The organism is Prosthecobacter fusiformis (genome assembly GCF_004364345.1).
In the GTDB taxonomy this organism is placed as follows: Bacteria; Verrucomicrobiota; Verrucomicrobiia; order Verrucomicrobiales; family Verrucomicrobiaceae; genus Prosthecobacter; species Prosthecobacter fusiformis.
Window position 1 is genome coordinate 172273 of sequence record NZ_SOCA01000008.1, and the last position, 57671, is coordinate 229943.

At 57.4% G+C, this 57671-nt stretch carries 43 protein-coding genes (2 of these 43 only partly in view); 21 read left to right on the plus strand and 22 right to left on the minus strand.

From position 1 onward, the window contains the following. The 3 genes from EI77_RS18020 to EI77_RS18030 form a co-directional block, all read left to right on the plus strand. On the plus strand, nucleotides 1–1059 hold the 3' portion of the coding sequence (locus tag EI77_RS18020; protein WP_133796687.1) for an inorganic phosphate transporter. The gene continues 21 nt to the left of window position 1, outside the view; only the last 1059 of its 1080 coding nucleotides appear in the window; the start codon falls outside the window, past its left edge; the stop codon is at nucleotides 1057–1059. Between the two features lie 232 nt (nucleotides 1060–1291). Next, nucleotides 1292–1894, plus strand: coding sequence for a nitroreductase family protein (locus tag EI77_RS18025; protein ID WP_133796688.1), 603 nt, complete (start codon nucleotides 1292–1294; stop codon nucleotides 1892–1894). A gap of 209 nt (nucleotides 1895–2103) precedes the next feature. Beyond that, complete coding sequence (locus tag EI77_RS18030; protein WP_133796689.1) at nucleotides 2104–3336, plus strand: LL-diaminopimelate aminotransferase; 1233 nt, start codon at nucleotides 2104–2106, stop codon at nucleotides 3334–3336. Nucleotides 3337–3417: 81 nt separating this feature from the next. On the opposite strand, the gene EI77_RS18035 is transcribed toward EI77_RS18030, so the two are convergent. Then, complete coding sequence (locus EI77_RS18035) at nucleotides 3418–3987, minus strand: sugar O-acetyltransferase (protein ID WP_133796690.1); 570 nt, start codon at nucleotides 3985–3987, stop codon at nucleotides 3418–3420. 75 nt (nucleotides 3988–4062) lie between these two features. Continuing rightward, on the minus strand, nucleotides 4063–4653 hold the full coding sequence (locus tag EI77_RS18040) for an acyl carrier protein phosphodiesterase (RefSeq protein WP_133796691.1): 591 nt from the start codon (nucleotides 4651–4653) through the stop codon (nucleotides 4063–4065). A 166-nt stretch (nucleotides 4654–4819) separates the two neighbouring features. On the opposite strand from EI77_RS18040, the gene EI77_RS18045 reads away from it, so the two are divergent. Beyond that, the gene (locus EI77_RS18045) at nucleotides 4820–5809 is read left to right on the plus strand and encodes a DHH family phosphoesterase (protein WP_166647345.1); all 990 of its coding nucleotides are present in this window, start codon (nucleotides 4820–4822) and stop codon (nucleotides 5807–5809) included. Then, nucleotides 5787–6515, plus strand: a complete 729-nt coding sequence (gene truB / locus EI77_RS18050; RefSeq protein WP_133796693.1) for a tRNA pseudouridine(55) synthase TruB — start codon at nucleotides 5787–5789, stop codon at nucleotides 6513–6515. The genes EI77_RS18045 and truB overlap by 23 nt, the downstream gene beginning before the upstream one ends. Before the next feature lie 212 nt (nucleotides 6516–6727). Here the strand turns inward: truB and EI77_RS18055 are convergent, their stop codons facing one another. From EI77_RS18055 to EI77_RS18065, 3 genes are all read right to left on the minus strand, one after another. Continuing rightward, complete coding sequence (locus EI77_RS18055; protein WP_133796694.1) at nucleotides 6728–7957, minus strand: DUF1015 domain-containing protein; 1230 nt, start codon at nucleotides 7955–7957, stop codon at nucleotides 6728–6730. Nucleotides 7958–8098: 141 nt separating this feature from the next. Continuing rightward, on the minus strand, nucleotides 8099–8593 hold the full coding sequence (locus tag EI77_RS18060; RefSeq protein ID WP_133796695.1) for a redoxin domain-containing protein: 495 nt from the start codon (nucleotides 8591–8593) through the stop codon (nucleotides 8099–8101). A gap of 105 nt (nucleotides 8594–8698) precedes the next feature. After that, nucleotides 8699–10480, minus strand: a complete 1782-nt coding sequence (locus EI77_RS18065) for a glycine--tRNA ligase (RefSeq protein WP_133796696.1) — start codon at nucleotides 10478–10480, stop codon at nucleotides 8699–8701. Nucleotides 10481–10804: 324 nt separating this feature from the next. On the opposite strand from EI77_RS18065, the gene EI77_RS18070 reads away from it, so the two are divergent. Genes EI77_RS18070 through EI77_RS18080 form a run of 3 tightly spaced genes read left to right on the plus strand, consistent with a single transcriptional unit; the run spans nucleotide 10805 to nucleotide 14990 of the window. After that, nucleotides 10805–11554 (plus strand): IclR family transcriptional regulator, encoded by a 750-nt coding sequence (locus EI77_RS18070; protein WP_166647346.1) that lies wholly within the window; start codon nucleotides 10805–10807, stop codon nucleotides 11552–11554. An 11-nt stretch (nucleotides 11555–11565) separates the two neighbouring features. Continuing rightward, nucleotides 11566–13626 (plus strand): DUF1592 domain-containing protein, encoded by a 2061-nt coding sequence (locus tag EI77_RS18075; RefSeq protein ID WP_208300403.1) that lies wholly within the window; start codon nucleotides 11566–11568, stop codon nucleotides 13624–13626. Between the two features lie 23 nt (nucleotides 13627–13649). Then, nucleotides 13650–14990, plus strand: a complete 1341-nt coding sequence (locus EI77_RS18080; RefSeq protein WP_133796698.1) for a DUF1552 domain-containing protein — start codon at nucleotides 13650–13652, stop codon at nucleotides 14988–14990. On the opposite strand, the gene EI77_RS18085 is transcribed toward EI77_RS18080, so the two are convergent. Beyond that, a complete protein-coding gene (locus EI77_RS18085; RefSeq protein WP_166647347.1) occupies nucleotides 14987–16171 on the minus strand; it encodes a glycosyltransferase in 1185 nt (394 codons plus the stop codon). The two genes, EI77_RS18080 and EI77_RS18085, sit on opposite strands and share 4 nt — an antisense overlap. Before the next feature lie 357 nt (nucleotides 16172–16528). On the opposite strand from EI77_RS18085, the gene EI77_RS18090 reads away from it, so the two are divergent. Then, nucleotides 16529–18238, plus strand: coding sequence for a hypothetical protein (locus EI77_RS18090; protein ID WP_133796700.1), 1710 nt, complete (start codon nucleotides 16529–16531; stop codon nucleotides 18236–18238). Between the two features lie 197 nt (nucleotides 18239–18435). Further along, nucleotides 18436–18795 carry a VOC family protein gene (locus tag EI77_RS18095; protein ID WP_133796701.1) on the plus strand — a complete coding sequence of 120 codons (360 nt, stop codon included), beginning with the start codon at nucleotides 18436–18438 and terminating at the stop codon, nucleotides 18793–18795. 21 nt (nucleotides 18796–18816) lie between these two features. Here EI77_RS18095 and EI77_RS18100 read toward each other — a convergent pair whose 3' ends face one another. Beyond that, entirely contained in the window at nucleotides 18817–20493 is a 1677-nt protein-coding gene (locus EI77_RS18100) for a sulfatase family protein (RefSeq protein WP_133796702.1), read from the minus strand. Between the two features lie 150 nt (nucleotides 20494–20643). After that, nucleotides 20644–21804, minus strand: coding sequence for a galactitol-1-phosphate 5-dehydrogenase (locus tag EI77_RS18105; RefSeq protein ID WP_133796703.1), 1161 nt, complete (start codon nucleotides 21802–21804; stop codon nucleotides 20644–20646). A gap of 418 nt (nucleotides 21805–22222) precedes the next feature. Between EI77_RS18105 and EI77_RS18110 the strand changes: the two genes are divergently transcribed. Beyond that, nucleotides 22223–25615 carry a DUF4394 domain-containing protein gene (locus EI77_RS18110; protein ID WP_166647348.1) on the plus strand — a complete coding sequence of 1131 codons (3393 nt, stop codon included), beginning with the start codon at nucleotides 22223–22225 and terminating at the stop codon, nucleotides 25613–25615. A gap of 116 nt (nucleotides 25616–25731) precedes the next feature. On the opposite strand, the gene EI77_RS18115 is transcribed toward EI77_RS18110, so the two are convergent. Together EI77_RS18115 and hisA are read right to left on the minus strand one after the other, a co-directional pair. Further along, the gene (locus EI77_RS18115; protein WP_133796705.1) at nucleotides 25732–26535 is read right to left on the minus strand and encodes a fumarylacetoacetate hydrolase family protein; all 804 of its coding nucleotides are present in this window, start codon (nucleotides 26533–26535) and stop codon (nucleotides 25732–25734) included. 51 nt (nucleotides 26536–26586) lie between these two features. Then, nucleotides 26587–27351, minus strand: a complete 765-nt coding sequence (hisA, locus tag EI77_RS18120) for a phosphoribosylformimino-5-aminoimidazole carboxamide ribotide isomerase (protein WP_133796706.1) — start codon at nucleotides 27349–27351, stop codon at nucleotides 26587–26589. Nucleotides 27352–27767: 416 nt separating this feature from the next. On the opposite strand from hisA, the gene rsfS reads away from it, so the two are divergent. Continuing rightward, the gene (gene rsfS / locus EI77_RS18125) at nucleotides 27768–28265 is read left to right on the plus strand and encodes a ribosome silencing factor (protein WP_133796707.1); all 498 of its coding nucleotides are present in this window, start codon (nucleotides 27768–27770) and stop codon (nucleotides 28263–28265) included. 183 nt (nucleotides 28266–28448) lie between these two features. On the opposite strand, the gene EI77_RS18130 is transcribed toward rsfS, so the two are convergent. The 4 genes from EI77_RS18130 to EI77_RS18145 all read right to left on the minus strand — a co-directional run bounded on the left by EI77_RS18130 (nucleotide 28449) and on the right by EI77_RS18145 (nucleotide 31814). Continuing rightward, the gene (locus tag EI77_RS18130; protein WP_133796708.1) at nucleotides 28449–29309 is read right to left on the minus strand and encodes an SGNH/GDSL hydrolase family protein; all 861 of its coding nucleotides are present in this window, start codon (nucleotides 29307–29309) and stop codon (nucleotides 28449–28451) included. Nucleotides 29310–29365: 56 nt separating this feature from the next. Then, a complete protein-coding gene (ruvB, locus tag EI77_RS18135) occupies nucleotides 29366–30370 on the minus strand; it encodes a Holliday junction branch migration DNA helicase RuvB (RefSeq protein WP_243838929.1) in 1005 nt (334 codons plus the stop codon). A gap of 301 nt (nucleotides 30371–30671) precedes the next feature. Continuing rightward, nucleotides 30672–31472, minus strand: coding sequence for a TatD family hydrolase (locus tag EI77_RS18140; RefSeq protein ID WP_133796709.1), 801 nt, complete (start codon nucleotides 31470–31472; stop codon nucleotides 30672–30674). A 63-nt stretch (nucleotides 31473–31535) separates the two neighbouring features. Further along, nucleotides 31536–31814, minus strand: a complete 279-nt coding sequence (locus EI77_RS18145; protein WP_133796710.1) for a hypothetical protein — start codon at nucleotides 31812–31814, stop codon at nucleotides 31536–31538. A gap of 269 nt (nucleotides 31815–32083) precedes the next feature. Between EI77_RS18145 and EI77_RS18150 the strand changes: the two genes are divergently transcribed. Then, nucleotides 32084–32695 (plus strand): helix-turn-helix domain-containing protein, encoded by a 612-nt coding sequence (locus EI77_RS18150; RefSeq protein ID WP_133796711.1) that lies wholly within the window; start codon nucleotides 32084–32086, stop codon nucleotides 32693–32695. Between the two features lie 120 nt (nucleotides 32696–32815). Here the strand turns inward: EI77_RS18150 and ppdK are convergent, their stop codons facing one another. Further along, entirely contained in the window at nucleotides 32816–35890 is a 3075-nt protein-coding gene (ppdK, locus tag EI77_RS18155; RefSeq protein ID WP_133796712.1) for a pyruvate, phosphate dikinase, read from the minus strand. A 310-nt stretch (nucleotides 35891–36200) separates the two neighbouring features. Between ppdK and EI77_RS18160 the strand changes: the two genes are divergently transcribed. Further along, nucleotides 36201–36842 carry a type II secretion system protein gene (locus tag EI77_RS18160; RefSeq protein ID WP_133796713.1) on the plus strand — a complete coding sequence of 214 codons (642 nt, stop codon included), beginning with the start codon at nucleotides 36201–36203 and terminating at the stop codon, nucleotides 36840–36842. A gap of 80 nt (nucleotides 36843–36922) precedes the next feature. Here the strand turns inward: EI77_RS18160 and alr are convergent, their stop codons facing one another. From alr to leuB, 3 genes are read right to left on the minus strand one after another with little or no spacing between them, the layout of a single operon-like run. Further along, the gene (gene alr / locus EI77_RS18165; protein WP_133796714.1) at nucleotides 36923–38074 is read right to left on the minus strand and encodes an alanine racemase; all 1152 of its coding nucleotides are present in this window, start codon (nucleotides 38072–38074) and stop codon (nucleotides 36923–36925) included. Further along, nucleotides 38071–38733, minus strand: a complete 663-nt coding sequence (locus EI77_RS18170; protein WP_133796715.1) for a methyltransferase — start codon at nucleotides 38731–38733, stop codon at nucleotides 38071–38073. Before EI77_RS18170 ends, alr begins: the two co-directional genes overlap by 4 nt. Beyond that, on the minus strand, nucleotides 38711–39817 hold the full coding sequence (gene leuB / locus EI77_RS18175) for a 3-isopropylmalate dehydrogenase (protein ID WP_133796716.1): 1107 nt from the start codon (nucleotides 39815–39817) through the stop codon (nucleotides 38711–38713). Before leuB ends, EI77_RS18170 begins: the two co-directional genes overlap by 23 nt. Before the next feature lie 181 nt (nucleotides 39818–39998). Here leuB and EI77_RS18180 point away from each other — a divergent pair, with 181 nt between their 5' ends. Beyond that, complete coding sequence (locus EI77_RS18180; RefSeq protein WP_133796717.1) at nucleotides 39999–45212, plus strand: putative Ig domain-containing protein; 5214 nt, start codon at nucleotides 39999–40001, stop codon at nucleotides 45210–45212. Between the two features lie 140 nt (nucleotides 45213–45352). On the opposite strand, the gene gatB is transcribed toward EI77_RS18180, so the two are convergent. Continuing rightward, nucleotides 45353–46816: an Asp-tRNA(Asn)/Glu-tRNA(Gln) amidotransferase subunit GatB gene (gene gatB / locus EI77_RS18185; RefSeq protein ID WP_133796718.1), complete on the minus strand. Its 1464-nt coding sequence runs from the start codon at nucleotides 46814–46816 to the stop codon at nucleotides 45353–45355. A gap of 161 nt (nucleotides 46817–46977) precedes the next feature. Between gatB and EI77_RS18190 the strand changes: the two genes are divergently transcribed. From EI77_RS18190 to EI77_RS18215, 6 genes are all read left to right on the plus strand, one after another. Then, complete coding sequence (locus EI77_RS18190; RefSeq protein WP_133796719.1) at nucleotides 46978–48120, plus strand: sialidase family protein; 1143 nt, start codon at nucleotides 46978–46980, stop codon at nucleotides 48118–48120. Nucleotides 48121–48135: 15 nt separating this feature from the next. Beyond that, on the plus strand, nucleotides 48136–49119 hold the full coding sequence (locus tag EI77_RS18195; protein ID WP_133796720.1) for a bile acid:sodium symporter family protein: 984 nt from the start codon (nucleotides 48136–48138) through the stop codon (nucleotides 49117–49119). Beyond that, complete coding sequence (locus EI77_RS18200) at nucleotides 49116–50000, plus strand: hypothetical protein (protein WP_133796721.1); 885 nt, start codon at nucleotides 49116–49118, stop codon at nucleotides 49998–50000. Before EI77_RS18195 ends, EI77_RS18200 begins: the two co-directional genes overlap by 4 nt. A 2-nt stretch (nucleotides 50001–50002) precedes the next feature. Then, nucleotides 50003–51109 carry a phosphotransferase family protein gene (locus tag EI77_RS18205; RefSeq protein ID WP_166647350.1) on the plus strand — a complete coding sequence of 369 codons (1107 nt, stop codon included), beginning with the start codon at nucleotides 50003–50005 and terminating at the stop codon, nucleotides 51107–51109. 40 nt (nucleotides 51110–51149) lie between these two features. Then, a complete protein-coding gene (locus tag EI77_RS18210) occupies nucleotides 51150–51875 on the plus strand; it encodes an HpcH/HpaI aldolase family protein (protein WP_166647351.1) in 726 nt (241 codons plus the stop codon). 73 nt (nucleotides 51876–51948) lie between these two features. Beyond that, nucleotides 51949–54633: an exo-alpha-sialidase gene (locus tag EI77_RS18215; protein ID WP_208300404.1), complete on the plus strand. Its 2685-nt coding sequence runs from the start codon at nucleotides 51949–51951 to the stop codon at nucleotides 54631–54633. A gap of 62 nt (nucleotides 54634–54695) precedes the next feature. On the opposite strand, the gene EI77_RS18220 is transcribed toward EI77_RS18215, so the two are convergent. The 3 genes from EI77_RS18220 to EI77_RS18230 all read right to left on the minus strand — a co-directional run. Further along, nucleotides 54696–55265 (minus strand): hypothetical protein, encoded by a 570-nt coding sequence (locus EI77_RS18220; RefSeq protein WP_133796725.1) that lies wholly within the window; start codon nucleotides 55263–55265, stop codon nucleotides 54696–54698. Nucleotides 55266–55761: 496 nt separating this feature from the next. Further along, the gene (gene nuoF, locus EI77_RS18225) at nucleotides 55762–57156 is read right to left on the minus strand and encodes an NADH-quinone oxidoreductase subunit NuoF (protein ID WP_133796726.1); all 1395 of its coding nucleotides are present in this window, start codon (nucleotides 57154–57156) and stop codon (nucleotides 55762–55764) included. A gap of 144 nt (nucleotides 57157–57300) precedes the next feature. Then, nucleotides 57301–57671 carry the 3' portion of a Jag family protein gene (locus tag EI77_RS18230; protein WP_133796727.1) on the minus strand. It continues 85 nt past the right edge of the window, so the window shows 371 of its 456 coding nt (coding positions 86–456); its start codon lies off the right edge, out of view — the gene reads right to left on this strand; it ends in the stop codon at nucleotides 57301–57303.

Consider the following 57671-nt stretch of genomic DNA (forward strand, 5'->3'; position numbering starts at 1 on the left):
CTCCTCGTGGTGCTGCTGGTGGTGCTCGCCTTTGAATACATCAACGGCTTTCACGACACCGCCAACGCCATCGCCACCGTGGTCTCCACCAAGGTGCTCACCCCGCGCCAAGCACTCCTCCTCGCTGCTTCCGCCAATCTTCTCGGAGCCCTGTGGGGAGACGCCGTTGCCAAGACCATCGGGAGCGGACTGGTGGACACCCATTTCGTCACCACCATGACCATCCTCTGCGCCATGCTCGGGGGCATCATTTGGAATTTGCTCACCTGGTATTTCGGCCTCCCTAGCAGCAGCAGTCACGCGCTCATCGGGGGCCTTTGTGGTGCCTCCCTCGCCTCGGCGGATGGGAACTGGAACGTGCTCATTTGGTCCAAAGAAAAGGTCAATCCGGAAACTGGTGCCGTCACCTTTGATGGCATCTGGCACAAGGTCGTCATTCCCATGATCACCTCCCCCATTCTCGGGTTTGTCATCGGCTTCATCGTCATGGGATTCCTCTTTTGGCTCATCCGCAACTGGCGGCCCCACACCATCAATACCGTGTTCGGGAAATTGCAGATCGTCTCGGCAGCGTACATGGGATTCGGCCACGGGTTTGCCGATGCTCAGAAAACCATGGGTATCATCGCCCTCACCCTTTTCACCGCGACCAAAGCCGGTACGCTGGAGGATGCCCCTGCATTCCTGAGCTTCCTGAATACACCCGAGTTCGAAGTGGCTACCTGGATCAAGGTCGTCTGTGCCGTCGTCATGGCTGCGGGCACCTGGGCGGGCGGCTGGCGCATCATCAAGACCCTCGGTCATAAAATGGTCAAAATGAAACCCGTCCACGGTTTCGCCGCTGAAATGACCGGTGCCACCATCCTCGCCGTCACCGGCTCCATCGGCATGCCCGTTTCCACCACGCATACCATCACCACTTCCATCATGGGCGTCGGTGCCGCCAAGCGCTGGAACTCCATCCGCTGGTCCCTCGTGGAGCGCATCGTCTGGGCCTGGGTATTGACGATCCCCATCACCGCCCTCCTCTCCTACGCCATCTTCAAGGTCCTCGGCTAAAATTCCCACCCTTTCCCGGATTCAGGACAGCAGGGTATTCCACCGCGCGGGATGGAATACCCCAAAATCAAGAAGGCCAGTGGGCACACCCTGCCCTCCATGGCGTCTGCCGTTTGGCATCATTTTACTGGAAATTCGCCATAAAAAAGGCGGCATCTCTTTCCTCCCGGCTGCCTCATGCGTATGAGCGTTAGCCGCCATGCTCGGCATCTTCATCCTCAAATCACCTCCCATGAATACCCTCGAAGCCATCGCCTCACGCCGCGCCATCAAGCATTACGATCCTACCCACCTCATCAGCGAAGAAGAGACCCGCCAGCTCCTCCAGGCCGCCATGCAGGCCCCCACCGCCTTCAATATCCAGCATTGGCGCTTCGTCACCGTCACGGATCCTGAGTTGCGGAAACAAATCCGTGCCGTCGCCTGGGACCAGGCCCAGGTCACGGATGCTTCCCTCCTCGTCATCCTCTGCGCAGACCTCTCCGCTTGGAAAAAAGACGCCGCCCGCTACTGGAAAGACGCCCCTCAGCCCGTCCAGGACATCCTTCTCCCCGCCATTGACGGCTACTACAAAGACCGTCCCCAGGTCCAGCGGGATGAATGCATGCGCTCCACCGGCCTTGCCGGCATGACCCTCATGCTCGCCGCCAAAGCCATGGGTTACGACTCCTGCCCCATGGACGGATTTGACTTCGATGCCGTCGCCCAGCTCATCAAGCTCCCTGAAGACCACATCATCTCCTTCATGGTCGCCATCGGCAAAGGCACCCAACCCGCCTGGCAAAAACCCGGCCAGCTCAGCTACGACGAAGTCGTGATCCCAAATACCTTCTGAAGCTCTCCAAACAAAATGCAGAAGAAGCCGGAGACACAGACTCAGTCTATAAATCTTGTTAATCCTGCAATCCTGTAAATCCTGTTAAAAAAAGGTGCCCCACACCTCCGCGCACCCGCCCCCACTGAAAGCGGCTGCCCCGACACTGCCTCCGCTCCCCAGTTGCATCCCTGCCACCTCTCGCCACACTGCCTGCCCTTTTCATCGCCATGGCCTACCTCAACGAAAACTACCTCAAGCTCAAAGCCGGATACCTCTTCCCTGAAATCGCCCGCCGCGTCAAGGCCTTCACCGAGGCCAATCCCGAAGCCGCCAAGCGCCTCATCCGTTGTGGCATTGGTGACGTCACCGAGGCCCTGCCAGACGCCGCTCGCGCCGCCATGCATAAGGCCGTGGATGAACTGGGAGACCGCAACAGCTTCCGTGGTTACGGCCCGGAGCAGGGTTACGACTTCCTCCGCAACGCCATCGCTGATAACGACTACAAAGCCCGTGGCATCCATGTGGATGCCGATGAAATCTTCATCTCCGACGGCAGCAAGTGCGATACCGGCAACATCCTCGACATCTTCGGCAGCGACAACAAAATCGCCATCACCGATCCTGTTTACCCCGTCTATGTGGACACCAACGTCATGGCCGGAAACACCGGTGATGCCGATGAAAGCGGTGCCTACGCCGGCCTCCATTATCTCAAGTGCACCCCAGAAAATGGCTTCGTCCCCGAGATCCCCAGCGAGCCCGTGGACCTCGTTTACCTCTGCTATCCCAACAACCCCACCGGTGCCACCGCCACCCGCGCCCAGCTTGAAGCCTGGGTCCAGTACGCCCGCGCCAACGGGACCATCATCCTTTATGATGCCGCCTATGAAGCCTTCATCCAGGACCCTGAAGTGCCCCGCAGCATCTTCGAGATCGAAGGTGCCCGCGATTGCGCCATCGAATTCCGCAGCTTCTCCAAAAACGGCGGTTTCACCGGCGTCCGTTGCGCCATCGTCGTCATCCCGAAAGGCTTGATGGGCAAAAAGAAAGACGGCACCAAGCTCGCCATCCATCCCCTCTGGAGCCGCCGCCACAGCACCAAGTTCAACGGCGTCAGCTACATCGTCCAGCGCGGAGCCGAGGCCATCTACAGCCCCGAAGGCAAAGCCCAAGTCACCGCCCTCATCCAGCATTACATGGGCAATGCAAAGCTGCTTGTCGAAGCCTGCACCAAAGCCGGCCTCCAGGTCTTCGGCGGCGTCAATGCCCCTTATGTCTGGGTCGGCTGCCCAGCAGGCGTCACTAGCTGGCAGATGTTTGATAAAATGCTCAATGAAGCCAACGTCGTCATCACCCCCGGCAGCGGATTCGGCAGCGCTGGCGAAGGATTCTTCCGCATCAGCGCCTTCAACAGCCGTGCCAACGTCGAAGAAGTCTGCCGCCGCATCGCCATCCTGTAATCATACGGCCCGGCAGTTAGACCATCACTCAAAGTTAGGCGGGCAGACTTCGGTCTGCCCGTTTTTTTTGTCGTGAGGCAATCACTGGACCTGCCGCGCATCAATCTGCCGGATCACCCGGCACGGATTGCCAGCGGCAAACACATCCGCAGGGATGTCCCGTGTCACCACACTGCCCGCACCGATAACGCTGCGGTCTCCGATCGTCACGCCTGGGCAGATAATGGCTCCGCCGCCCACCCACACATCGGAGCCGATGGTGATGGCTTTCGCCGCCTCCAATCCTGCCCTTCTGACGTTGGCATCCATCGGATGGGTGGCCGTATAAATCTGCACTGCTGGGCCAAACAAAGTGTAGTCACCAATGGTCACCGGCATGACATCCAGCACCACACAGTTGAAGTTGAAAAAGACCTTGCTGCCCAGCGTGATGTTGCTGCCGTAGTCACAGTAAAACGGCGGCTGGATCCACGCATTCGTCGGCCCGCCAAACAACTCTTCCAGAATGCGCTGCCTCTCCTCCGTCTCCTCTTCTCGTGAATCATTCAGGCGTTTGCACAGGTCCCGGCACCGTTGCCTTTCAGCACATAGCTGTGGGTCCAGCGCATCATACAGTTCACCAGTGAGCATTTTTTCTTTTTCAGATTTCATGGGAAAGCAGGGCTGTTGGGGAGATACGCCCCTGCTTAGCCACCAGTTCATCCGGCGTCAGAATATGCCGGAAAGTCAGGCTGAAACCGGGCACTCCACCCTCTCCGCATGCTCCCGCAGATCCGGAAAAAAAGCAGCGAAGTCATCGCTGAATCCCGCATACTCCCGTTCCAAGATCACCACCGATCCGACCAAGTCCACAGGCCTGCGAAAACGCCTGCTCATGCGGACCAGAGTGTGGGAAAGATCCTGAACATCCCCGTAGGAGCACAGCCAGTTGCCTCTTTTCATCCACTCCAGCGGCTGATGCGCCTCCACCGGGATTTCCGTGCGATGAGTTTCAAAAGAGGCATACACCTCAGCGGTAAAATCCGGCAGGCTTTTCGTGGCATAGCGCTGCCACTCGCAGCTCAAAAAATGGTCATAAAACATGTCCACCAGGATGCCTCCCACGCGCCGGAACTGCGGCCCCAACCGCTGAATGCTGCGGCGGAAAACCGGATGCGCATCTGTATAGGCGTCAATGCGCCGGTGCTGCCGGATACCCCTTTGGTATTCAGGAGCCAGCCCCGTCAGTGCTGATATGGAGACCAGATCCGGCAGCAGATTACCGATGCGAAAGGCAGGCGTCGGCTCAGAGAGAAGCAGATGGGCGAGCCAGTTCATAGGGGGCGGACCATGCTCCAAAAAAGCATTTTTTCAAGAACAGGCATTTCAGTAGCGGCAGGAAAACAACGCCTGCAGCCGCCTTTGCAGATGCTTGATGAGGCAGAATACCCTCGCATCTTCCCCTTGCAGCTTTCGCGCTGAGTGCTTTGTGAATACCCGCCCAATGTCTTCCACCCTGACTCCTCTCTCTGAGATCGCTGACGTCCTGCGCTCCGCCCAGCGCATCGCCATCGCTGCCCATGTGCGGCCGGATGGGGATGCCCTCGGCTCCGTGATGGGCCTGGCCCTGAGCCTGCGCGCCATGGGCAAAGAAGTGTATGCCCTGCTGGAAGACGGCGTGCCGACGAATCTCGCCTTCCTGCCGGAGGTCGCCACCGTGCTGACACCTCCATATGCGGACTTCGAAATCGATGTCGCCGTGGCCCTGGATACCGCCACCCATGAACGTGTGGGGGAGCACACCAAAGCCGCCCTCGCCCGGGCACCGTTCCTCATTGACATTGACCATCACCCCACGAATCCCGGCTATGGCCAGATGAACCACGTGGACGGCACCGAACCCGCCGTGGGCCAGATCGTTTATAACCTCCTGCAGGCAGGCGGTTTTCCCATCACCGATGCCGTGATGCAGCATCTCTTCACAGCCATCAGCACGGATACCGGCTCCTTCCAGTATTCCAGCACCAATGCCCGCACGCATCAGATCGCAGCGGAAATGCTCACCGCCGGGCTGGATACCGCCCGGCTGGCCCAGCTCCTGTATCAGACGCATCCTGCACGCCGTCTCCTGCTCCTGCGTGCCATGCTCAATGAAATGGATATCCGGGCGGAAGGCCGCATCGCCAGCTGGCAGTTCACCCGCGCCCTCATGGATGAGGTGCAGGTGCAGCCGGGGGATACGGAGGGCCTCATTGATACCCTCCGCATGATCGATACGGTGGTCACCGCCGTCATTTTCGAAGAAATGCCCGATGGCAAAATCCGCGTCAGCGCCCGGTCCAAGGACCAGCGTCTGGATGTGTCCGCCGTATGCGGGCAGTTCGGCGGCGGCGGTCATCGCATGGCCTCCGGCGCACGCATGAAAGGCCCCATCCAGGTGGCCGCAGAAACCTTTTTGACAGCTTTAGAACATGAAGTCCGACGACTCGCTTAACGGTGTCCTTTTAGTGGACAAAGACCCTGACATGACCTCCCACGATGTGGTGGCGGTCGCCCGCCGCTGCCTCAATACCAAAAAGATCGGCCACTGCGGCACTCTGGATCCCATGGCCACCGGCATGCTTATCCTGGTCATCGGTTCCGGGACCAAGCTCCAGGACCTGCTCATGAGCGAGGACAAGGAATACATCGGCAGCCTCCGCCTCGGTGCCACCACCAGCACCCAGGACCGCGAAGGCGAGATCCTCGAAGAAAAGCCCGTCCCTGCCTTTACCGACGAGCAGATCCGTGAAGCCTTCGATGCCTACCGTGGCGATTTTTATCAGACCCCGCCCATGGTCAGCGCCATCAAGATCGACGGCGTCCCTCTTTATAAACTCGCCCGCCAGGGCCTGGAAGTGGAGCGCAAGCCACGCTTCGTCCGCGTCTATGATTATCAGCTCAACAACATAGCCGTGCCGGATGTGGACTTCCGCGTCGTCTGCACCAAAGGCTTCTACGTCCGCACCTATGCGCACGATATCGGCCAAAAGCTCGGCTGTGGTGCCCACCTCACCGCCCTGCGCCGCAGCCGCAGTGGTCACTTCAAATTTGAGCCTGGCAATCACACCACCTTCAGCGCGCTCAAAGAAGGACGCCGTGAGGAAGTCATGTCCGCCATGATGAGCCTGTACGATGTCTCCAAGCTCCGCGGAGCTTAATCCCTCAAGCAGCCGGGAAGCGAATAGCCTCCCGGCTTTTTTATGTCCTGAGACAGGCGCAGCCAAAGTACTCCAGAGCTTTAGCTCGCCCAAATCCGGCGCTTCCCCTTTGATGCGTATTTTCGTCAGCTAGCCGTAAAACAAGAAAGCCCAGGATGACCATTCACCCCAGGCTTTCCCAAAAAGTCAGGCTCTTAGCTCAGCCTCACACCTCAAAAGGTATGGATGAACAGACCTGAGCGCAGCTTCGGTTCAAACCAAGTGCTCTTCGGCGGCATGATCTGGCTCGCATCAGAAATGGCCATGAGCTGGTCCACCGTCACCGGATACATGCTGAAAGCCACGGCGTGTGCACCGCTATCCACCAGTTTTTCCAGCTCTTCCGTGCCGCGGATGCCACCGATGAAGTCGATTCGTTTGCTCGTGCGTGGATCCTCAATGCCCAGCAACGGGCTAAGCAGACGGTCCTGGAGAATGCTCACATCCAGTTGGTCGATCGGGCTTGCATCAGCCTCGCTCTTCCATTCCAGGCCATACCACTTGCCGCCCAGATACATGCTCGCATGGCCAGGCTTGGCTGGCGTTTTGTATTCCGTCGGGGTCACTTTGAAGATCTTGCCCACCGCCGCCAGAAAGCTGGCTTCATCATGGCCGTTCAGGTCTTTAACCGCACGGTTGTAAGGCAGGATGTTCAGCTCATTGCCAGGGAAAAGCACGCACAGGAACCAGTTATACTCTTCCGTTCCCTTATGCTCAGGATTCGTCGCCCGGCGGTGTTTGCTCACGCGGAAGGCGCTGGCCGCACGGTGATGGCCATCCGCCACATAGGCTGCAGGCACCTGATGAGAAAACAGCTTCTCAATGTCCGCCGAGGTGCCTACTGGCAGCCGCCATACCTGATGACGCACACCATCTGGAGCCGTGAAATCATGCACCGGGTCATTGTTCAGACGGAAATCATTGACGATCATGTCAATCGCAGGCACGCCCTGATACGTCAGGAAAATGGGGCCCGTATTGGCGCTCAAAGTATCCACCAGGCGGGTGCGGTCATCCTCCTTGTCCTGACGTGTCTTTTCGTGCTTCTTGATGACATCGTTTTCGTAGTCCTCCGTGTGGCAGACGCCGACGATGCCCGTCTGGCTGTGCTCACCCACCGTCTGGCGGTAAAGGTAAAGGATCTGGGCGCTCTCACGCACCAGCGCCCCTTCCGCCTGCAACTTCTCGAAATTCTCGCGGGCCTTCACATACACCTCAGGGGAATACGGATCCACATCCAGCGGCAGGTCGATTTCCGCACGGTCCACATGCAGCAAGCTCAATGGCGTGTCATGGGCCAGCGCATAAGCCTCCTCCCGGTTGACGACGTCATAAGGCACCGCAGCCACGTTGGCTGCGTGTTCAGGGGCAGGCACAAGACCTTGGAAGGAACGAAAACGCATGAGGCCATCACCCTTGGCGGGACAGACGGAGGCGTCAAGTGAAGGGCCACCCTTTTGTGCCATGAAAGTGATGCGGCCCTAAACGAAAAAAAAGGGAGCCTTCACAGGCTCCCTCAATCTCAAACTTTGTTCTGTTACAAATCAGACCAGTTCCTTCAACTTCGCCTGGATGGCGTTGAAGTCAGGCAGGTCGCCGGGGCTTTCCAGCACTTCGGCATACTGGATCACGCCAGCTTTGTCGATGATGAAGGCAGAGCGCTTCGGCACGCCACCCATGATCAGGTTCTTGGCTGGCAGGAAGCTGTCATACGCAATGCCGTAAGCGGTGGTGATCTTGTGATCATAGTCGCTCAGGAGTTGCAGCGTGATGCCTTCTTTTTCAGCCCAGGCTTTTTGAGCAAATGGATTGTCACCACTGATGCCGATGACCTTGGCATTCAGAGAGGTGTAAGTATTGATGCTCTTGGACAGCTCGCAAAGCTCCGTCGTGCACACGCCCGTGAAGGCCATCGGCACAAAAAGGATCAGGATGTTCGTGGAGCCGATGTGCTCGGACAGCGTGAAAAGCTCGGGGCCATTGGCGCCAAGGGTGGTAACGGTGAAATCAGGAGCGGCAGTGCCGACAGAGAGTGCCATAGAGATAATAAGATTACGGGTGAACGCACCGGCGGGCGGCGCGCACGCATAGGAACGCGGCAGCCGCCAATGGTCAAGCCTGGGAATGAAAAGCCCGGATCCGCATCAGCTCACCGCAGCCAGCAGCTTCGGCAGCAGATCACAGATCTTCACCCGCTCCTGCTCACCACCATCGCGGTGCCGCAGCGTCACAGTATCCTGGAGCTCTGGGCCTTTTTCACCCAGAGTATCAAAGTCAATGGTGACACCAAACGGAGTCCCCACTTCATCCTGACGCGCATACCGGCGGCCAATCGAAGCCGTCTCATCATAAAAGACATTCATGTGCTTCTTCAGCAGGCCATACACCTCGCGTGCCTTGGCCACCAGTTCAGGCTTGTTCTTCAGCAGGGGGAATACCCCCACCTTCACCGGGGCCACCCGTGGATGCAGACGCAGCACGGTGATGACTTCCTTTTTGCCCTTCTCATCGGTCTTCTCCGTTTCATTGAACGCATTCGCAATGATCGCCAGCGCCATGCGGTCCAGACCGGCGGATGGCTCGATGACATGCGGCACATAGCTGCCTTTGAAGAGGCGCTCAAACCAGGCGCGCACATCCGCTTCCGGCATCGGCTCGCCCTTCACCTTGGACTTCTCAGCAGCCAGGCGTTTCTGGATCAGCGCTTCCTTCTGCTCATCGGTCAGCTTGACCGCAGCGTTTTTGAGGTCTTCATCGAAGACTTCCTGCGTCTTGCCGCTGGCGGTCTGATGGGCAGTCAAATCGAAAGCACCACGCGCGGCGATGCCTTCCAGCTCTTCCGTGCCGAAGGGGAAATCACAAAGGATGTCCACACAAGCGCGGGCATAGTGCGCCAGATCATCCGGCGTCTGCCAGTAATACTCCAGCACATCACCCAGGCCGATGCCTTCATAAAACTTCGTGCGCTGCGCCACCCAGTAACGGTGCCACATGTCCCAGCCCCAGTTCGGCTGCGGCTCGCTCAGGTCAGCACCTTCACTCCAGGCCGCGACCTCACCGCTGATGATCTCCACCGCCTCATCCGGCTTGATGAAAAACTCCAGTTCCATCTGCTCAAACTCACGGCTGCGGAAGGTGAAGTTTTTTGGCGTTACTTCATTGCGGAAAGCCTTGCCGATCTGGCAGACGCCGAAGGGCACCTTCATGCGGCTGGAATCGAAGACGTTTTTGAACTGCGCAAAGATAGCCTGGGCGGTTTCCGGGCGCAGATACGTCACATCGTCCTCCGTCGCCGTTGGTCCCAGATAGGTCTTCAGCATCAGGTTAAACGGACGCGCAGGTCCCAGCGCACCACCCGTTTCTGGATGAAAGTCCACGCTGCCTTCGATGGCGTCGCCCTTGGCCTCGCCTAACAAAGAGATCTCTTCCACCTTGCCCGCAGCTTCGCCTGCGTTGGAGGCAATCAGAGTGCGTACTCGCTTGCGGAAGCTTTCGATGTGCTCGCCCTTCTTCATCAGGACGGAGATCACACGGTCCAGCTTCCAGCCAGTCGGAGCCTCAGCTCCCGTGTAGTTCATGATCACCCCTTCCTGCGGGTCCACATGGTCCGCACGCACACGCTTGTTCGTCAGCGAGCACTCACGCATCAGGTCGGCAAAAGTGTCCACGTGACCGCTGGCCTTCCAGATCGCCGGGTTCATCAGGATACTTGCATCCAGGCCCAGCACATCCTCACGCTCACGCGTCATCGCATTCCACCAGGCCGTGCGCAGGTTCCGCTTCAGCTCCGCACCCAGCGGGCCGTAGTCCCACACACCGCCACAGCCGCCATAGATCTCACTGCTTTGAAAGATGAAGCCGCGGCGCTTGCAAAGAGACACGATTTTCTCCATGAGGGCGGTGTTGTTTTTGACGTCGGTGGACATAGGAAATAAAGGGCAGAAAAATCCCGCTCGCACCTGTCGTGACGACCACAATGGTGCCAATAGCGCAAACGGGCCGCTAAGGAGCGCGTGCCCAGCCATTTCGCAAGGAAAAGCTGGGGTCCGAGCTCCCATGCAGGGACGCTTCATCATCGCTCGGTCAGACAATGTGGAGTGAAATCAAAGTTCCGTTCTGCTCGCTCTTCATTCTCTCGGGTACGGTCAGAATTAAAAAGATACCTTTCTGCAAAAATCGTATTTAAGAGAACGTTCTTTTATACGATAATGATCATCGCTTCCGCTAAACCCTCGTTCCATCTTGATGCCATGCCTTCCCCCACCGGGGCAAAGACGCTGGCGCTCATTGACCTGCTGGCAAAACACCCTGCCGGCCTTTCTGCATCGGAGGCGACGAGGCTTTCAAACATCACCGGCAACCTGGTGTTTCGCATTCTCAAGACTCTCGTCGAGATGGGCTTCGCCATGCAGCGGGAGGATGACAAAACTTATACCCTGTCCAACCGCCTGCTAGATCTCTCCCGGCCCAAGGTGGGAGACCGCAGCCTCGTCTTATGCGCTCATGAAGCAATGCGAAGCCTGCGCGATGAAACAGGTGAAACAGCCCAGCTCACCATCGAATCAGGCGGCAAAGCCATGCTGCTGGAGCAATTTCGCGGCACACACGCCTTGCAGGTCTGTGGCCAGATCGGCATGCGCGTACCTCTCTACTCCTGCGCCCCCGGAAAGGCCATCCTCGCCTGGTGGAATCAAGAGAAGCGTGAAGAATGGTTTCGCGGCTGCACTTTGAAAAGCTTCACCCGCCACACCCTCAGCAAGCGCGCCGATCTGGAGCAAAACCTGGCTCAGACCCGCTCAAAGGGCTTTGCCGTGGATCTCGAAGAAGGCATCGAGGGCATCCGCTGCATCGCCGCCCCCATCCTGGATGAATACGGTTCTCCCGTTGCCGCCATCACTTTCATCGCACCCGTCAGCCGTATGCCGGATGCCAGTCTCGCCCCATTTGGCTCTCGCTGCATGCGTGCGGCTCAGGAGATCGAAAAACGTCTCCGTCTGTGATCGTTACCCACATGCTACCCCTCCTCCGCATGGCCCGTCTTTTCATCCTCCTTTCGACCACGGTCATGGCCCATGCCGCATTCTCTGCGGAGCCTGCCGCCAGTTCGATCCTGCCCATGCTTCAGCAGCATTGCATCCAATGCCACGGCAAGGATGGCAAGGTGAAAGGGAAAGTGGACCTGCGACCTTTGGAGTCAGCCAACGACGGACACCCACAGCCCGAACTGCTCACGAAAATCCTCAAAGCCGTCCAAGATGGCGACATGCCGCCGGAGGATGAACCCCCGATCCGAGACGAAGCCCGCCAGCAACTCATCGCTCATCTCGAGACCTGGCTGGCGGATAGCATCCGCACTAGCTCCATCTCCCCGCGCACTCCTGTGCGGCGGATGAACCGCTTTCAATACGGCAATGCCGTGGAGGATCTGCTCGAATTAAAAGTCGAGCTATTCGCCCTGCCGGAGCGCGTCGTTCGTGAGTATGGCGAATACTTTCAGCCCGCCTCCGGAAAAATGCCGGACACCTTGCTGGCGGGCAATCGTCCGTTAGGCAAATCCCAGCTCATCGCCCCCCGTCTCGAAGGCGTCGCCCCGTTCCCGCAGGATCTGCGCGCGGAGCATGGATATGATACACGGGGGGATCTCATCACGCTTTCCCCGCTGCTCATGGAGTCCTTCCTCACGCTCAGCCGCTCCATCGTGGACAGCCCGAATTTCGGACCCAAAACATCTCGAAAATGGAACCCATTGCTGGCCCCACCGCCTGCCCATAAATCAGCCGATAACGAATTGCGAAAACGCATCCGCCTGTTCCTCACCCGCGCCTTCCGCCGTCCGGTGGAAAAGTCCGTGCTGGAGCGTTACGTGGCCCATGCACAGGCCCGGCTGCAAGCAGGAGCCAGCTTCACCGAGTGCATGAAGGACGTCATCGCCGCCGCGCTCGTCTCACCCCAGTTTCTCTATCTCTACGATGGAGCCACCACCGGGGATAAGCCGGAGCCGCTGGATGATTACGAGCTAGCCTCCCGCCTCTCCTTTTTCCTCTGGGGCAGCCTGCCCGATGAAGAACTGCTGGCCGCCGCTGCCGCAGGCACACTGCGAAACCCCACCCAACTCACCGCCCAGGCCGACCGCCTGATGAATGACCGACGCATGAAACGCTTCTGCGACAGCTTTGCTGGCCAGTGGTTGAAAATCGAGCACGCCCTGGCCTCGGAACCGAAGAAAAAATTGTTTCCTGACTTCTACTTCTCCGTCCGCGCCACCAGCCACATGATGCTGGAGCCGCTGCTGCTTTTTGAGACGGTGTTCGTGGAGAACCGCAGCATCATTGACTTCATCCATTCGGATTTCACCTACCGCAGTGAGGCCCTCGCCCGCTTTTACCGGCACGAGCCGCAGCCCCTGCCGCTCACCCTTTTAATGAAACCGCAGGAGTTCCATCGCGTCCCCGTCACTAGCAAGCGCGATGGCGGCGTCATCACCAATGCCGCCGTGCTGACAATGACATCCAATGCCACGCGCACCCAGCCCATCACCCGCGGGGCGTGGCTCGTCGGCGTCATCTTCAATGATCCCCCACCGCCGCCTCCTGCCGATGTGCCACCGCTGGATGAAAAGGACGACCACGCCGGGGCTAAAAATCTCACGCTCCGCCAAAAGCTCGCCCTCCATCAGGAGCGCGCAGACTGCGCCACCTGCCATGCCCGGATCGACCCTTACGGCTTCGCCCTGGAAAACTACGATGCCGTCGGCCGCTGGCGCGAAGTTTACGAGCAAGGCCAGCCAATCGATTCTGCGGGCAAGCTCTTCAATAAACGCCCCTTCACCAGCATCGAAGAGTTCAAGGACGGACTCCTCGCTGAAAAGGACCGCTTCACCCGCGCCTTCGCCTCCCACCTGCTCGCTTATGCCCTGGGCCGTGAGGTCACCCCTGCCGATCAGGCCGCCCTGGATGGCATCGTCACCACCACTGCGGCGGATGGTTACCGCCTCCGCACCCTCATGCGGCAGATCGTTCTCAGCGAACCTTTTCAGACCAAGTACAATCCCGCCACACCGCCCGCCCGGTAACGGTTAACAGTAAGCCTAACTATATGATGCACACACGCCGCTCCTTCCTCCGCTGCGCCACCGGTGCCACGCTCGCCCTGCCTTTCCTCGAAAGCCTCCAGGCCGCAACGGCCCGGCCTGCGCAAAGACTCGCGGTTTTTTATGTCCCCATCGGCGTGGTGCGGCGGAACTTTTACCCTGGCGAGCAAGCCCTCGGCCTCGTGGACTTCAATGACAAAGAAGGCCAGAAGAAGTATCGGGAAAAGTTCGCCATCCGTCCCCCCGGTTTTTATCCGCACACCTTCACTCCCACCTTGCAGCCTCTGGAAAAGATGGCCAGCAAGATTTCCCTCATCACCGGCCTTGGCCGCGTGTGGCAGGACTCCAGCGATCCTCATGAACAATGCGGCAGTTGTTTCCTCAGTAGCCTCGCGCCCAATGAGGACAAGACACGCAAGATGCCGCAGGGCCGCTCCCTGGACCACGTCGTGGCAGAAAAGATCGGCACCGAAACCCCCTTCCGTACGCTCGAATTCAGTTGCAACACCCACCACGATAACAAGGAGTCTATCCACTTTGATAACATCTCCTGGTATGGCCCGGACTACGTCGCCCCCAGCATGCGCGATCCGCGCCTCGCCTATCGCCGCATGTTCGGCACCCAGGGCGGCGACCCGCGCCAGATTACGGATCTCGTCCTCGCGGATGCCCGCGACATGAAACGCCGCCTCGGCTATTCCGATCAGGAAAAATTCGGCGAATACGTCGAATCCATCCGCACCATCGAGCGCCAGATGGACAAGCTTTCCAGCCTGAAGGATGAACTGGACAAAATGAAGCTGGCAGAGCCCAGCGCCGCCTACATCCCGCGCGGTGAGCACATCCGCCTCATGGGGGATCTCATGGTCGCCGCCCTCCAGAGCGGCCTAACCAACGTTGCTACGCTCATGATCGGCCCCGAGCGCTGGGACACCCCGTATCTTTTCGAAGAAGTGTCCAAAGACCCGCTCAGCCATCACAAGATGTCCCACAATCCCATCGAGTATGCCCGGCAGCTTGAGCAGGTGGACGCATTTCACATGCGCCAGTTTGCCTATCTGGTGGAAAGGATGGACTCCATCCGTGAGGTGGATGGCAGCACCCTGCTTGATAACACCCTCTTCACCTACGGCTCCGGCCTCGGCGACGGCTCCACCCACCAATACGACCGCCTCCCCATCATCATCGTCGGCAGCGGCGGTGGCCGGATCAAAACCGGCCGCCATCTCCAATGCGCCGAAGGCACTCCCCTGGCCAATCTCTGGCTCACCCAGGCCACCGCTCTCGGCCTTTCCCGCGACCGCTTCGCCGACAGCACCGGCGTCATCCCGGAGATTCTAGGTTAACGCAGCACGCTAAACCGCTGTTTGGCAAAATCGCAGAGGCCTTCCGCACGTTTCTGCCAGGTTATCTCGGCGCAGCGGGCGCGGCTTTCTGCAACAGCACGTGCATAGGCGGAGGGATCATCAAGCAGGGCTACCGCCTTGGCCACAAACGCATCTGTGCTGTCTTCGCGGATGTAATGTCCCGCATCCGCAAGCACATCACGTACAGACGGAATGTCCGTGCCCAGAGCGGGAACGCCGTGGGAGAGATAATCCAGCGCCTTGACCGGGCAGGTGAGATGACGGTTGTAAAAAGTGTCCGCCAGCATCACCACCCCCAGGCTGGCTCGCTCGGCGAGCGCCTCATGCATCTTTGTTGGCGGCTGAAAGGAAACGGCGGAGATCCATTCCTGAAGACCGGCTTGCCGGGCGGTATCGGTGATCCTCCGCGCATCCTTTTCACCACCGCCCCAGAATTCCGTGCGGATGCCCGATTGGGCCAGAGCAATGGCGGACTTGCTCAGAAAGGCGACACCTTTCGTTCCATGCATATGACCGACGTAAAACACGGTACGTGCCCGACGTTTGACCTCAGGATCCGTTACCGGAAACGGTTTGGTGCCGAGGGGAGAGTAAACGGCAGGAACGCCAGGAAACAGGCCCTGATAGATCTTTTTCTGGTCACGGGTGATGCACACGAGGCCGCTGACAAACGGCAGCAGCAGCTTCTCCACCCACTTCCTTCTGTGAAAGGTAAATGGCACCGCATGCTGATGGTAGGACAGATCTGCGTAGAGATCATGCAACTCATAGAAGCCGCGGATATTCGGGAGCCGGGAGAGCCAGGCTAGATGCATCAGAAATCCGGACTCGCGGGTGAACACAGCCACGGGTCCTTTTTTGGCAAGCTGCATGATATGCCGACGGGCCTCACGGTAAAGCGGCGAGCTTTCATCCATGCCCCAGGATTTCGCGCGCTGCATGCGATGGATCTTGAGATCCGCATGGGCCTCCAGAGAATAAAAGTCACTGAGGTCGCGTTCGGTTTCCGTGCTCTCTCCAGCACTGACAAAGAGGTCTGATTGTACACCGATGGAGGCAAAGGAGTGGGCATTGTGAACCCCCACATTGACAATAGGGCCGGAGGACCGCCACTTGCCTTTGTTGATCCACACCACACGCATGGCCTCAGGCGCTGCCATGCCAGAATGGTTCCTACGGCACTCTGTAAAAAGGCCCGGACTTATCTTTGATCGGACCGATGCCGTTTGCAGTTTGTCCCACATTGCAGACTTTTCCCGCATTTCTATAAACCTTCAAATTACAGGATTGTCACCTGAATGAACGAGCAGTCATGGGAACCGTCATCAATACTGCTCATGAAGAGTTAGCCGTCGATAAATCGATGAAGATATGAACTGCCCAAAAATTCTCCGCACACAAGATGTCGGACTTGGTTTTGCTTTGACCATGTGGGGAACGAAGGCCGCTGCGGGGCTGTCTGCTTTCTCCCGCGCTACGCCCTATGGCGGCTCGAAGTATTGTCAGCTCTGGATTCTATGACACAGCCTCCTCCTCGCAGGCTGCCGGGAATGATCTTGGCGATGCTGCAAACACTCGCCGCAGTCCTGCTGGTGTTTGGCATGTACCGGCTGTTTAGAGCGCCGGTGGGCGGATGGTTGCGGGCTGATTATGACAGTTCATCATTTTTGTTTTCGGCCCTGCTGAAAAATGTGACGAACCTTTCCTTTTGGGGCAGCATGCTTCTGGCTGCGGGATTTGCCTGGGCGAACCGGAAACAGCGCGCATGGGGAGAGTTGCTGCCCGGCGGAAGGATGCATTGGGTGGTCGCCGGGTTGATCGTTGTGCTGGCCTGGACCGGCGGTCTCTACCCGTATAACTTTTTCTTTGGTCAAGCGCACTGGATGGATCGCACCGCGATACTCTTGCTCGGCCTGGCCGCATGGCGGTTGCCTGCTTTCTTTCCGCTCCTGCTGTATGCAGTGATGGTGTCTTATCTCCAATGGCGCGTGCAGCCCTTGACCGATGCGGAATTTACCAATCGGAAACTCGTGCTGGATATGGCATGGGTGCTCTGCGCTGCCGGTCTGGCCCGGCCTGTCATTCAGCGCTGGCTACCGCGGGCGGTCTATGCGGGGACGCTCGCGCTCCTCAATGCATGTCTGATTCACTATTGGATCCCCGGCTTGGCAAAGCTGAAGATCGGCATGCATCACCTGGACTGGCTCATGAACGATGAGCTCTTTAATCTGACCGCCTCCACCTGCGTGTATGGATGGACCGCATTTTGGAATCAGGAGCAGCTTTCCCTTTTCCTTGAGACAGTCGTCCCGTTCGGCTTGCCCTTAAAACTGTTCGTGCTCATAGTGGAACTGGCTCTGGTAACAGCCTTTTGGAGCCGTCGTTGGTTTGTTTGCCTCTCACTCGGCCGGGTCATGTTGCATGCAGGCATCTTCGTCTGCTCTGGAGACAGCTTCTGGAATTGGATCCTTCTGCAACTGGCCGTCACCATGGCATTCGTTGAGTGGCCATCACGGAAAAAAGACCTCGTTTCGGCAGCGCCGGAAACAAGCCGCACCGGTCCGGCGGCCCCAGTAGCACTGCCGTTTTTCTCCTGGCAGACGGCCATCGTAGCGGCGGCTAGCTTGCTGCTGACGGCAAACTCGCACATGGCCAGCAACCTCGCCTGGTTTGATTCCCAGCTCACTGAGCGGTACAATTTTTATGCCGTGATGCAGGACGGTCGGCGGCTTTACATCAACCCAGACTTCTTTGAACCCTATGAGTTCGCCTTCATCCAGTCGCAGTTTCATTACTTTCATGAAAAACAGCCTGAAAAAATCCTGACGCGTACCTTTGGCGCCATCCATGACGCGAAGGTCGCCCAGGAAGTTCGCCAGGCCAGGACACCAGAGCAGATGCGCTTGATGATCGACAAGCACGGCAAGGAGGTCCGGGATCCCAAACGGGTCGCAGCCTTTAGCGTTTTTCTCAACCGTTGGTTCAGTCACTACTGGACATGGGAGGGCCAGGCCTCCCGGACACTCCACTTCCTCTCACCGCCGCTGCATGCCTATGTCTTGTCGAAAGCGCCACCGGAGCAAACTTATCATGGAGAGAAAGGGGTGCTGCGGATCCAGATCGAATTTGAAAGAACCTTTTTTGATGGTCAAAACTTCCGCGAAATGGACAAGCGCATCGTTCACGAAGTCTCTCTGACTGATCCCGCGTCAACTCGCAGCGAATAGTGCGGCCAGAGATGGGGCCTGCCATATTCTGCCGCTCAAAAGGTACAGTCTTCTTTGCAGGCGCCTGAAAAAACAGCATCTTCCCTGCCGAACACTACTGGCCCCCCTGCCCGCATCATCGAGTGGAGAGCGGACACTCCTATCCACATCATCAAACCGCAGCGCAGCCGCTTAAAATCCAAGCCAGCCCACCACCCATGAAAACCCACGGCTCCGCCACCACCTTCCAAGTCTCCAACGTCGCCACTGCCCTCGCCTACTACACCGGCGTGCTCGGCTTCACCGAGCGTTTCCGTTTTGGCGATTACGCAGGCGTCCAGCATGGGGAGGTTCAGATCCATCTATCCGGTCCAGCAGCCACCAACAAAAAGCAAATCGGTCAGGGCAGCATCTACATCTTCTGTGATGACTGCGATGCCTACCATGCGGAAATCACCGCCAAAGGAGCCCACATCCAGGCACCCCCGCGCGACTATGATTATGGCATGCGCGACTTCGTCACCGAAGACCCCGATGGAAACCTCATCGCCTTCGGTCAGGAAGTGAAAGCGTCATAAGCTCTCGACAAAGCCTCTAGGTTACTCCGCCCCATCCATCGTCTCAGCTCTTCCCAGAGGCCTCACACCCGTGCCTACCGTCTTCGTCAGGCTGTCGCCAAGCTGCTGGCGGAAGTCCTCGGCCAGCTTTTGCAAGCGCTCCACCACCTCCGGGTGCGCAGCACTCACATCGGTGGTTTCGCCCAGGTCATCTTTGAGGTTGAACAAAGCCAGCGTCTGCTCGGCCACTTTGTAACCGTGACGCGTGGCGATGCCTTCAATGCCGGATTGCGTGATGGCCGCAGGCTTCATGTTCTCCCAGTTAGACGGCTTGCCATCCAGACCCGGCGTCTCGTGCGGGGTGATGAATGGATGAGCAAAGTGCAGCTTCCAATCACCACTGCGGATGGCCTGCAATTCGCCTCCGGCATACACAGCAATGGCTTCATGGGGACTTTTCGCACCCTCCTTGCCTAACAAAAGATTCATCACATCCTTGCCATCCAGAGTTTTGGCAACAGGTGCCGAAACAGCAGGCGTGCCCGCAGGCGCAGCCGTGACGGGGACGGCAGCGCCTGCCGGCGTGGTGGCTGGCTGGCTTTCAGCAGCAACTTCTTTCGTTTCCGCCACCCCTTCCCCCTGCTCCACAGGGACAGGTGGAGTCACTGATCCGGCCTCATCATTCCAGGCCATAAAAGTGGGCATCAGGTCCATGGCGGTCAGCACCTCATCATTCACCTTTCCAGCAGGCACATGACCTGGCCAGAGCGCGATGAAAGGCACCCGCACACCACCATCATAGCTGGTCAGCTTGCCCTCGCGCAAAGGCGCGGCATTGCCCGCATAGTTGCCATAGCTGAGGAACGGCCCGTTATCCGACATGAAAATGACCAGCGTATTGCCCGCCACCCCGGCCTGCTCCACAGCGGCCAGGATCATGCCCACGCTCCAGTCCAGTTCCTCCACCACATCAGCATACAATCCGTGAGGTGACTTTCCCTTGAACCGCGCAGAGGCGAAAATGGGCACATGCGGCATGATGTGCGGCACATAGAGGAAGAAAGGTTTCTTCTCATTGCGGCGGATGAAGCTGACGGCCTTCTCCGTAATGCGGCGGGTGAAGAGACTCTGGTCCGGGTCCGTCGCCTCCACCTTTTCATTGTCATAGACCGGCAGCGGCGGCATCTCCGCAGCCAGGGATGGATGATACTTGCTGTTATCGTTGGAATACGGAATGCCCCAGAATTCATCAAACCCATGCTTCATGGGATGAAACATCGCCGCCGTGCCCAGATGCCACTTGCCATGAATGGCAGTCGCGTAGCCGCGCTGCTTGAACAGTTCCGGCATCAGGAATTCATCTGGGTGGATGCCTTCCAGACTCGTATGATTCAGCGCACCCTGCATGCCCACACGGTTGGGGTAACAACCCGTCATCAGTGCAGCACGTGAGGCGCTGCATACCGCCTGCGCCACCGTGAATGAGGTAAAACGCGTCCCCTCCGCCGCCATACGATCCAGAAAAGGCGTGCGTATGGTCTTCGACCCATAACAGCCAATGTCCGAATAACCCAAGTCATCCGCCACGATGAGGATCACATTCGGTTTCAGCGATGCGGCCGCCACATCAGCAGGCAGCACCACCTCCACCGGTACAGGCGCAGCCTCTTGGGCCAGAGACAGACTGGAAAACAGGAAAGAGAGGAATAGCAGGCGCATGGGATAAGTACAGTGGGCACTCCTGCCCGCTTGGTTGGCGGCGCAGGATATTGGAGGAGATAGCACCACCAGCTTTCGCCGCAGTGCTGTCGGGTGAACGACGAGAACTATCGGCGAATTGCGCTGAAGTGTCTGGCAGACGCAGCCAAATCAGCCAGCAGGCGTGAGCACCACTTTGAGCAGACCTTCCTTGTTATCATAGAGGCGCTTAAACCAGCCTGCGCCTTCTTCCAGCGGGACCACGGCGCTCAACAGCGGCTCCACCTGGATGCTGCCGTCTTCGATGCGGCGGATGGCCTCTGGATATTCGCCCGCGCAGGAGCAGGAACCGCGGATCATAATCTGGCGGGTCACCACTTCCTGGAGGGGAAACGGCGTGCTGGCCTGGAGATTTCCCACCAGGATCACCTGCCCGCCTTTGCGCACACAGCGAATGGCCAGATCCACCGGTGCCGCAGCACCCACCACTTCAAAGCTCGCATCCGCGCCATCACCACCCGTGATCTCACGCAGGTGCATGGCCAGGTTTTCCTGCTTGGCATTGAAGGCATCGTCCGCTCCCAGAGTCTTGGAAAGCTCCAGGCGCTTGTCATCCAGATCCACCGCGATCACGCGCTCCCAGCCACGCGCCTTCAGCGCCTGGATCACCAGCAGGCCGATCAACCCGGCACCAATCACAACGGCGACTCCACCACGCACATCTTCATGATCATGTCCGCAGGCTTCACCCTCTGCGTGTTCATGACCTTCGTGGTCATGCCCGCAGGTTCCACAATCCCCATCACCGCATTCATCGGCAAAGGCTTCCCCCACCTCGATTCCATCGGCCAGATTCACCGCATGCAGCGCAATGGCCACAGGCTCAGCAAAGGCAGCCTTTTCATAAGAGAGCGACTCCGGGATATGATACAGAATGCGCTCCGGCAGGACGATCTTTTCCGCAAAGCAACCATGGCGGCGGTAGCTGCCGGGGGACACGCCAAGAACCTTGCGGTCTGGGCAAAGATTCACATAGCCGGCCTGGCACTCTTCACACTCACCGCAGTATTCCGTGGAGTCAAAAGTGACACGCTCGCCCACTTTCCAATCCGTCACGCCTTCGCCCACTTCGATGATTTCGCCCGCTGCCTCATGGCCCATGACGATAGGCATCTGGCGGCGGCCACTGCGGCCATCCATGCCATGAATGTCACTGCCGCAGATGCCGCAGGCCTTGATCTTCACCAGCACCTCCCCCGCACCCGGCGTCGGGTCCGGGAAGGCTGTGTCATAATTAAACTCAGAAGGGGCAGTGAGGACGAGGGCGTTCATGGTCAGTTGGTTCGGTAAAGAGCATGAAAAGGCCACGCCTTCCAGCAAGCACGGATTGGCCGATACAGAACGAACTTTCTAGAGCGCTGAAGTGCTCCTCAACAGAGAGCAGCCAAATGTCGCCGTAGCGAAATGTGCGTCGGGTAAGAAAACCCATTTTATATCCCGTGAGGCTCGGGAGTAGGATTGGCCAATAAGCAATGTAAAAATAATTTTCCTTTTTAGATATTTTTGTGATTAAGAATAAGGTTTTAGAAGAATAAAACGCCCATATTTTCCATCATGGGCGATAATATAGTGCATGATAGAAACCAATCGAGCATCGTCTAACCTTCAAAATCAATACATTACAAGGAGGACGAAGCCGAGACAAAGGAATCCGTTTTTCCTTTACCTGGTAGTCAGCCTTTTCGCCTTGATGGCGCTGCCAGCAGTGGCCCAGGTGCCCACCAGCACCCTTTACATTTTAACGGATAACAATGAGTTGGCCACCACCACACTCAACGCACCGGAGAATGTCTCCACACCCCTCGCCATTGCAGGTTTGCTGGAGGGTGACAAGCTTGTGGCCCTGGATGTGCGTCCCCAAAATCAGAAACTGTATGCCCTGGGTGTCAACTCAGACAACTGCACCATTCGGTTATACCACATCACCCCTTCACTGAATGCCCCGGTAGCCACTCCCGTGGGCCTGGGCGGTACCTTGTCCACTGGTGAAGCGACGATTTATTTTTCGGATACCACGTGGTCCATGGACTTCAATCCCGCGACGGACACCCTGCGAGTAGTCAACCAAGAAGACGATCTAAACTTCCGGATGAATCCGAATCGCGGCACCCTAGTGGACAGCAGTGAAGATTCAGGAAACAACCCCGACGGCTACATCCATCAAGACAACATTCATGAATTTGAGCCACCGCCGCATATTTGGGGCATCGCCCACACAAACAACCAGCCTAACAGTGGCACGGTAACCACCCTTTACACCCTCCAAGTTAACTCGGGCACTCTCAACATCCAGAACTCACCTGATTCAGGCAAACAGACCCAGCAATTGCAGGTGAGGGAAAGCGACACGGCCCTCAACTTCACCAGCGTGGGTGGTTTCGACATCGTCCCTGGCACTAATGCAGATGAATCAAACGGACCCGTATCGAACGGTGTGGCTTATGCCGTGCTGCGCGTAGGCGAGACCTCGAAGCTTTACCAGATCATCATTGACCCGACAGCCGCAGGCGTCAACGCCCTAGGCGATCTGAATGCCATCAGCATTGCTGTGCGCACATCTCTCAGCAGCGCCGTCGGCCTCAGCTCTGAAGGAATGTTTTTGACCCGGTTTGATCCCCTAACGGAAGACCAAATTTACGCCAGCCTCATCACCGGTGTCGCGGAGTCAGAAACGATGGTCGCAGTGGCCATGCGGCCTAGCACTGGCCAGCTATACGGCCTCGGCGTAAACCCATTGTCAAATACCGCGACTCTATACATCCTGGAGCCACTGACCGGCATCGCCTATCCAGTAGGAACGCCCGGCCAGATTGCTTACCTGGACAAGGGAGGAAATGCCATCCCATTGCCCGCCACCCCTCTAACCTACGACATGTCCATCAATCCAGTCACGGATGAGCTACGCATGGTCAATGGCAACTTGAATCTCCGGGTCAGCATGGCCGGAACACCGATTGACGGAGACTATGGCGAAGATACCCCCATCACTGGCAACAATCCTGATGGCCCCATCAATATTGAGGGAACACCCGCGACGGCCAAAAGCATCGCTTATCGATACAGCCTGGATGATGCCGAATCGGCCACCCTGTATTCTTTCAATGCGGATAATCACTCGCTGAACATTCAGAGTCCTGAAAACCAGGGCAGCCAAAACTATGTCGCGGAACTGACTGATGAGGAATCCCCTATCAACTATACCCTGCTGGGATTGGACATCCCCGTTGGCTCCCCCAATGGCTACTTCTTTGCCAATAAGTTGGGCGCTGTCTTTCTGTTCAAAGTAGATCTGGCTACGGGCGCAATCAATCATCTGCGTGGCACCAATTATGGTTACTACGCGGGCTTGGCCGTCTTTGCCATAGCCGAGGCTCCCTCAGTGGCCGTTGCCGACGCTGAAAATGTGACCAACACGGGTGCTACCCTCAGCGGCCGAGTGACTGAAGACGGCGGACAAGCCGTGACCCGTCGCGGGTTTGTGTATAACCTCAAATCCTCCCAGACCACTCCTGTGATCGGTGGCAATGGTGTGACTGAACTTATCGAGCAAGACGAAATAGCCCCCTTCGATACCTTCAGCGAAGACGCCTCAGGCCTGAGTCAAAGCACAACTTATACCTACCGCGCCTATGCCGAGAATAAAGCAGGCATCACCTACTCCGAGACAGCCGAGTTCACCACAGTGAACCCGGCCTCCGTGGATTTCGAAGACGTAGCAGTGGGTGGCGTATATGATCTGGAAATACCCCTTGCTGAAGGCAATACCATTACCGCCAAGGGTCTGCCTCCCGGCCTGAAGCTGAACTCCCGCACCGGCGTCATCACCGGCCGCGCCAGCACCCCGGGTGTGTATCAGGTCATCATTACCGTGACGGCTCCCGGCAATGTAAAATCCACATCCATCAATACCTTCACCGTCCAGGCTTTGCCGAGGACTGCCGTGGGCACCTTTGTCGGTTATGTGGAGACGGAAGAAAGTGGCGTCACTGAAGGCATGGGCGGCCGTCTGGATGTGACGACCACCACCAAGGGCAGCTTCACTGTGAAGCTGACCCGGGCCAGGACGACCCTCAGCAAAACAGGTTTCCTTACCAGCAACCTGGTGGACGCACCTGAGATTGAGACCACCTTGTCGGACGGCACGTCGATTGACCTTTCCCTGACCGCCTCAAACACCGTCGAAGGGGGCGTGTTCTTAGGACCTCATGCAGCCAATGTCGTCGGCTGGCGCAAGACGTTTGACCGGGTGCTCTTCCCTGCTTCCGAGCAGATGGGCTACTACACCGTCGCCATCTTGAATGATCCAGGTGATTTTGATAATGCCGACGTGCCCAAGGGCAGTGGTTTTGCCACCATCCTCATTGGCGTGGACGGCAGCTACAAGCTGGTAGGCAAAGCCGCAGACGGCAGTGCCATCACCACCTCGGCCTTCCTGGGCACCACCGGCCAGATGATGGTCTTCTCTCCGGTTTATAGCAAAGCAGGGTCCATCTCCGCATTCCTCTCCCTCAAAACGCATGCTGATGGCAACTATGCTGACAATAGCATCGATGGCACACTGCACTTGAACAAAACGGTCACGACTGGGCGTGCTTACAAGGCGGCTCTTACGAACGTCTTACTGGAAGTTCAGGGCATGTACATGGCCCGTGCTGCCTCAGGCGGTTTCGTCCTGGGCCTGCCCTCCAGCACCAGCGTTTCGAGTTTAGTCTTCTCTGAAGGCGGCATTGATGATACCAACATCAATCCTAGCCTCTATGGCGGCATCTCTTTCTCCGCCGCAACACTAAAAGCCACCGTGCCTACTGCTGGCAGTATAAGCAACCCCACCCGCACGGCACTGACTCTCAAGGCAGCCAGTGGCAGCTTTACCGGCAGCTTCAAGCTGGTGGATGGCTCCCTGACTCGGACCGTGACTTACCAGGGCATGCTGGTCCGCATGAACAGTGGGGATACCATCGCCAGCGGCTACTTCCTGCTGCCACAGATCCCTGGCGTGGGTCAGACAATCCGCAACTCTCCGATCCTTTCGGGGCGTGTCCAATGGGTCAATGGAAATCCCAGCCTGGTTCAGGATGACTGATATTCAGAACGGCATTTGAAAGGCCTGGATCTCGACTGAGACATCCTGGACCGATCATCCTTTCGCCCCCTGTGCGCCTCGCAGCGCCAGGGGGCGTTTTGTTTCCAAAGGGCGGCTTAGCTTTCTTCTTCCACCGGATTCGTCAGGGATCCAATGCCTTCGATCTCGATGGTGACGGTATCGCCCGCTTTCAGAAAAAGCTGGGGCTTGCGGGCCATGCCGACACCCTGGGGCGTACCAGTGAGGATGACCGTACCGGGCAGTAAAGTGGTGCTGGCACTCAGGAAGGCGATGACGGTGGGCACGTCAAAGATCATGTCGTTGGTGTTCCAGTCCTGCACGGCTTCGCCATTGAGGATGGTCTTAATGCCGAGGGCGTTTGGATTGGGAATCTCATCCTTGGTGACAAGGACGGGGCCCAGGGGGCAGAAGGTATCGAATGTCTTGCCACGGCACCACTGACCGCCACCACCGTTTTTCTGCCAGTCGCGGGCGCTGACGTCGTTGGCGCAGGTATAACCAAGAACATAATCCAGGGCATTTTCTTTGCTGACGTTTTTGGCCTTCTTGCTGATGACCACGGCCAGCTCGCATTCATAGTCCACCATGTCACTGCGCAACGTGCGCGGGAGCTGGATGGCATCGCCCGGATTCTGTACCGAGGCCGGAGTCTTCATGAAAAGGATGGGATGCTCCGGGATCGAGGCTCCGGTTTCCTCCGCATGGAACTTGTAGTTCAGGCCGATGCACAGGATGGACACTGGCTGCACAGGGGCCAGCAGCTTGACCACATCGGCCACGGTTTCCGTTACGCGATAGTCGCCAAAAATATCACCTTCAATGGTGAGGGCTGAGCCGTCGGTTTGCTGGGAGGCGTAGGCGATGCGGCCTGTGGAATCAGAATAACGAATGATTTTCATGAAGGGAAAGGAGAGAGAAACAAGTACGGGGCCTGGAGGCAAGTTTAACGATCAACGGCGGTTGAATGCCACGCAGTCTTCATAGCGGGCACTGGTGCCACCGAACATGTCCAAGGCACTGCCAATGGTGCCATCCACCCGTCCATGACTGAGGGTATCCAGACGATGCAGATCCTCCAGATGCCGGATGCCACCAGCATAGGTCATGGGGATAGGACTGTGCTCCCCCAGGAAAGGAACGAGCGCTTCATCCATGCCCTCGCACTTGCCCTCCACATCCACGGCGTGAATGAGGAATTCGGCACAGCAACTGGCCAGGTGTTTCAGCGTTTCAGGCGTTACATGCAGATCCGTGAGGGTCTGCCAACGGTTCATCGCGACGGTCCAGCCACTGGCGGAGGCCTTGCAGCTCAGGTCAATGACGAGGCGTTCCCGCCCAGCTGCGGCGACCATTTTTTGCAGGCGCGTTTCAGAAAACGTTCCATCCGTTTCAAACAGATAACTGGTGACGATGACGTGGCTGGCCCCGGCTTCCAGGTATTCCGCCGCATTGCATGGACGAATACCGCCGCCCACCTGAAGACCGCCCGGATACGCAGCGAGTGCGGATTTCGCAGCAGCCTCATTGCCGGGTCCCAGGAGAATAACATGGCCGCCCGTAAGGCCATCGGCCTGATACGTTTGTGCGAACCAAGCGGGGTCGCGATCACTGACGAAGTTCGTTTTCAGGCCACCGCCGGAATCGCTGAGACTGGAGCCCACGATCTGCTTCACTTGGCCATCATGGATATCAATGCAGGGGCGGAAACGGGTCATGGGGGAGAGTTTTCAAATTTTCCCCATTGGGGGATTTCTGCGGTTAACAAATTGATTATCAATGAATTTCGATGGGGATTCAGTTCCCCATGATTTCCCCAAGGGGGGAAGGATGGGGAAAGAGGAGTCATGGAATCGAGGCGAGGCAGGCTGACGTTTGATGCATGATTCAAGTGTGCCTCAGAGGCGTAAACGATGCTGGCTGGAATGGGTAATATCGTGGATGGCCGGGGTGGGTGCAAGTGGAGGGAGGTTGAGTTTGAGCGATGAGTGAAGCGTCAAAAACGTGTGTTTTGGATGATGCCGTGTGTTTGTGAGGCTAATGAGTCCGTCAACGGCTATCCGGTCTGGCGCGTCCTGCGGGCTTGCTTTCTGTGTAAAAGTGGAGTTCAGAGTCCGTTGCTTTAAAAACAACCATGGAATCAATCGAGATCGCGCGCCTGTGCGCCAAGTATGCCGACGAGAAGAAGGCTGAAAACATCCTGCTGCTGGACCTGCGCGGCCTGTCCCCTGTGACGGACTTTTTTGTCGTCGTCACCGCCAGCTCCAACCCCCAGCTCCGCGCCGTCCGCGACAACATCGTGGATGAACTCCGCGACAAACACGAGCAGCGCCCGATCATCAGTGACGGCACCTATGAAAGCCAGTGGTTGATCCTCAACTACCCGAACGTGCTCGTGCATGTGCTGTCTCCCGAGAAGCGCGAATACTACGCCCTGGAAGAACTGTGGGGCGATGCCCCCAAGCTGGACTGGAAGGATACGGAACCCGTGGGTGCCCCCGTGCCACGCGTGAAGAAGCCGAAGGTGAAAAAAGCAGCCGTGAAGAAAGCCCCTGCCGCCAAGAAAGCTCCGGCGAAGAAGGCCGCTAAAAAAGCGGCGACTAAGAAAGTGGCGAAGAAGAAGGCTGAGTAGATTTTCCCGCGACTGATGTTTTGATCTGGCCTGCTCCCCACTGGGGGCAGGCTTTTTGTTGGGAAGGATGGATGGAGAGATGACCATTCACCGGCCATGGTGCACCCAGGGCTCCTCACCTTGGCCTCTCCTCAGTGAGAGAGGGAACGCGCAGTGATCTTTCGGAAGCCTATACCGATGAACCTACTTGCCGGCCATTCTGAAGACTTCGGGGTGGTCCAGGAGCACGGCTTTCAGAAGCTTGACTTCGGACTCCCGTGAACTGCCGATCCATGTGGCCTGTTCAATGACCTTGCGACCACCGATGGTCCCAGCAATGACCAAGCCGGTCAGATGGGTGCCCAATATCGAGGGATGGGTACCGTCTTCAGAATGGAGAACAAGGTCCGGATAGGTTTCCCTGACGAGCTTCCAAAAGTCCCCAACGGGGCTGATCAAAAGGTTAGCTTCTGGAATCTGCTGGAGCACTTCATTCACAGCCTCCGCGTTTTGCTGGCGGATGCGGGAATGGGCGTCACTGGAGCTGCCGCCGGTAAGAAAGGCATCGCTTTTCTGCTGCTCCCACAGTCTTTCGTGGCGGGCCCAGACCTGAAAATCAACCACCAGCATCCGGGGATTGGCCTCACGGGCGGCAACGACAAGCCTGTTCAAGCCGCTGCGCATCATCCGCCTGGCTTCTTCATTCACGGCGGAGATGGCGGACACGATGCTTTGCTCCTGCACGACCAGGACATCCCAGGGCCGACCGTCAGGTGCCCCCTGTTTGAGCAAAGCCATGGCCTGGGCATCGGAGGCGTGCTCGGCGAGCTTGTACCCTCCTTGAGTGTAGCTGCCGATCTGCGGCTCCAGAACCTGGGAGGATCTTAATAAAGCAGCCACCACTTCAGGGAGTTCGTTGCCATACGTGTAACTGTTTCCGAGAAACAGGATGCGGACGGAAGGTGCTGTGCTTTGAGCCCGGCTTGAAAAGGGGCAAATCAGCGATGCCAGTCCAGCCTGGATGATCTTACGTCGGGACCAATGGGAGGATGGGACGGCATTCATGATTCTAAAGCTGCGGCAAATAACCGGTGGAATATGAACCCGACAAAGTTAGGGAATCAAAACAAATCTGGTTGGCCGCTGACGGGGGGGATGAGGCCGAGCTTGCGGTAGGCGGCGGGCATGGCGACGCGGCCGCGGGGGGTGCGTTTGACGAAGCCTTGCATGACGAGGTAAGGCTCGTGCACGTCTTCCAAAGTGGAGGCGTCTTCGCTGACGGAGACGGCGATGCTGCCGAGGCCGACGGGGCCGCCATCGAATTTATGAATGAGGGCTTCGAGGAAACGCTTGTCCATTTCATCCAGTCCGGTTTCATCAATGTCGCGCATGGTGAGGGCCTGGCTGGCGACGGCTTCGGTGATGGTGCCCTGGGATTTGACCTGGGCGTAATCGCGCACCCAGCGGAGAAGGTGATTGGCGATGCGGGGGGTGCCACGGGAGCGGCGGGCGATCTCGGAGGCACCGGCGGGGTCCATCTCCACCTTCATGAGGCGGGCGCTGCGGAGGAGGATGTGTTGGAGTTCCTCGGTGGTGTAATAGTCCAGCCGGTTGGGGATGCCAAAGCGGCTGCGCATGGGCGCGGTGAGCATGCCTGCGCGGGTGGTGGCCCCGACGAGGGTGAAGGGGGGGAGGTCAATGCGGATGGTGCGGGCTTTGGGGCCCTGATCAATGATGATGTCCAGCCGGAAGTCTTCGATGGCGGGATAGAGGTATTCTTCGATGCTGGGGTGAAGGCGGTGGATTTCGTCAATGAAGAGGATGTCCCGCTCCTGAAGATTGGTGAGGATGCCTGCGAGGTCCCCTGCTCTTTCGATCTGTGGGCCGCTGGTGGTGTGGAGCTTTGAGCCGACGGCATTGGCGATGAGATTGGCCAGGGTGGTCTTCCCCAGGCCAGGGGGGCCGCAGAGGAGGGCGTGATCCAGGGGCTCGTTACGCATCTTGGCGGCCTCCACCATGACGAGGAGGTTTTCCTTCACCTTGGTCTGGCCGTGAAATTCATCGAAGTCTGCGGGACGCAGAGCCAGATCAAAGGGCGAGTCGGCTTCGTTGAGGGTGGGGTTCACAGGTAGTCGGATGCTCTTTTTAACGCCTGATGCCGCGTTCCGCAACGAAAGGATGTGCTGATGAACACTGGATTTTGCTCGATGCGCGAAGCGTCCTGGAGTGCGGTGTAGAGAGGCAAGGGGCAAAGCCTTGCCTCGGCAGCACCGCTTCCACCGGAGCAGAAAGGTCTGCGAACGCCATCACGCGCGTTGGGTCCCTCCTCCGCTCAGTCTCGCTCGTTGTGAGGCTATCCCCCGCCCGCAAGAGCGGTGTCGCGCTTGAGCGCTTCCCGCCGCACTCCAGGACGCTTCGCGACTTCGGTTACAGCTTAAACTTGGGGCACTGGCCCATGAAGGCGCGGGGATTTTCCCAGGCGACGCGCTGGATCATCTCCGGTGTCCAGCCGCGCTGGCGCATGGCCTGCATGGTCTTGGGCACGGCGAGGGGATCACTGATGCCCCAGTCGCAGGCGCTGTTCATCCAGATGCGCTCGGCATGACGATGCTCCAGCATGTCGATGGCGCGGTGGGGGGTGCATTTGCTTTCTGGATACAGGGTGATACCGGCCCAGAATCCGTGGTCTAGAACGTGGTCGATGGTGTGTTCTTCGACGTGGTCAATGATGACGCGGGAGGGATTGATGCGGGGGAAGTTTTTGAGGGAATCGACGATGAGGCGGGTGCCTTTCAGTTTGTCCTCAAGATGGGGGGTGTGGATAAGGACGAGCTGGTCGTGATCCTGGGCGAGCTGGACGTGCTGCTCGAAGATGTGGAGCTCGTTGCGGCTGTTTTTATTGAGGCCGATCTCGCCGATGCCGAGGACGCCGGGCATATCCAGAAACTGGGGGATGAGGGCGATGACATCCTCCGCCAGCTTCATGTCCTCCGCCTCTTTGGGATTGATGCAGAGCCAGGAGTAATGCTGGATGCCGAAGCGGGCGGCGCGCTTGGGTTCGTATTCGGTGATCTGGCGGAAGTAATCGTAAAACCCGTCGGCGGAGGCGCGGTCGAATCCGGCCCAGAAGGCGGGCTCGCAGATGGCCTGGCAACCGGCGATGGCCATGCGCTCATAGTCATCCGTGGTGCGGCTGACCATGTGGCCGTGGGGTTCGATGTAGTTCATGCGAAGGGGAAAAGAGACTGGGGCGGCGGTGAAGGCGGTGGTGTGATGGACCTGAGGAAGGGATCAGGCTTTGAAGGCTCCGATGGCGCCCTGAGTGGTGGCTTTTTCGATGGGCTGGAGGCTGGGGTCACTGAAGCTGAGGAGGACTTCCTGCGCGCGACGCGGCTCATCGAGCGAGAGGAGGGCGAGGGCGTTTTTGAGGGCCTGGACGCGGAAGTCATCCTGCTGACCGGCACGCTGGACACGGTCCAGGAAAGCGGCGAGGTCAATGAGCTTGCTACGCGAATCCATGAACCCGAGGTCCACGAGATTGACGGTTGAAGGAGGTGTCCAGTCTGGCATGGGGGAATTTAGGGCGGGTTTGGAAACTGGCAAGGATGAGGGGTGGGGAGGTTGGTGATGCTCGGTGTTGGTTGCTTGGTGCTCAGTGCTCAGTGCTCAGTGCTCAGTGCTCAGTGCTCAGTGCTTGGTGCTTGGTGCTTGGTGCCTTGCGATGGCGGGGGATTGCAAGGAGCAAACGGGGTGTCTGGGATGGACGGCGCGGGCAGGAGTGCCCACGGTACTGGGCAACATCCACTTTACAGGATGGGGCTCCGGGATACTGACATCGGATGGCTACGAAGAAATCTGCGCGCAAGACGGCTCCGCTGAAGGAGATGGCTCCGGAGGAGATCGGGGAGTTTGTGGGGAGGCGGGTGAAGAAGCTGCGGACGGACCGAGGATGGTCACTGGAGGAGCTGGCACAAGTCAGCGGGGTGAGCCGGTCGATGCTGAGCGAGATCGAGCGGGAACGGGCGAACCCGACGCTGACGGTGACGTTTCGCATCGCGCGGGCCTTTGGGCTGAGCCTGCAGGAACTCATCGGCAGTGTGGAGATGCAGGCGGCGAAGATCCAGGTGATCCGCAGCCGGGACCGGGGGCAGGTTTTCCGCTCTGACAAGCAGTGTGAGATCCGCACGCTGTCACCGCTGAATTTGGAAAAGGATGTGGAGTTTTATGAATTGAAACTGCGGGTGGGCGGGGCGCTGAGAAGCCAGTCCCACTTCGAAGGGACGCGGGAATTTTTGACAGTGGAAGAAGGCTGTGTGCGGGTGGAATCTGACGATGCGGTGGAGGAGCTGGGCAAGGGAGACTCCGGCACTTATCCGGTGGATGTGCCGCATGCGATCGTGAATACGGGCACGGGAGATGCGGTGGTGTTCCTGGTGGTGATCTACCGGTGAGGAGTGGTGCAACAAGCGGTGAGACTGATGAAAAAAAAGCCCTGTGAGGGGATTCCTCACAGGGCTTTTGGAAGCGAATTGCTTCGCCGTCTGGGAGCGCCTCAGAGAGACGCGCCAGGATTACTTCTTCTTCGCAGCCTTCTTAGCGGCCTTCTTTGCAGGGGCAGCCTTTTTGGCAGGTGCGGCAGCCTTCTTAGCTGGGGCAGCGGCCTTTTTGGCAGGAGCGGCAGCCTTCTTAGCAGGAGCTGCTGCCTTCTTGGCAGGAGCGGCCTTCTTAGCAGGGGCAGCGGCCTTCTTAGCAGGAGCGGCGGCCTTTTTGGCGGCGGCTTTCTTTGCAGCTTTCTTAGCCATATTAGTGTTCCTTTTGTTGTTGTTGGTTGCTTTGTTTGTTTGTTTTGCCGCAGGAGCAGCAGAGCTGCCACTACGGACATTCGTTGGGGCACCAGCCTTGGCGGTGGCGCGCTTTTCCTCAATCGCAGCCTGCGCAGCAGCAAGGCGGGCGACCGGGACACGGAAAGGACTGCAGCTGACGTAATTGAGCCCGACGGAGTGGAAGAACTTCACGCTGTCCGGATCACCGCCATGCTCACCGCAGATGCCGAGCTTGATGTCAGGACGTGTGGCACGACCTTTTTCAATGGCGATCTTGACGAGCTGGCCGACACCGGTCTGGTCGAGGCTGGCAAAGGGGTTCTTCTTGAAGATCTCATTCTCCGTGTATGGAAGCAAGAAATTGCCCATGTCATCACGGCTGATGCCGAGAGCGGTCTGAGTGAGGTCATTTGTGCCGAAGCTGAAGAATTCAGCGGTCTGGGCGATTTCGTCAGCGGTCAGAGCGCCACGTGGCACTTCGATCATGGTGCCGACGCTGTAGCTCAGCTTCACCTTCTGCTCTTTCTGCACCTGGGCAGCCACTTCATGCACAATGGAGACCTGGAGGTCGAGTTCCTTCTTGAAACCAACGAGAGGGATCATGACCTCTGGCTTCACCTTGATGCCTTTTTTCTGCACTTCAGCAGCGGCTTCAAAGATGGCGCGGGCCTGAGTCTCTGTGATTTCCGGGTAGGCGATGCCAAGACGGCAACCGCGGTGACCGAGCATCGGGTTGAACTCATGAAGAGCATTGACGCGGGAGATGACTTTCTCCGTGGTGATGCCGAGCTTCTTGGCGAGTTCAGACTGGGACTTCTCGTCATGAGGAACGAACTCATGAAGCGGTGGGTCAAGCAGACGGATGGTGGCAGGCAGGCCTTTGAGGGCTTCAAAGATGCCGATGAAGTCTTCACGCTGGTAAGGAAGGATCTTGCCGAGGGCAGCCTTGCGGGCTTCCACAGTTTCAGCCAGGATCATCTCACGGACGGCGTCAATGCGGTCACCTTCAAAGAACATGTGCTCTGTGCGGGTGAGGCCGATGCCCTGAGCGCCGAATGCGATGGCGTTCTGGGTCTGCTCCGGATTGTCAGCGTTTGTGCGGACCTGCAGGCGTGTGGCCTGGGAGCACCATTTCATGAGCTGGTTGAAGCTCTTGAATTTCTCCGTGGCCTGAGCGGCGGTATCGCCACCGATCATGCCGCTGATGATTTCAGAAGGGGCGGTCTTGAGCTGGCCGCCGTAAACGATACCGCTGGTGCCATCAATGGAGAGGAAATCGCCTTCGCTGAAAGTCTGGCCTGAAACTGTGACGGTCTTTTTGTCATAGTCGATGTCCAGTGCAGAAGCGCCGCAGATGCAAACCTTGCCCATCTGACGGGCCACGAGGGCGGCGTGAGAAGAGACACCACCTTTGGCGGTGAGGATGCCTTCAGCAGCGATCATGCCGCGAAGATCTTCAGGGCTGGTTTCGTTACGGACGAGGAGGACTTTTTCACCCTTCTGCTCAGCGATGACGGCGCGGTCAGCATTGAGGTAGATCTTGCCGGAAGCGGCACCAGGGCCGGCTGGCAGACCGGTGGCGATAGCGGTGGCTTTCTTGACGTCGGCGACGTCGAAGATCGGAGCCAGGAGCTGGTCGAGCTGGTCGGCAGGGTTGCGCAGAACTGCGGTTTCCCAGTCGATGAGTTTTTCCTTCACCATGTCGATGGAGAACTTCAGAGCGGCAGCGGCGGTGCGCTTTCCGTTACGAGTCTGAAGCATGAACAGCTTGCCCTGCTGGATGGTGAACTCGACATCCTGAACGTCTTTGAAATGCTTCTCGAGGGTCGCACGGACCTTCAGCAATTCAGCGTAGGACTTCGGCATGACTTCCTTCAGCTTCAGCACAGGCTCAGGAGTGCGCACGCCGGCGACGACGTCTTCACCCTGGGCATTGATGAGGAACTCACCGTAGAATTCGTCCACGCCATTGGCTGGGTTACGGGTGAAGGCCACGCCGGAACCGGAATCGTCGCCCGTGTTGCCATAAACCATGGCCTGCACGTTGACGGCAGTACCCCACTCAGCAGGGATGCCGTATTTGCGGCGATAAACGATCGCGCGGTCATTCATCCAGGAACCGAACACAGCGCCAGCGGCACCGCGAAGCTGATCCCATGGGTTGTTTGGGAACACCTTGCCCGTGCGCTCTTTGACGAGCTCCTTGAAGAGGCGGACGAGTTCCTGCTGGTCAGCGGCGGTGAGGTCGCTGTCGATGATGTCTTTGTGATAAACCTTGTGCTTGTATTCTTCGATGACGGTCTCGAAGGGCTCATGGTCTTCGCCTTCGCGCTTCTGCACGCCGAGGACGACGTCACCATACATCTGGATGAAACGGCGATAGCAATCCCAAGCGAAACGCTCATTCTTCGTGACGGAAGCGAGGGAAAGAACGGTCTGGTCATTCAGACCCAGGTTCAGAATGGTGTCCATCATGCCGGGCATGGAGTCACGTGCACCGGAGCGCACAGCGACGAGGAGTGGCATGCCTTTAGCATCACCAAATTTCGCGCCCATGATTTTCTCCATGGCGGTGATGCCTGCTTCCATCTGCTTCTGAAGCTCCACCGGATAGGTGCGCTTGTGGTCGTAGAAATAAGTGCAGACTTCTGTCGTGACGGTGAATCCGGGAGGCACTGGCAGGCCGATGCGGCTCATCTCGGCGAGGTTGGCACCTTTGCCTCCAAGCAGGGGTTTCATGGAGCCATCTCCATCCGCTTTTCCTGCTCCGAAGGAATAAACGTATTTCACTGCCTTGCTGCCTTTGCTCGCTGTTTTTGCCATAGAGGTTGTTGTTCTGATCGGTGCTTGTTGGTTATGTTAAGTGGGACTGAGCGCCGATAATTGTCTTTCGATTATAGGATGCAAGCATTAGTTGACAATCAAAAGTTGGAGAGGCGATCCAAGCAGGCCCCATACAGCATGCGGCATAACGCCAAACGTAACACGCCGGAGTGCTGAAAGACAAAGGATCCGGTGATCGCGTATTGACGTGGAGGCGCGTTTTTGATTTAACATAAAATCATCATTCGGCTGCGCTCATGCCTGATCACGAATGATGTCCGAAGACCCCCAACCCACCTCTTTTCATTCCATGAAAACATCCCCCCCAATCATCGCCCTGGCCCGCCGTGGCTTCACGCTCATTGAGCTGCTCGTCGTCATCGTCATCATCGCCATCCTGGTCTCTCTGGCCGTTCCTGCGATCAACTCAGTCATGCTGAAAGCACAAGTGCTGAAGATCAAAACCACCATGAAGGACATCCAAGTGGCCATCGGCCATTACCGCACGGAGTATAATCGGTACCCCATTGATGCGAGCTCCGCCGGTGGTGAATCGGATCTCGATCCATTCCTTACCGATGGCAATTCGGAGCAAACGATCAACATCCTCATGTCCAATGTGGATACCTCTGGAGCGAGCACCAACATGAATCCCAAGCAGATTAAATTCTTGGATCTGCCGCTGGCGAAGAACAACCAGTTTGGCATCGTGGATCCCAGCGGTGGCAGCAATGACGGTACACCCGTCCAGCTCGTGGACAACTGGGGGCTGCCCTATAAAATCGCTCTGGATACCAATTATGACAATCGGGTGCAGAATCCGGACAAGAGCAATGCAGACCAGACGATCTCCAGCCAGGCTCCTGAGTTCCTGGGCCAGACAACGGCCATTTACAGCTTCGGTCCTGACCGTACGGAATTCACCAAGGATGACATTGTGAGCTGGCGCTAATTTTTTGCCCCCATCCCCTGTTTAATGACACGCCGACCATGCCTGACATGGTCGGCGTTTTTATTGGGATGCAGTCAGCTTCAAGCCTCACCGCGATAAAGGCGAGGCACGCGAGTGTTGATATTGGTCAGCACTTCGTATGGAATGGTACCCGCCCAGGAGGCGAGCTCATCGGCGGATATTCCACCGCCCGGACCAGCCCCCAGGAGGATGACTTCATCGCCATTGTAGGCGGTGCCTTGATCCAGGTTTACCATCATCTGATCCATGCATACCCGACCGACCACGGGATGCCGGACACCGCGCACGATGACTTCCGCTTTGTTGGAGAGTGCGCGGAAATAGCCGTCCCCATAGCCAACAGGAATGGTGATGACCCGGACTGGGCGGTCACTCTGCCAGGTGGAGCCATAACTCACCGGATGCCCAGGCTGCACTACCTTAAAATAGGCGACGCGGCTTTTCCAAGTGAGCGCGGCCTGGACGGGCACACTGCGGATGCAGTCCGCCGCAGGATAAACTCCATATAAAAGAATGCCGGGGCGCACGAGATCCAAATGACTTTCGGGAAGCTGAAGTATGCCGGCACTGTTGGCCATGTGGCGCATGGGCATGGGCAGACCGCGCTTTGGATAAAACTCCAACACTTCATGGAAACGCTGAAGTTGCAGCCGCGCATGCGCCAGGTCTGCGGCATCGGCATTGGCAAAATGGGAATAGATGCCCTCCACCTGGACATGATGGCAGGTCAGCGAAGCCTCCAGCAGCAGATGCGCATTGTAATAATGGATGCCGATGCGCTCCATGCCGGTATCCACTTTCAGATGCACCCGCGCTTGCATGCCCAGCGCAGCAGCCGCCTCATCAATAAGCCGCAGCTTTTCTACCGATGGGGCCGTGAGGGTGAGATCATGCCGCAGAAACAGGGGTATTTGCTCCCCGGCGATGCCGCCAAGAACCAGAATAGGTATGCGGATACCCGCGCGTCGCAGCAGGATACCCTCCTCCAAAAAGGCGACGCCTAGATAATCCGCCCCCTGCCTGACCATGAGCTGAGCCACCGGCACCAGCCCATGTCCATAAGCATTGGCTTTCAGGATGGCCATCACGCGAGCCGGGCCGACATGTGCCCTGATGGCGGCCAGATTCCCCGCCAGGCAGTCCAGGTCCACCTCCACATGGGTCGGCCTAACCACTTCTTCGTCAGCAAAAATAACGGCTTCGGGGTTCATGGGATTTTACGCAGCACCCGCAGCCGTTCACGCCCTTCGCGTCCATCATAAGCGGTGGCCGGGACGAAATCTTCCAGCACTTGCCATTGGGAGGAGGGAAAGAGGAGATCGAGCTCCGCTGTTGAAATGCCAAAAGGCGGGCCGGATTCCCCAGGGTCCATCTCAGGATTGATGAACCAAATGCCCACCAGTACGCCACTCGGTTTCAGCAGACCGTGCACCGCTTCAGCGTATGCCTGCCGCAGGCTGGGTGGCAGGGCACACAGACAGGTGTGCTCAAACACATGGTCAAAGCTGCCCCTCCAATCCGCAGGCAGCGCAAAAAGGTCTACTTCATGAAATCTGTCCGCATGAGCCGGATGCCTGGCACGCGCCCGCTGAATGGCGGTTGGGGAAAGGTCCACGCCCACGGCATCAAGGCCGGATTCCACCAGCATGACGACATCATGCCCGATGCCGCTTCCCGGCACCACCGCCCGGCCCTGAGGATGATTTTTTTTCACCCAAGCGGACAAGGGGGGCGATGGCGCCCCCTTGTCCCAAGGTGTGTTACCTTCTACATAGCAGCTTTCCCAATCAGTCATGGGTGCATGATGGAGCGCATCATGCACCGGCTGCAACCTGAATCCGTGAGACTCAGAGAGCAGCCACGATCGCATTGCCCATTTCACGCGTGCCTACCTTGCGGGTGCCTTCCACGCCGGTGTAGATATCTCCAGTGCGCAGGCCATCTTCGATGACTTTGCGAACGGCGTTCTCGATGGTCACGGCTTCTTTTTCCAGGCCGAGGGAGAAACGCAGCAGCAGGGCGGCGGAGAGGATCTGCGCGATGGGGTTGGCGATGCCCATGCCGGCGATGTCCGGGGCGGTGCCGCCGCTCGGCTCAAAGAGGCCGAAGTAAAGGCCGTCACCTTTAGGCTTACCGAGGCTGGCACTGGCCAGCATGCCCAGGCTGCCGCAGATCATGGCCATCTCATCACTGAGGATATCGCCAAAAAGATTTTCAGTGACCATCACGTCAAAACTGCGCGGAGCCTTGATGAGCTGCATGGCTGCATTGTCCACATACAGATGAGCCAGGGTGACGTCTGGATAATCCTTAGCGATCTCCAGCATCGTTTCACGCCAGAGGACGCTGTTGGTCAGCACGTTGGCCTTGTCCACGGAGGTCACATGCTTGCGGCGAAGCTGGGCTGCCTTGAAGGCGACGTGGCCGATACGCTCGATCTCGCTCTTCTTATAAACCATGGTGTCGATCACCTCAATGTCACCATCTGGAAGAGTGGTGCGGCTTTTCGGCTGACCAAAATAAAGGCCGCCAGTGAGTTCACGAACGCAAAGGACATCAAAGCCGCCTTCCACCAGGTCAGGACGGATGGGGGAGGAAGCCGTCAGGGCTGGATAGCAAAGACCAGGACGCAAATTGGCAAAAAGGCCGAAGTGCTTGCGCAGTGGCAGCAAGGCTCCGCGCTCAGGCTGCTCATTGGGCGGCAGCTTTTCCCATTTAGGGCCACCCACGGAGCCAAAGAGAATGGCATCGCTGGATTCACACGCAGCGACGGTTTCAGCAGGCAGGGCTTTGCCCACTGCATCAATGGCCGCTCCTCCGACGAGCTGATGATCATACTGGAATGAAAAATCAGACTTGGAAGCCAGGGTGTCGAGGACTTGAATGGCCTCAGCCATGACTTCAGGGCCAATGCCATCACCAGGGAGGACTGCGAGTTTGTACGTACGGCTCATAAAATAGGGGCCGGGTTTATGGACGAAAATATCCAGCCGGGCAAGGAAAGAGACTGAGGTTGAGCATTTGCCGGATAAATCAGTCTGATCCCTACAATATCGCATCTCGCCCGATTCGAAAAATCTTCATATTTTAGCATTGCTTTCGAATGGCCGTGTCAATACTCTGTCTTTACAACTCATGAAAACCCCCTTTTCGTCCGCTATAACCACAGCGGCCCTTCTTTGGCTCACAGCACTACCGAGCATGGGCCAGATTTCATCCCTGGTCAGTGATATCAATACGGGGGCTCCCTCACCCAATGCCTCCGCTAAATCAGCAATAAAGCTTACCACCACCACAGGTGATATTCTGATTCTTGCCATTGACGATCCCCTTAGCGGCTCCGAGATCTGGCGTAGTGACGGCACAGAAGAAGGCACCTCTCTAATCTTGGATATCGTTCCAGGCCCCGGCAATTCTGAACCCCTGGACCTGACTATCGTCGAGAAATCTTCAGGTAATCTTGTTTTTTTCACCGCTCTGGATGCGTCCGGTAATTCTGGGATACGCAGCTTGTGGGTAACTCGTGGAGATAGAGCTTCCACGATGCTTCTCAAAACCTTTGAAGAAGGATTTTCCCCCCGCAACTTCACCGCCTTCAATGGCAGGCTGTTCTTTGAAGGCTACGACGGCAACAATGGCAGTGAACTGTGGGAATCCGACGGAACTGTCTCGGGTACCAAGCTGAATACCAACATCAGCCCAGGAGGAGGCAATTCTAACCCAAACAATTTTTTCAATCAGGGGAATACCCTCCTTTATTTCACTGCCTATACCGCCGCAAATCACCGCGAGCTGTGGAGCATGGATTCCAGTTTCGTCCCAACATTGTATGCAGATTCTACCCCTGGGACAGGTTCTCTTCTTTTCCCAGATGGTCTGGAATCCACTGCTGACGCTGAACTAACAGCTTTTGATGGTCAGATTTATTTTGTCGGTGAAGACAGCCGGAAACTCTGGAAAACGAGTGGTCCGGGGATGACCACGACCACTTTGGTGACTGATCCATCTCCAGATGGAAACGCCCAGACTAGATCCCTCACTGTCATGAGTGTGGGAGGAACCTCCTATCTTTTCGCCGTAGCAGCCAATACCGCGAACAATCTGGAAGTGCGCCGCCTGAATACAGGGACAAGTACTTTTGATATCCTGCGGGAAATTGGAACAACGACAACGGGCTCATCCCCGCAGGAGCTGACTGTGGTGGGTAACAGACTCTACTTTACAGCGGACAATGGCGAGGGTCGTGCGCTCTACGTCAGCAACGGTACTCCAGGTGGGACAGGGGATCAGAACACTGCCATCGTCGCCGACTCCCTGCCCGGCACCGATCCTGGTAATTTGACAGCCCTAGGGACTGACACGCTGGTATTTACTGCATTCGATGAAAATGGTGTCCTCGGGCTTTACTTTTGCAATCCGGATGAAACCACCCTCAGTACTCCAATCAGCTTACCCCTGGCACAGTTTGAGGATAATAGTGTGGCGACCGAATTTACCGTCATCGGAGACTCCGTTTACTTTTTGATCAATGGTGCGCAGCTTTGGGTGACCAACGGCATTGATTCCGCCACGATGGTCAAAGATTTTCAAGTAGGCAACGCGAGTTCCTTCCCAACCGGAATGACCAAGTTTGGTGACAATGTCTTCTTTTCCGCAACAGATGGCACATCTGGCCAGGAATTGTGGAAAACAAACGGCACAACGACTGAAAGAGTGAAGGACATCCGGACCGGGGTTAATGGATCCAGCCCAGACTCCTTTACACCTGCGGGAGAAACCCTTTTCTTCATCGCCAACGTCCCCACAGGTGCAGGCACTAATAACCGGGAAGTCTGGAGAACGGACGGCACCTCAGAAGGAACTGAAGTGGTCACTAATAATGATGGAATTGAAATCAGCAGCCTGCCAGCCCCTGCGGACCAAAGCAGCAGGCCTCAGCATCTGACCAGCATTGATGGTGTGCTCTATTTTTCCGCTTGGAACAAGGATACCGGCGCAGAACCTTGGAAGGTGCAGAGTAATGGCCCGGCTACAATGATTGCCGAAATTGGCACTGGCACCACCGGCTCTGATCCAAACCAATTCGTCAAATGCCGGGATAGCATTTATTTTGTAGCCACTGGCAGTGGAAACACTCGCCGTCTGCGCAGTATCGCGAATCCCACGGTGCCGATCGTTACTGCCAATGCTTTAACCACTGATAACACAGGTCCAAGTTCCCCCCAATACCTGACTGTTTATGGGACTGGAGCGAATCAGCAAATGTACTTTGCAGCGACACATCCTTTTAGAGGCAATGATCTATGGAAAAGTAACGGCACCAATCTGGGCACGCAGTGCATTGACATCGTCACCGCTAGTGGAAGTTCATTCCCGCGTGATCTGACCGTCGCAAACAATGTTCTTTATTTCTCCGCCGAGAACTCAGGGACAGGTCGTGAGTTGTGGCGCAGCAACGGTAATCGGGCAGATACGAAAATCGTCAAGGAAATCGCTCCAGGCATAACCAGTTCCAGCCCAGAGAATCTGACGGAAGTGGGTGGGTTGCTTTTCTTCACTGCCACTACAGCAGCGACGGGCCGTGAGCTTTGGGTCTCCAATGGTAGCGCTACAGGCACCTTTATGCTCAAGGAGATCGGTCCAGGAACTGCGGATGCCAACATCCAGGGAATGAAGAATGTGGACGGTCTGCTCATTTTCTCTGCCGACAATGGCAAAGACGGACGTGAGGCTTGGTATTCTGACGGCACTGTCGCGGGCACGAACTTGTTGGAAGACTTGGCGCCACTTTCCGCCTCCTCTTATCCCACAGGCTTCATGGGCTATCAGGGCAAGCTCGTTTATGCGGCCTCCAGCGCAGAAGAAGGCAATGAACTCCGGATCGCGCAGACCAGCACTGAGATTGAAGTCGTGTATGAGGATGCGCCTTTAGTTCCCCTGGCCCTCAATGATACTGTCAATTTAGGTTCGGCTGAGTTTAAGATCGAAACCATCACCAAGAGTTTCACGATCAAAAATGTGGGCGTGAACCGCCTGCTGAATGTGAAACCGCTCATCAGCGGTGTGAATGCCTCTGAATTCACTTTCGTATCTCCTGCGGCAGCCACCTCCGTAAGCAAGGACGGCTTCACCACGGTGAAAGTGAAATTCACCCCGAAAGAGGGCGGTTTGCGCCAGGCGACTCTATCCATCTTGAGCAATGATTTGGATGAAAATCCTTTCGTGATCAACCTGGAAGCTAACGGAGAGAAAGATCCTTTCTTCGTCGGCCATCCTCAATCGAAGATGGTGAACGTGAATGAACCGGTCAACTTTAGTGCCGTCGTGTTCAACTCCGTCCCCACAGATACTCTGGTGGGTCAGTGGAGAAAAGTCAGCACCAAGCTCACGGGTCCCGGAGCTGTGCCTAGCGGAGTTAGCCCTCTGTTTACGACATACACTATCCCTGCGGCTACCATCAAGGATGCGGGTTCTTATAACCTCTCTGTGAAAGGTGCCCTTCTCACATCCATCAGCAATAGTGCTGAACTGGGAGTGGTGCAGGATAATACCCCACCTTTGGTTATCGTCGCTGGGCTGACAAAAACGGCCACCTTCAAGGTCACGGCCGCAGGCAATCTGCTGAAGTATCGCTGGATGCGTCAGAGAGATGGTGAGCTTGCTGCGACGGACCTCACACAGGTGGTCGATGCGCGCATCACCGGTGCTGCCACCAAGACCATGACCCTCAAAAATCTGGCTTCCACAGACACTGCCAGTTACTTCTGTCTCGTTTCCAATCCTAGTGGCGATGAGCGCCAGGGCGGAACGACCCAATTGAATGTCTTTACCCAGCCAGCACTGATTGAGAGTCAGAACATGCCAGACGGCATCGTCGGTGGTGAATACAGCTACCAGATCGCCATCGACCCTGATGCATCGAGAGCAGCTCTCACTTATTCCGCCAAAGGCCTGCCTTCAGGACTGAAACTGGATACGAAGACAGGTCTGATCACTGGCCGCCCGACCAAGGCATCCCCACCGGAAGGATACACGATCACACTCACCGCTAAGAACAGCATCGTGAGCACTCTTGAGCAATCGACCACGACGGATAACATCATCGTCGAAGCTTATCCGACGAATCTGGAAGGCATCTATATTGGTACGGTGGCTCGCAATACCGCCGTGAATCGCGACCTGGGTGGCCGCCTGGATCTCACCGTCACGAAAACAGGTGCCTACAGTGGCAGCCTGACTCTGGGTGCGACCAAGCTGTCCATCAAAGGGGCTGTGAATGTGTTTCTGGATGCAGAAGACAAAGACCCGACGGCGACCTTTCAGCTAAAACCCGCAGCCTCTTCCGGCTTGCCAGCGTTTCTCGCTCTGACGTTTGAAATCGACCGTGATGCAGGCGTATTCACCGCCAACACCAAGGTCACGGATGGCTCTTCAGATGCCCTCATTACAGGCTGGCGCAAAGTGGATACGATTGAAGGCCCCAAGTATGAGACCTATTACACCTTTGGCATGCGCCTTCCTTCTGCCTCGCCTCTCATAGGTGAAGCTTCCGAAGAAATTGTACCGCAGGGATGGAGCTATGCTTCGTTCAAAGCGGCCAAAGACGGCAAGCTGACCTTCGCCGGCCGCACAGCGGATGGTGACAAGGTCACAGGAGCTTCCTTCATCGGCGTGGATGGCAATGTGGTGCTTTACCAGTCCATGTATACACCCCTCAAAGGTTCCCTCATGGGAACCCTGCTGGTGAACAAGGGAAGCGACGACGTCGTTCCGACAGACAATACCCTGACGGGTGCCCTGACCTGGGTGCGCCCGAATGATATCAAAGCCAAGACCCGCACCTACATCGCAGGCTTTGGTTTTGCGGATACTCCCGTTGCTACACCTGTGGCCTTGGAAGCTATCGGCTCAGCTTATGTGAAGCCTGAGGGCACAAACCCTGTCTTTGGTCTGCCAAATCCCTCCACCACCCCCAACGTGGACGTGGAATTCCTCTATGGTGACCTCTCCGACACCGTCATTTCTCCAAACGTCACGGTCACCATCAGCACCAGCAACAAGATCACCCAAGATACGACTTCCACCACGCTGACGAAGCTCGCCTCCGTCACCGCCAGCACGGGTCTCTTCACAGGAAGCTTCAGCCTGTCTGACCCGGATCTGCTGCTGGGCGGCGACAAGAAGCTGGTGAGGAAAGTCACTTACCAGGGCATCCTGATCAACGACGAGACGGACACCCAGATCGGTGTCGGCTTCTTCACCCTGCCAAAGCGCCCGGCTGTGGCACCCGAGAAAATCACCACGGTGCCAATCCTGGGCGGCAAGGTGGAAGTGAAAGCTATACCGTAACCCCATAAGGCAACGATCCTAGCGGCTCTATTCCACATGAATTGAGCCGCTGAATGAACTAACCAAAAAGGCACGAGGATCACACCTCGTGCCTTTTTGTTTTAATGCGGGAAGCCGCCCTGAGGGAATTCTATACCGCGTTATCCCAGGATCTTGCTGCGCACGATTTCAGTCAAGATCTTCGGGTTGCCTTTGCCCTGGCTGGCTTTCATGGCTTGTCCGGTGAACCAGTTCATGGCCTTATCATTGCCACCCTTGACCTCGGCCACCTTGTCTGGATTCGCTGCCAGGATTTGCTCCACAATGGCCTCCAGGGCACCGGTATCGCTGACCTGCTCGAAACCTTTGGCCTTGATGATTGGGCCTGCGGTCTGACCAGTGGCGAACATTTCAGCAAAGACTTCTTTGGCCTGATTGTTACTGATCTTGCCGGATTCCACGGTAGCCACCAGCTCGCTCAGGGCTTCCGGTTTCACCGGGCAGGCCGAGATGCCCTCCTCGCTGTCTTTCATCAAGCCTAGCAGGTCATTGATGACCCAGTTGGCCACTTTTTTAGCAGGCACTTTGGTATCTGCAGAAACTGCGGCTTCATAGTAGCCGGCCAGGGCTTTATCACTGGCCAGCACGCTCGCGTCATAGGCGCTGCAACCGTAGTCGGCTTCAAAGCGGGCGCGTTTCTCATGCGGCAGCTCTGGGACCTGGGGGCGGACGCGGGCAATGAACGCCTCCGTGCGCAAAGGGATCAGATCTGGGTCCGGGAAATAGCGGTAATCGTGCGCGTCTTCCTTGCTGCGCATGTCATCGGTAATACCTTCATCATCCAGCCAGCGGCGGGTGCTCTGCACCAAGGCTACCCCAGTCTCCAGACATTCAATCTGGCGCCCTGTCTCATACTTGATGGCGCGGCGAATGGCAGAGATGGAATTCAGGTTTTTCAGCTCAATTTTCGTGCCCAATTCCGTCTGGCCTTCCGGCCTTACACTGATGTTTACATCGCAACGCATGTTGCCTTTTTCCATGTCGGCATCGGACACTCCGCCATAGATCAGGATCTGACGCAGGCTGGTCAGATAGGCGACGACTTCCTCGGCGCTATCGAGGTCCGGCTCGCTGACGATTTCCATCAGCGGCGTGCCGGCACGATTGAAGTCAATGGTGGTGAACTTGTCATGATGGGTGCTTTTGCCCACATCCTCTTCCAAATGGATGCGGGTGAGCTTCACCACCTTGCCTGGATTGGCGATGCTCTTTTGGGCATCCTTTGGGTACGCCAGATCATACAGAGGCACGCCGCCGCCCAGGCAGAGAGGAAAGGGCATCTGGGTGATCTGGTAGTTCTTTGGCATGTCCGGGTAGAAGTAGTTCTTGCGGTCCCAGCTCACCACCGGCGGGGTGGTGCAGCCCAGCATCATCCCGGTGAGGATGGTCTTTTCGATGGCCGCCTCATTCAATACCGGCAGTGCGCCCGGCAGCCCCAGGCACGTGGGGCAGGTATTCGTATTCGGCTCGGATCCCACCATGACCGGGCAGGCGCAGAACATCTTGCTCTGCGTGGTCAGTTGCGCGTGAACTTCAAGACCGATGGTGACAATGTACTTGGGCATGGGGGCCTGACATTGGAATCCCTTTCCGCCTGTGGCAAGCGGCGCTTGAGGACTGGCTGACGGGATTTTATCCCTGCCGCGATGTTAACATAACACAATCTAACCCTCTACGACCTGAGGATTACCCGGATGCGGCACGTTTAGACCTTACCCAACCGCCTATGAAACTCCGCACCCTTATCCTCACAGCCATGCTTGGCCATGCCCTCCAGGCGCAGCCTGCCGACTGGCAAAAGCAGGCACTCGAAGACGCCGCCCAGGACCGCACCAGCGTGCCCTACGAGGGATTCACGCCTAACAAAATGGTGTGCGACACCACCCTGCGCCAGCTTCCCGATGGCTCCTGGGCGCTGATGATCCTGGCAGGCGGTGATACGGAGCCATCTCCGCTGAACTACACCGGCATCACTTTCAGCAAGGATCAGGGTCAAAGCTGGACACCGCTGGAAACGGTGAAAGTCGGCCTGCCGCGCGAGGGCAAAACCATCGGCCAATGTGTGACCGAACTCATCATCAAGGATGGCCGCTGCACCGCACTGCTTTCCACTCATTCCAAACACTGGGCCAATGACTGGCGGTCCTGGTTCATCCACAGCGATGACAATTGCAAAACTTGGTCCAAGCCTGAGCCTATCCCGGGTCGGCTGCAAAACCGCACTTTCATGCGCAATCACATCATCACCCAGGATGGCCGGATGATGATTCCCTTTCAGCACTACATCGGGCCCGAAGTTGAGCAGGGCAAGGAACCCCTGGACCGCGCGTTTACCAATCCCCGCAATGGCGTGATCATCAGCAGTGATGGTGGCAAGACCTGGAGCGAGCATGGCAACATCCGCCTCACTGAAAACGACCGCTACTTTGGCTGGGCGGAAAACAACATCGTGGAGCTGAGCGATGGCCGCATTGGCATGATCATCCGTGCTGATAAACTGGGCGGGGTGCTTTATTATGCCGAGTCCAAGGACGGAGGCAAAACCTGGCCGGAATTTGCCTCGCACACGGACATTCCCAATCCAGGTAGCAAGGCCACGCTTTATCCCCTGGGCGGAGATGCCGTAGCCATGCTGCACAATCCGAATCCGCTCCACCGCAGCCCGCTGGCACTGTGGATCAGTTTTGACGGCATGAAGACCTGGCCCTACCGCCGTGTGCTGGTGCAGGAATCCGCCGATGGTCCGAAGGGCCGACTGAACTACCCGGATGGATTTGTCAGCGCTGACAAGCAGTGGCTGCACTTCGCCTATGACGATAACCGCCATCGCGCAGTGCACTACAGCGCCAAGCTGCCTCCCCTTCCCTGAGTTCCGCCCATTTCTATGCACGCTCTCATCAATCGCTTCACCAGCCTTTATCCTTTCTGGCTCATCGGCACGGCTGTCATGGCCTTTCTCTGGCCACAGACCATGGCTTGGTTCTCCGGGCAGTGGATCATCTGGGCACTCACCACGGTGATGCTTGGCATGGGACTCACGCTCACCGCCACGGATTTTCAAAACCTGCTGAAGATGCCCGGCAGTCTCATGCTCGGTTTCCTGGCCCAGTACACCATCATGCCCCTGCTGGGCTGGGGGATTTCCCATGCCTTGAGCCTGGAGACGGGGGCCGCCATTGGCCTCATCCTCGTAGCTGCGTGTCCGGGCGGCACGGCATCCAATGTCATCACTTATCTGGCCGGGGCCAATGTGGCGCTGTCTGTGGTCATCACGCTCGTTTCCACAATGCTGGCTTTTATCATGACGCCGCTGTGGTGTGAAATGCTCATCGGCACTTACGTGCCAGTGGATGCGCTGGGACTTTGCCTCACCACCCTGCAGGCGGTGGTGATCCCGGTGATCGTCGGTGTCTTCCTGAACTGGAAGTTTCCAAAGACTGTCGCCCGCATCTCATGGACAGGGCCTGTTCTCTCGGTGATCGCCATCTGCGGCATCACCGGTGGCATTGTGGCACAGAGCGCAGATTCCATGGTTGCCTATGCGGGCAAGCTGAGCATCGCCGTGCTGGTCCTTCATCTTTTAGGTTTCATCCTTGGTTATGTCGTGTCCAAAGTTTTCGGCTATTCCGATGTGATCGCCCGCACGGTCTCCATCGAGGTGGGGATGCAAAACGGTGGCATGGCCGCCATGCTGGCAAAGAAACACTTTGCAGTGCACCCGCTGGCTGCTGTGCCCGCCGTCTTCAGCGCCCTGATGCAAAATGTCCTCGGCGCTCTCCTGGCAGCCTATTGGCGAGCGCGGCCATTGCCACCTGATGCCGAACTCGAAGACCTCACGGAGGTGGCACCTGAAAAAATCCAACCATGAGCCTGCACATCTCCCACACCGTCCTGCCGCTGATCCTGATGCTGCTCCAGACCAGCGGCCAGCTTGGTGCGCAAGTCACTGCGCCCGAGATTAAAACCCTCTCCGCAGGTACATTCAGCGTCAAAGCTCCCGCTCCGTGGGCGGACTCTGCCCTTGTGGAAGAGGTCCCCTCACATCCGCTCTATTCTGCTGTGGACTGGAAGAGCTTTCAGGAGAATGCCCGTTATACACTGAAGCCAGGTTATGAAAACCGGCCGCAGCACTGGGCCATCCGTTTCCCGGCTTTGGTGATCAAAGGACAAAGCTTTGACAAACAGAATGCCGGGTCCGATTCCGTCGCTCCACAGATCCTCATCCATCAGGCCGATGGCTGGGCAACCATCCTGGAGACGGGAGCCGCCGACTCAGCAAAAGCCGCCGAAACCCGCCGTAAGTTCCGGCAGTCTCTGATCGCTATGGACTCGGGTCTGCCAAACTCTATCACCCCTGCTTTTGTGGATGGAGGCCTTTCATTTCTGGCGCTGAAAAAGAAGGTGCGATTCCAAGGCGGGTATGGTTATCGCCTGATGTGCCAGTGGACTATCGAGGCAGACCTGGTGCGTCGCGGCATGTTGCATTACCTGTTTGTCGGCCTGTCTGATGATGATTCCTGCCAGATCATCGCCACCTTTCCCTTAGATTGTCCGGGCCTGCCTTCCGATGCCCTGGAGGCGGAGCACCTGGGCTACAGCGCCCAGAGGTATGAGGAGTTGACCCGAAATTTCGAGGCGTATTCCACTGCTGCCGAGAATTGGATTAAACAGCACGAAAAGGACTTCACCCCCTCACTGGATGCGCTGGACCGGCTCATCGAAAGCCTCTCCGCAGACACCTGGCGATGATCATGATTCAAGAGCTCCCACCCGTCAGTTCTGTCCCGCTCAGGGAAAAAGTCTACTACTGGAAGTGTGATCGCCCGGCGGCTTTTCATGGCACGGAAGTGCAGTCTTCGGCAGCGGACCTGCACCCGCAGGTGCTGGCCCTGCTGCAAGCGCGGCAGCCCGGCCTAACCATTGATTTAAAAGACGGTGGCGGACAGGGCAATCATCGCACCTTCGTCGCTCGGATCGGCAGTTCAGATGTGTTTGTGCGCATCGAAGACGGACCTGAGCGGGATGATTACATCGAAACAGAATCACGCATCCAGGAGGCCGTGCGCGCCCTGGGGGTGAAAACGCCGCGCGTCATTGACGTGGATGCCAGCCGTTGTGAGGTGCCCTTCGCCTGGCAGCTCATGGAGGCGGTTCCACATCCAGATCTCAATCACTGGCATAAACAAGGGAGGCTGGATCTGCCACGCATGGCCCGCGAGATCGGTGCCGCTGTGGCCCGCTGGCAGGATGTGCCGGTGGAGCATTACGGTCCATTTCAATCCGGCAACAATGGCCTCAAAGGCTTTCATCTGACCTATGCCAGTTACTTTAAACTGAACCTGGAAACGCACCTCGATTTCCTCACACGGCGCGAGTTCCTACTGCCTGACCAAGCTGATGAAATCCGCCAGGTGATCCAGGATCACGAAACGTTACTGGACCTTGCCTGCGGCTGTCTGGTGCACAAGGATCTCGCGCTTTGGAACATCCTCGGCACGGAGGATGAAATCGCAGCCTTCATTGATTGGGATGATGCCATTTCAGGGGACCCTTTGGATGACCTCTCCCTGCTAGGCTGCTTTTACGATGGCACGGTGATCACCCAGGCGCTGGCGGGGTACACTCGCATCAAGCCGCTGCCCTTGGACTATCGCCGCCGGTTCTGGCTGCACCTGCTACGGAACATGATCGTGAAGGCTGTGATCCGCGTAGGCGCAGGTTACTTTGACCGCACGGATGGCTTCTTTCTCATCGGCTCCGGCAGTTCCGGTGCGGATCTGCGCCAGCTCACTCTGGACCGCATCCAGACGGCCGTCAGTGGATTGCGTGAAGATCGCAAGCTCGCCACTCTCCCATGACGCCTTCTCTTTCACCTCGTTCCATCGCACTTTCACACTTATGAGCACCCCTTTCCCCACCCGCACCGGAACCTGGCTTTCCATTGGCTCGCCCGTCATTGCTGAACTCGCCGCCGCCTGCGGTTTCGACTGGGTGCTGCTGGACCTGGAGCACGGCTGTGAATCCGAGGCCGCACTGCCTAACCAATTGCGTGCTCTTCGCGGGACAAAAACACGGGGCATCGTACGTGTGGGGGCACCTTATCCCGACCTCATCTCCCGGGTGCTGGACTGGGGGGCTTTCGGCATCATGGTCCCGCATGTGAACTCCGCGGCTGAAGCAGAGGCCATCGTCCAAGCGGCCCATTATTCACCTCGTGGGCACCGCGGATTTTCACGCACCGTCCGCACCTATGACTATGGTTTAAACCCGCCGGGCGAGAACACACCAGTGCCCGTCATCCTGGCCCAGATTGAAACGGTCCAGGGCGTAGCCGCAGCGGAGGAGATCGCCGCCGTGGACGGCATAGACGCGCTTTTTGTTGGGCCAGCCGATCTCGGCCACGACATCAAAGCCAGGAAGAGCACCCTCGTTTACGAGGACTGCCTGCGCACCGTCATCGAAGCCGCCAGACAGCAAGGCAAAGAAAGCGGCATCCTGGTGCGGCAGCCACAAGATTTCGAAAAGATGCGCGCCCTCGGGTTCTCCTGGCTGGCCATCGATTCAGACCTTTCCCTCCTTCGTGAGGGTTTCCTCAAAAACGTCAAAGCCGCAAAGCCTTCTTAAAGACGGCCTGCCGTCCGCCGACCCTGCCACCAATTCTTCCGCCCATCCCCTTCACATCCCCATGCTCCAACCCATGAAGCTCTGTCTCGCCTTCCTGTTTCTCAGCTCCTTGAGCGCCGTCGCCCAAAGTGATGATGCCCTGCCCCAGTCCATTCTGGACCTGCCGCTGAAGCCTGTGTTCATCAATACCAACCCCGGTCCCGAATACTCCGATGAGCAGCGGGACTATGCCATGATCATCGGCGCGGATCGCACGCCGAAGGGCCGCATCTGGGCCGCCTGGGTCTCCGGGGGTGACAGCCCGCGTGCATACTTCGTGGCGGCGAGCAGCGATGATGAAGGCCAGACTTGGTCCAAGCCGCGCCTGGTCATTGATCCACCGGATGCACCGACCGGTCTCGAAATCAGTGCGCTGGTGGGGAATTTCTGGACAGATCCCACAGGCCGCTTGTGGCTGTTTTATGATCAGTCGCTTTCCATGTTCGACGGACGTGCCGGTCTTTGGGCTATCACTTGTGACAATCCTGATGATGACAAACCTGTGTGGTCAGAGCCACGCCGCATCTGGCATGGAATGACGCTGAACAAACCCACGGTCCTCAGCAATGGCGAATGGATGCTGCCCATCTCCCTCTGGACACGTGACCGCATCGGGGTGGCGGAACTCAAAGAGAATGGCTATAGCGACCTCGACGAAGTACGCATGGCCAATGTCTTTGTCTCCACAGACAAAGGCAGCACCTGGACACGGCGTGGTGGAGTGATGTTTCCCCACACGAACTTCGATGAACACATGGTGGTGGAGCTCAAGGACAAGCGTCTCTGGATGCTCGCCCGCACCAGCAAGGGCATCTCCGAAAGCTTCTCCAGCGACCAGGGCCGCACCTGGACAGAGCCGCAGCTTTCGCAGATCAAAAATCTCAGTGCCCGTTTCTTCATCCGCCGTCTAATCTCTGGAAACATCGTACTGATCAAAAATGGTGGCATTGATGAAACCCTCAAAAGCCGCAGCCACATGACTGCCTTCCTTTCAGATGATGAAGGTGCGACCTGGAAAGGCGGCCTGCTCTTGGATGAGCGCAATGGCGTCTCTTATCCGGATGGCTTCCAGTCTCCCGATGGCAGCATTAGCATCTTCCATGATCGTGGTCGTGGCAGCGAGCGGGAGATCATCATGCATCGTTTTACCGAGGCTGATATCCTGGCAGGAAAACTGGTGACGCCAGCTTCAAAAACCAAGATGCTGGTCAACAAGGCCACTGGTCCCAAGATCACTGGCCGCCTTTACAACGGCATCGAGCTGCCCACGGAGTGGCCACCTCAAAACGGCGATGCCAAAAGCTATGAGCCGATGCCTGTACCGTATTTGAAGGATAAACCGAAAGTGTTTCCCATTCAGACGAAGCGGCAGCTTTTTGTGGATGATTTCCTCATCGAAAAGACTGACCTTAAGCGCACCTGGCACCAGGCCCGCAAGCACGAGAAAAATCCTGTCTTCAAACCGGAGACCAAGGATGAACTGGAGCCAGTGAAGCTGGAGGGCAATGATCAGGCCGTCTGTTACCTCGGCCATGGAGGTGTGTTTCACGATCCCAAGGAGAACCTGTATAAAATGTTTTACACCGCTGGCTGGCGTGGTGGTCTGGCCATGGCCACCAGCAAGGACCTGCTCACATGGACCCGCCCAAATATGGGCACCGTCGGTGGCAACATCCTCCTGCCTCCAGGCAGCGCCTGGGCGGGCGGTGACAACAGCGTCTGGCTGGATGTGAATGCCAAGGATCCCATGGAGCGAGTCAAGCTCCTCACAGACCGCCGTCCCCTGCCCCACACTTTGCAGACCTCCCCTAATGGCAAGGTCTGGTCACAAGGTGTGAATACCGGTAAGGCTGGCGACTACTGTTCCTTTTTCTACAATCCCTTCCGCAAGGTCTGGTGCTTCAGCATCAAGCAAGGCGGCACTCATGGGCGCAACCGCTGGTATTCTGAAAACGAGGACTTCATCAAAGGGGCTGACTGGAGCAAATCCGTCTTTTGGTGCAATGCCGACAAACTGGATGAACCCGATGCCGCCATTGGTGATCCGGCCCAGCTCTACAGCCTGAACGCCGTCGCGTATGAAAGCCTGATGCTCGGTCAGTTCTATATCCACCTGGGTCCAGATAACAAAGTTTGCAATGAAGGAAAGTTCCCAAAAATCACCGAGATCAAGCTCGGCTTCAGCCGTGATGGTTTCCACTGGGACCGCCCTGACCGCCGGGCCTTCATCGCCGCCACCCGCAAGGAAGGTGACTGGGATCGCGCCTATATCCATGGCACCACCGGTGTCTGCATCGTTAAGGAAGATGAAATCTGGTTTCCCTATACCGGCTATTCCGGCATCGCCCCGAATGGCGCAGGGGGCATGTATACCGGTGCATCCGTGGGCATGGCGGTGCTGCGCCGGGATGGATTCGCCTCCATGGATGCAGGCGATCAAGCGGGCAGCCTAACCACAGAACCGGTGGCCTTTACCAGTCGTCAACTTTTCGTCAACGTCGCGGCTCCGAAAGGTGAACTCAGGGTGGAAGTGCTGGATGAAGATGGCCAAGTCGTGGCTCCTTACACCTTAGCAAACTGCAAACCCATCACAGGGGATTCCACCCAGCAGCTCGTCGAATGGAAAGACGCTCCGACTCTGGATGGCGTGCGTGGTAAGCCTGTGAAGTTCCGCTTTCACCTGACTCAGGGCAGCTTGTACTCCTTCTGGACCAAGTGATCTCAGGCTGATGAATCCAAGAGGGGCGTGGAAACACGTCCCTCTTTTTTGTTCATGAATGCTCACAGTTCATCATCGGCAATTCCCGAGAAGGGATCATCTGAAATCAGGTTTCCAGTCTCCCACCAAAGCCGTGACCGGTGGATAGCCGTCTGCAAAGCAGCCAGCGACCGAATAACGTTTGGAGGAAGTGCACCGATCAAGGCATCAATGATGGTCGGTGTGCCATCCACCTCCCGCATGATGTTTCCCTGATGCAGATCCCCGAGACACCAGGCCCGGCCATCCGCCCAAAACACACGTACTTCACGACCGAGGAAGCATGAAGTCATCACGGCTTTGATGGACTCCGCCGCGGTTCTGCGGTCTTCTTCCAAATTGGCAAAGGGCTGACAGAGTGGTTGTTTGGCGATGAGGTAATCCCCCGTCGCGGCCAGCCCGATGATCTCGGTGGGGCATGCGCCCGCCTCATGCAGGAGGCATAATTTTTCAAGTGTGTCATCTAAGGTGGCGTCACAGGGGACCGTCATCCATGAACCGTCCGCGGTGGATTCAAAGGCCAGTTTCTTTCCCAAGGCACCCGTTTCACGAAGATCGAACAGCTTGTAAACGACCCGCCGTTCCACATCCAAAAATGGCTTTGCCTCCGCACCGCCAGGCAGGGGCCGTAGAAAGCTGGATGAGAGAAATCCTTCTTCATCAAATCCGATGCCCAGACAGGTCAGAGGGATCAGTGGGACGTCGTTTCGGGCGGCGACTCGGGCAACAAGGGCAGACCAGCCATCAGGCGGAAACGATTCCCCGGATGCATCTGGTCGAGTCGCTTTCTGGATGCCGCGCGCTCGCTGTCGGTTAAGGGCTGCGCCAGCCGCCCGTAGTCCGGGCCCGACTCGCTCAGCCTGAATGAAGCTGGGCCGTCCGGTGAGGGGATCGGGCTGGAGGACGTGGCCATGCCATCAAAAGTGAAGGCAGATACGGTGCACGTCAATGCGGGTTCGCGAGGTGTTTTGGAATCGCGCACGCCGTTTTGGGACGGGGGTTGGCGGACGGCGACGAATGAGTTTTTATGAATGCCGACGGGTCGTCGGCACTCCATGGTTAGCGGACGAGGGCGTCCGCTCTCCGGTGTTACACAGCGAGGCCGGCGGCGGCGACGAGGCCTTCTTCGGAGACGATCTTGCCGACGAGTTCGGGTTTGCACCCGGCTTTCAGTTCATCACCAAATTTCTTGATGAAGCTCTGAGTCGGCCAGGAACAGGCTTCGCCAAAGGCGCAGATGGTCTTGCCTTCGATCTGGTTGGCCACGCTTTCCAGGGTGTCCACGTCATCCGGGCTGGCGGTACCAGCCACGATGCGGTCGCTGAGCTTTTTCATCCACAGGCTGCCTTCGCGGCAGGGGGTGCACTGGCCGCAGGATTCGTGGGCGTAGAAGTTGTTCAGGTTGTTGATGACCCAGCTCATGCTGCGGGTGTCATCCATGATGATGACACCGCCGGAGCCCGCCATGGAACCGCAGGCGGCCATGGTATCGAAGTCCATGGGGATGTCCATGATGGTGAGCTCACGACCGTCCTTGAGCTTGAATTTCTCACCGGCACGCAAGACCTTGGCGGAGCTGCCGCCAGGAATGATGGCCTTCAGGGTGCGACCCGGCTTCAGACCGCCGCAGAGGACATTGATCACCTCTCCCATGGTCACCTTGCCCACTTCCACTTCATAGTAGCCAGGCTTTTGCACGTCGCCGCTCACGCAGAGGATGCGGGTGCCGGTGTTGTTAGGCGTGCCCAGCTTGGCGTATTCCGCACCGCTCATCTGGATGATGTGCTTCACGTGGCAGAGGGACTCCACGTTGTTCACGATGGTGGGGCACATGTATAAACCGAGGGCTGCAGGGAAATACGGAGGCTTGATGCGGGGATACGGGCGCTTGCCTTCCAGGGATTCGATCAGTCCGGTCTCTTCACCGCAGATGTAAGCACCGGCACCGCGATGGACATAGATTTCGCAGTCAAAGCCAGAGCCGAGGATGTTGTTTCCCAGGAAGCCTTTAGCGCGGGCTTCGGCGATGGCTTTTTCCACGATCTTGGCCGCGTGGGGGAATTCTTCGCGAATGTAAATGTAGGCCAGCTTGGCACCGGTGGCGAAACAGGCGATGGCCATGCCTTCCACGAGCTGATGAGGATCCTGATGCAGGATGTAGCGGTCCTTGAAGGTACCGGGTTCGGATTCATCCGCGTTGCAGATGAGGTACACGGGCTTGGTGTTGGTGGGCGGGATGAATCCCCATTTCACACCGGTAGGGAAACCTGCACCGCCACGACCGCGCAGCCCGGCGGTTTTCACTTCATTGATGATGGCCGTCTTCTCCATCGTCAGCGCGACTTTGAGCTGCTCATAGCCCCCATCATTCAGATAACATTCGATGGACGGATCGTAGCCGACACGGTCGATGTTCTTGAAGATAAGCCGCTTCTCGCGGGAGTGCGGTTCTTTGCCGGGGAGATACTGGACTTCTGAAGCCATACGCCGCAGTATCCGGCTAGGCCAGAATGGGGCAACCGGGATTTGTGAAATTTTTCACAAGCGAGCAGCTGGCCCCCCGTTTTGTAGTCCCGACTTCAGCCGGAAACGAGCAAGCAACCAGCAGCGCAGCCTGTGCGGCCCGACTTACTCCCGCTTTTTCAGGATGATGCGCTTAAACCGGCTGTCACCACCGTCCATGCTCACGCTCTGCACGTCTGGATCATTGACAAAAACGTTGTGGATGAGGCGGCGGTAGTAACTGTTCATCGGGTCCAGGGTCTGGGTCTGGCCAGTAGCACGCACGCGGTCGCCCATTTCCCGGGCCTGCTCCACCATCTTGTCCTCGCGGATGGAACGGAAGTATTCGATGTCCACACGGATGCGCGGAGCCTGGGGGATATGCCGCTGGAGGATGCGGTTCACCAGATACTGGATATCCTCCATCGTGGCACCACGCCGCCCGATGAGTAGTTGTGAATCCTCCGTGTGGAGCTGGAGTGTTGGCCCGTCCGGCC

What these genes read in the sequence shown, in the direction of transcription:
- EI77_RS18140 (WP_133796709.1), bottom strand. Translation starts at nt 31,472, where the DNA reads ATGAACTACATCGAACCCCACGGCCACATGGTCAGCCGCACCACGGAT.
- EI77_RS18115 (WP_133796705.1), bottom strand. Translation starts at nt 26,535, where the DNA reads ATGAAAATCATTCGTTATTCTGATTCCACAGGCCGCATCGCCTACGCC.
- EI77_RS18190 (WP_133796719.1), top strand. Translation starts at nt 46,978, where the DNA reads ATGAAACTCCGCACCCTTATCCTCACAGCCATGCTTGGCCATGCCCTC.
- EI77_RS18040 (WP_133796691.1), bottom strand. Translation starts at nt 4,653, where the DNA reads ATGAACTGGCTCGCCCATCTGCTTCTCTCTGAGCCGACGCCTGCCTTT.
- EI77_RS18085 (WP_166647347.1), bottom strand. Translation starts at nt 16,171, where the DNA reads ATGGCAGCGCCTGAGGCCATGCGTGTGGTGTGGATCAACAAAGGCAAG.
- rsfS (WP_133796707.1), top strand. Translation starts at nt 27,768, where the DNA reads ATGGAATCAATCGAGATCGCGCGCCTGTGCGCCAAGTATGCCGACGAG.
- EI77_RS18110 (WP_166647348.1), top strand. Translation starts at nt 22,223, where the DNA reads ATGGCGCTGCCAGCAGTGGCCCAGGTGCCCACCAGCACCCTTTACATT.
- EI77_RS18100 (WP_133796702.1), bottom strand. Translation starts at nt 20,493, where the DNA reads ATGCGCCTGCTATTCCTCTCTTTCCTGTTTTCCAGTCTGTCTCTGGCC.
- EI77_RS18075 (WP_208300403.1), top strand. Translation starts at nt 11,566, where the DNA reads ATGCTACCCCTCCTCCGCATGGCCCGTCTTTTCATCCTCCTTTCGACC.
- EI77_RS18160 (WP_133796713.1), top strand. Translation starts at nt 36,201, where the DNA reads ATGAAAACATCCCCCCCAATCATCGCCCTGGCCCGCCGTGGCTTCACG.
- EI77_RS18200 (WP_133796721.1), top strand. Translation starts at nt 49,116, where the DNA reads ATGAGCCTGCACATCTCCCACACCGTCCTGCCGCTGATCCTGATGCTG.
- gatB (WP_133796718.1), bottom strand. Translation starts at nt 46,816, where the DNA reads ATGCCCAAGTACATTGTCACCATCGGTCTTGAAGTTCACGCGCAACTG.
- EI77_RS18205 (WP_166647350.1), top strand. Translation starts at nt 50,003, where the DNA reads ATGATTCAAGAGCTCCCACCCGTCAGTTCTGTCCCGCTCAGGGAAAAA.
- EI77_RS18025 (WP_133796688.1), top strand. Translation starts at nt 1,292, where the DNA reads ATGAATACCCTCGAAGCCATCGCCTCACGCCGCGCCATCAAGCATTAC.
- hisA (WP_133796706.1), bottom strand. Translation starts at nt 27,351, where the DNA reads ATGACCCGTTTCCGCCCCTGCATTGATATCCATGATGGCCAAGTGAAG.
- ppdK (WP_133796712.1), bottom strand. Translation starts at nt 35,890, where the DNA reads ATGGCAAAAACAGCGAGCAAAGGCAGCAAGGCAGTGAAATACGTTTAT.
- EI77_RS18090 (WP_133796700.1), top strand. Translation starts at nt 16,529, where the DNA reads ATGACACAGCCTCCTCCTCGCAGGCTGCCGGGAATGATCTTGGCGATG.
- EI77_RS18215 (WP_208300404.1), top strand. Translation starts at nt 51,949, where the DNA reads ATGAAGCTCTGTCTCGCCTTCCTGTTTCTCAGCTCCTTGAGCGCCGTC.
- EI77_RS18035 (WP_133796690.1), bottom strand. Translation starts at nt 3,987, where the DNA reads ATGAAATCTGAAAAAGAAAAAATGCTCACTGGTGAACTGTATGATGCG.
- EI77_RS18210 (WP_166647351.1), top strand. Translation starts at nt 51,150, where the DNA reads ATGAGCACCCCTTTCCCCACCCGCACCGGAACCTGGCTTTCCATTGGC.
- alr (WP_133796714.1), bottom strand. Translation starts at nt 38,074, where the DNA reads ATGAACCCCGAAGCCGTTATTTTTGCTGACGAAGAAGTGGTTAGGCCG.
- leuB (WP_133796716.1), bottom strand. Translation starts at nt 39,817, where the DNA reads ATGAGCCGTACGTACAAACTCGCAGTCCTCCCTGGTGATGGCATTGGC.
- EI77_RS18080 (WP_133796698.1), top strand. Translation starts at nt 13,650, where the DNA reads ATGATGCACACACGCCGCTCCTTCCTCCGCTGCGCCACCGGTGCCACG.
- EI77_RS18070 (WP_166647346.1), top strand. Translation starts at nt 10,805, where the DNA reads ATGCCTTCCCCCACCGGGGCAAAGACGCTGGCGCTCATTGACCTGCTG.
- EI77_RS18170 (WP_133796715.1), bottom strand. Translation starts at nt 38,733, where the DNA reads ATGCGATCGTGGCTGCTCTCTGAGTCTCACGGATTCAGGTTGCAGCCG.
- EI77_RS18130 (WP_133796708.1), bottom strand. Translation starts at nt 29,309, where the DNA reads ATGAATGCCGTCCCATCCTCCCATTGGTCCCGACGTAAGATCATCCAG.
- EI77_RS18095 (WP_133796701.1), top strand. Translation starts at nt 18,436, where the DNA reads ATGAAAACCCACGGCTCCGCCACCACCTTCCAAGTCTCCAACGTCGCC.
- EI77_RS18105 (WP_133796703.1), bottom strand. Translation starts at nt 21,804, where the DNA reads ATGAACGCCCTCGTCCTCACTGCCCCTTCTGAGTTTAATTATGACACA.
- EI77_RS18045 (WP_166647345.1), top strand. Translation starts at nt 4,820, where the DNA reads ATGTCTTCCACCCTGACTCCTCTCTCTGAGATCGCTGACGTCCTGCGC.
- EI77_RS18145 (WP_133796710.1), bottom strand. Translation starts at nt 31,814, where the DNA reads ATGCCAGACTGGACACCTCCTTCAACCGTCAATCTCGTGGACCTCGGG.
- EI77_RS18065 (WP_133796696.1), bottom strand. Translation starts at nt 10,480, where the DNA reads ATGTCCACCGACGTCAAAAACAACACCGCCCTCATGGAGAAAATCGTG.
- EI77_RS18055 (WP_133796694.1), bottom strand. Translation starts at nt 7,957, where the DNA reads ATGCGTTTTCGTTCCTTCCAAGGTCTTGTGCCTGCCCCTGAACACGCA.
- EI77_RS18150 (WP_133796711.1), top strand. Translation starts at nt 32,084, where the DNA reads ATGGCTACGAAGAAATCTGCGCGCAAGACGGCTCCGCTGAAGGAGATG.
- EI77_RS18195 (WP_133796720.1), top strand. Translation starts at nt 48,136, where the DNA reads ATGCACGCTCTCATCAATCGCTTCACCAGCCTTTATCCTTTCTGGCTC.
- truB (WP_133796693.1), top strand. Translation starts at nt 5,787, where the DNA reads ATGAAGTCCGACGACTCGCTTAACGGTGTCCTTTTAGTGGACAAAGAC.
- nuoF (WP_133796726.1), bottom strand. Translation starts at nt 57,156, where the DNA reads ATGGCTTCAGAAGTCCAGTATCTCCCCGGCAAAGAACCGCACTCCCGC.
- EI77_RS18060 (WP_133796695.1), bottom strand. Translation starts at nt 8,593, where the DNA reads ATGGCACTCTCTGTCGGCACTGCCGCTCCTGATTTCACCGTTACCACC.
- EI77_RS18180 (WP_133796717.1), top strand. Translation starts at nt 39,999, where the DNA reads ATGAAAACCCCCTTTTCGTCCGCTATAACCACAGCGGCCCTTCTTTGG.
- EI77_RS18030 (WP_133796689.1), top strand. Translation starts at nt 2,104, where the DNA reads ATGGCCTACCTCAACGAAAACTACCTCAAGCTCAAAGCCGGATACCTC.